Annotated in this window: 57 protein-coding genes and 2 pseudogenes (1 of these 59 running past the window's edge); 19 read left to right on the forward strand and 40 right to left on the reverse strand. The window is 70.1% G+C overall.

Annotated features, from left to right (window positions below):
• Window positions 1-123: 123 nt before the first annotated feature.
• From nuoN to ACFYZQ_RS34250, 14 genes are read right to left on the reverse strand one after another with little or no spacing between them, the layout of a single operon-like run.
• Window positions 124-1,773 (reverse strand): NADH-quinone oxidoreductase subunit NuoN, encoded by a 1,650-nt coding sequence (nuoN, locus tag ACFYZQ_RS34185; protein ID WP_389156420.1) that lies wholly within the window; start codon window positions 1,771-1,773, stop codon window positions 124-126.
• Window positions 1,770-3,341 carry an NADH-quinone oxidoreductase subunit M gene (locus ACFYZQ_RS34190; RefSeq protein WP_389156423.1) on the reverse strand — a complete coding sequence of 524 codons (1,572 nt, stop codon included), beginning with the start codon at window positions 3,339-3,341 and terminating at the stop codon, window positions 1,770-1,772. The genes nuoN and ACFYZQ_RS34190 overlap by 4 nt, the downstream gene beginning before the upstream one ends.
• Window positions 3,342-3,346: 5 nt before the next feature.
• Complete coding sequence (gene nuoL / locus ACFYZQ_RS34195) at window positions 3,347-5,293, reverse strand: NADH-quinone oxidoreductase subunit L (protein WP_389156426.1); 1,947 nt, start codon at window positions 5,291-5,293, stop codon at window positions 3,347-3,349.
• A gap of 15 nt (window positions 5,294-5,308) precedes the next feature.
• On the reverse strand, window positions 5,309-5,608 hold the full coding sequence (gene nuoK, locus ACFYZQ_RS34200) for an NADH-quinone oxidoreductase subunit NuoK (protein WP_361449666.1): 300 nt from the start codon (window positions 5,606-5,608) through the stop codon (window positions 5,309-5,311).
• Entirely contained in the window at window positions 5,605-6,447 is an 843-nt protein-coding gene (locus tag ACFYZQ_RS34205) for an NADH-quinone oxidoreductase subunit J (protein WP_389156429.1), read from the reverse strand. The genes nuoK and ACFYZQ_RS34205 overlap by 4 nt, the downstream gene beginning before the upstream one ends.
• A complete protein-coding gene (gene nuoI / locus ACFYZQ_RS34210) occupies window positions 6,444-7,094 on the reverse strand; it encodes an NADH-quinone oxidoreductase subunit NuoI (protein WP_389156432.1) in 651 nt (216 codons plus the stop codon). The genes ACFYZQ_RS34205 and nuoI overlap by 4 nt, the downstream gene beginning before the upstream one ends.
• Complete coding sequence (gene nuoH, locus ACFYZQ_RS34215) at window positions 7,087-8,451, reverse strand: NADH-quinone oxidoreductase subunit NuoH (protein ID WP_389156435.1); 1,365 nt, start codon at window positions 8,449-8,451, stop codon at window positions 7,087-7,089. The genes nuoI and nuoH overlap by 8 nt, the downstream gene beginning before the upstream one ends.
• Window positions 8,448-10,952, reverse strand: coding sequence for an NADH-quinone oxidoreductase subunit G (locus ACFYZQ_RS34220; RefSeq protein WP_389156437.1), 2,505 nt, complete (start codon window positions 10,950-10,952; stop codon window positions 8,448-8,450). Before ACFYZQ_RS34220 ends, nuoH begins: the two co-directional genes overlap by 4 nt.
• Window positions 10,949-12,298 carry an NADH-quinone oxidoreductase subunit NuoF gene (nuoF, locus tag ACFYZQ_RS34225; protein WP_389156440.1) on the reverse strand — a complete coding sequence of 450 codons (1,350 nt, stop codon included), beginning with the start codon at window positions 12,296-12,298 and terminating at the stop codon, window positions 10,949-10,951. Before nuoF ends, ACFYZQ_RS34220 begins: the two co-directional genes overlap by 4 nt.
• On the reverse strand, window positions 12,295-13,167 hold the full coding sequence (nuoE, locus tag ACFYZQ_RS34230; RefSeq protein ID WP_389156443.1) for an NADH-quinone oxidoreductase subunit NuoE: 873 nt from the start codon (window positions 13,165-13,167) through the stop codon (window positions 12,295-12,297). The genes nuoF and nuoE overlap by 4 nt, the downstream gene beginning before the upstream one ends.
• A complete protein-coding gene (locus ACFYZQ_RS34235) occupies window positions 13,164-14,501 on the reverse strand; it encodes an NADH-quinone oxidoreductase subunit D (RefSeq protein WP_389156446.1) in 1,338 nt (445 codons plus the stop codon). The genes nuoE and ACFYZQ_RS34235 overlap by 4 nt, the downstream gene beginning before the upstream one ends.
• Complete coding sequence (locus tag ACFYZQ_RS34240; protein ID WP_389156449.1) at window positions 14,498-15,262, reverse strand: NADH-quinone oxidoreductase subunit C; 765 nt, start codon at window positions 15,260-15,262, stop codon at window positions 14,498-14,500. Before ACFYZQ_RS34240 ends, ACFYZQ_RS34235 begins: the two co-directional genes overlap by 4 nt.
• Window positions 15,259-15,813 (reverse strand): NADH-quinone oxidoreductase subunit B family protein, encoded by a 555-nt coding sequence (locus ACFYZQ_RS34245; protein WP_007383964.1) that lies wholly within the window; start codon window positions 15,811-15,813, stop codon window positions 15,259-15,261. Before ACFYZQ_RS34245 ends, ACFYZQ_RS34240 begins: the two co-directional genes overlap by 4 nt.
• A gap of 13 nt (window positions 15,814-15,826) precedes the next feature.
• Window positions 15,827-16,186, reverse strand: a complete 360-nt coding sequence (locus tag ACFYZQ_RS34250; protein ID WP_007383963.1) for an NADH-quinone oxidoreductase subunit A — start codon at window positions 16,184-16,186, stop codon at window positions 15,827-15,829.
• Between the two features lie 762 nt (window positions 16,187-16,948).
• On the opposite strand from ACFYZQ_RS34250, the gene ACFYZQ_RS34255 reads away from it, so the two are divergent.
• Window positions 16,949-17,776 carry a C40 family peptidase gene (locus ACFYZQ_RS34255; protein ID WP_389156452.1) on the forward strand — a complete coding sequence of 276 codons (828 nt, stop codon included), beginning with the start codon at window positions 16,949-16,951 and terminating at the stop codon, window positions 17,774-17,776.
• A 127-nt stretch (window positions 17,777-17,903) separates the two neighbouring features.
• The gene (def, locus tag ACFYZQ_RS34260; protein ID WP_389156455.1) at window positions 17,904-18,530 is read left to right on the forward strand and encodes a peptide deformylase; all 627 of its coding nucleotides are present in this window, start codon (window positions 17,904-17,906) and stop codon (window positions 18,528-18,530) included.
• On the opposite strand, the gene ACFYZQ_RS34265 is transcribed toward def, so the two are convergent.
• A complete protein-coding gene (locus ACFYZQ_RS34265) occupies window positions 18,531-19,865 on the reverse strand; it encodes a geranylgeranyl reductase family protein (protein WP_389156458.1) in 1,335 nt (444 codons plus the stop codon). It lies immediately after the preceding gene.
• A 48-nt stretch (window positions 19,866-19,913) separates the two neighbouring features.
• Here ACFYZQ_RS34265 and ACFYZQ_RS34270 point away from each other — a divergent pair, with 48 nt between their 5' ends.
• Window positions 19,914-20,423, forward strand: coding sequence for a GNAT family N-acetyltransferase (locus ACFYZQ_RS34270; RefSeq protein ID WP_389156461.1), 510 nt, complete (start codon window positions 19,914-19,916; stop codon window positions 20,421-20,423).
• Between the two features lie 142 nt (window positions 20,424-20,565).
• Window positions 20,566-20,883, forward strand: a complete 318-nt coding sequence (locus ACFYZQ_RS34275) for a PASTA domain-containing protein (RefSeq protein WP_389156464.1) — start codon at window positions 20,566-20,568, stop codon at window positions 20,881-20,883.
• Here ACFYZQ_RS34275 and ACFYZQ_RS34280 read toward each other — a convergent pair.
• Window positions 20,870-21,565 carry a demethylmenaquinone methyltransferase gene (locus ACFYZQ_RS34280; protein ID WP_389156467.1) on the reverse strand — a complete coding sequence of 232 codons (696 nt, stop codon included), beginning with the start codon at window positions 21,563-21,565 and terminating at the stop codon, window positions 20,870-20,872. The genes ACFYZQ_RS34275 and ACFYZQ_RS34280 overlap by 14 nt on opposite strands.
• A 272-nt stretch (window positions 21,566-21,837) precedes the next feature.
• Between ACFYZQ_RS34280 and ACFYZQ_RS34285 the strand changes: the two are divergent.
• Window positions 21,838-21,942 (forward strand): annotated as a pseudogene (locus tag ACFYZQ_RS34285) (hydrolase); the annotation flags it as partial.
• 15 nt (window positions 21,943-21,957) lie between these two features.
• On the opposite strand, the gene ACFYZQ_RS34290 reads toward ACFYZQ_RS34285, so the two are convergent.
• The 5 genes from ACFYZQ_RS34290 to ACFYZQ_RS34310 all read right to left on the reverse strand — a co-directional run bounded on the left by ACFYZQ_RS34290 (window position 21,958) and on the right by ACFYZQ_RS34310 (window position 25,663).
• Window positions 21,958-22,563 carry a hypothetical protein gene (locus ACFYZQ_RS34290; RefSeq protein ID WP_389156469.1) on the reverse strand — a complete coding sequence of 202 codons (606 nt, stop codon included), beginning with the start codon at window positions 22,561-22,563 and terminating at the stop codon, window positions 21,958-21,960.
• Window positions 22,564-22,570: 7 nt separating this feature from the next.
• Window positions 22,571-23,770 (reverse strand): cyclic dehypoxanthinyl futalosine synthase, encoded by a 1,200-nt coding sequence (mqnC, locus tag ACFYZQ_RS34295; RefSeq protein ID WP_389156472.1) that lies wholly within the window; start codon window positions 23,768-23,770, stop codon window positions 22,571-22,573.
• A gap of 81 nt (window positions 23,771-23,851) precedes the next feature.
• Window positions 23,852-24,586: a prepilin peptidase gene (locus ACFYZQ_RS34300; RefSeq protein WP_389156750.1), complete on the reverse strand. Its 735-nt coding sequence runs from the start codon at window positions 24,584-24,586 to the stop codon at window positions 23,852-23,854.
• Window positions 24,583-24,801 carry a hypothetical protein gene (locus tag ACFYZQ_RS34305; RefSeq protein WP_389156475.1) on the reverse strand — a complete coding sequence of 73 codons (219 nt, stop codon included), beginning with the start codon at window positions 24,799-24,801 and terminating at the stop codon, window positions 24,583-24,585. The genes ACFYZQ_RS34300 and ACFYZQ_RS34305 overlap by 4 nt, the downstream gene beginning before the upstream one ends.
• A 403-nt stretch (window positions 24,802-25,204) precedes the next feature.
• Window positions 25,205-25,663, reverse strand: a complete 459-nt coding sequence (locus ACFYZQ_RS34310; protein ID WP_389156478.1) for an SRPBCC family protein — start codon at window positions 25,661-25,663, stop codon at window positions 25,205-25,207.
• Between the two features lie 265 nt (window positions 25,664-25,928).
• Here ACFYZQ_RS34310 and ACFYZQ_RS34315 point away from each other — a divergent pair, with 265 nt between their 5' ends.
• Window positions 25,929-26,900 carry an alpha/beta hydrolase gene (locus ACFYZQ_RS34315; RefSeq protein WP_389156481.1) on the forward strand — a complete coding sequence of 324 codons (972 nt, stop codon included), beginning with the start codon at window positions 25,929-25,931 and terminating at the stop codon, window positions 26,898-26,900.
• 38 nt (window positions 26,901-26,938) lie between these two features.
• Here ACFYZQ_RS34315 and ACFYZQ_RS34320 read toward each other — a convergent pair.
• Together ACFYZQ_RS34320 and ACFYZQ_RS34325 are read right to left on the reverse strand one after the other, a co-directional pair.
• Window positions 26,939-28,627 (reverse strand): annotated as a pseudogene (locus ACFYZQ_RS34320) (serine/threonine-protein kinase).
• A gap of 123 nt (window positions 28,628-28,750) precedes the next feature.
• Window positions 28,751-29,599 (reverse strand): menaquinone biosynthetic enzyme MqnA/MqnD family protein, encoded by an 849-nt coding sequence (locus tag ACFYZQ_RS34325; protein ID WP_389156484.1) that lies wholly within the window; start codon window positions 29,597-29,599, stop codon window positions 28,751-28,753.
• 287 nt (window positions 29,600-29,886) lie between these two features.
• Between ACFYZQ_RS34325 and ACFYZQ_RS34330 the strand changes: the two genes are divergently transcribed.
• The gene (locus tag ACFYZQ_RS34330) at window positions 29,887-30,090 is read left to right on the forward strand and encodes a cold-shock protein (protein WP_003992177.1); all 204 of its coding nucleotides are present in this window, start codon (window positions 29,887-29,889) and stop codon (window positions 30,088-30,090) included.
• A gap of 227 nt (window positions 30,091-30,317) precedes the next feature.
• On the opposite strand, the gene ACFYZQ_RS34335 is transcribed toward ACFYZQ_RS34330, so the two are convergent.
• Window positions 30,318-30,920, reverse strand: coding sequence for a helix-turn-helix domain-containing protein (locus ACFYZQ_RS34335; RefSeq protein WP_389156487.1), 603 nt, complete (start codon window positions 30,918-30,920; stop codon window positions 30,318-30,320).
• Between the two features lie 68 nt (window positions 30,921-30,988).
• On the opposite strand from ACFYZQ_RS34335, the gene ACFYZQ_RS34340 reads away from it, so the two are divergent.
• Together ACFYZQ_RS34340 and ACFYZQ_RS34345 are read left to right on the forward strand one after the other, a co-directional pair.
• Window positions 30,989-31,693, forward strand: a complete 705-nt coding sequence (locus ACFYZQ_RS34340) for an AzlC family ABC transporter permease (RefSeq protein WP_389156490.1) — start codon at window positions 30,989-30,991, stop codon at window positions 31,691-31,693.
• Entirely contained in the window at window positions 31,690-32,004 is a 315-nt protein-coding gene (locus tag ACFYZQ_RS34345; protein ID WP_389156493.1) for an AzlD domain-containing protein, read from the forward strand. Before ACFYZQ_RS34340 ends, ACFYZQ_RS34345 begins: the two co-directional genes overlap by 4 nt.
• 86 nt (window positions 32,005-32,090) lie before the next feature.
• On the opposite strand, the gene ACFYZQ_RS34350 is transcribed toward ACFYZQ_RS34345, so the two are convergent.
• Window positions 32,091-33,017, reverse strand: a complete 927-nt coding sequence (locus ACFYZQ_RS34350) for an NAD(P)-dependent oxidoreductase (RefSeq protein ID WP_389156496.1) — start codon at window positions 33,015-33,017, stop codon at window positions 32,091-32,093.
• A gap of 103 nt (window positions 33,018-33,120) precedes the next feature.
• Between ACFYZQ_RS34350 and ACFYZQ_RS34355 the strand changes: the two genes are divergently transcribed.
• Complete coding sequence (locus ACFYZQ_RS34355) at window positions 33,121-33,528, forward strand: winged helix-turn-helix transcriptional regulator (protein WP_389156499.1); 408 nt, start codon at window positions 33,121-33,123, stop codon at window positions 33,526-33,528.
• A 580-nt stretch (window positions 33,529-34,108) separates the two neighbouring features.
• On the opposite strand, the gene ACFYZQ_RS34360 is transcribed toward ACFYZQ_RS34355, so the two are convergent.
• Window positions 34,109-34,498 (reverse strand): VOC family protein, encoded by a 390-nt coding sequence (locus ACFYZQ_RS34360; protein WP_389156502.1) that lies wholly within the window; start codon window positions 34,496-34,498, stop codon window positions 34,109-34,111.
• Between the two features lie 104 nt (window positions 34,499-34,602).
• On the opposite strand from ACFYZQ_RS34360, the gene ACFYZQ_RS34365 reads away from it, so the two are divergent.
• Both ACFYZQ_RS34365 and ACFYZQ_RS34370 read left to right on the forward strand, forming a co-directional pair.
• Complete coding sequence (locus ACFYZQ_RS34365; protein ID WP_389156505.1) at window positions 34,603-35,373, forward strand: TetR/AcrR family transcriptional regulator; 771 nt, start codon at window positions 34,603-34,605, stop codon at window positions 35,371-35,373.
• Window positions 35,374-35,953: 580 nt separating this feature from the next.
• Window positions 35,954-36,847, forward strand: a complete 894-nt coding sequence (locus tag ACFYZQ_RS34370) for a LysR family transcriptional regulator (protein WP_389156508.1) — start codon at window positions 35,954-35,956, stop codon at window positions 36,845-36,847.
• On the opposite strand, the gene ACFYZQ_RS34375 is transcribed toward ACFYZQ_RS34370, so the two are convergent.
• Window positions 36,786-37,280 carry an ATP-binding protein gene (locus tag ACFYZQ_RS34375; protein WP_389156511.1) on the reverse strand — a complete coding sequence of 165 codons (495 nt, stop codon included), beginning with the start codon at window positions 37,278-37,280 and terminating at the stop codon, window positions 36,786-36,788. The genes ACFYZQ_RS34370 and ACFYZQ_RS34375 overlap by 62 nt on opposite strands.
• Window positions 37,281-37,373: 93 nt before the next feature.
• On the opposite strand from ACFYZQ_RS34375, the gene ACFYZQ_RS34380 reads away from it, so the two are divergent.
• On the forward strand, window positions 37,374-38,177 hold the full coding sequence (locus ACFYZQ_RS34380) for a helix-turn-helix domain-containing protein (protein ID WP_389156514.1): 804 nt from the start codon (window positions 37,374-37,376) through the stop codon (window positions 38,175-38,177).
• Entirely contained in the window at window positions 38,174-38,392 is a 219-nt protein-coding gene (locus ACFYZQ_RS34385; protein WP_389156517.1) for a DUF397 domain-containing protein, read from the forward strand. Before ACFYZQ_RS34380 ends, ACFYZQ_RS34385 begins: the two co-directional genes overlap by 4 nt.
• Here ACFYZQ_RS34385 and ACFYZQ_RS34390 read toward each other — a convergent pair.
• From ACFYZQ_RS34390 to ACFYZQ_RS34400, 3 genes are all read right to left on the reverse strand, one after another.
• Complete coding sequence (locus ACFYZQ_RS34390) at window positions 38,352-39,578, reverse strand: cytochrome P450 (RefSeq protein ID WP_389156520.1); 1,227 nt, start codon at window positions 39,576-39,578, stop codon at window positions 38,352-38,354. The genes ACFYZQ_RS34385 and ACFYZQ_RS34390 overlap by 41 nt on opposite strands.
• A gap of 101 nt (window positions 39,579-39,679) precedes the next feature.
• Window positions 39,680-41,587, reverse strand: coding sequence for an AMP-dependent synthetase/ligase (locus ACFYZQ_RS34395; RefSeq protein ID WP_389156753.1), 1,908 nt, complete (start codon window positions 41,585-41,587; stop codon window positions 39,680-39,682).
• A 262-nt stretch (window positions 41,588-41,849) separates the two neighbouring features.
• Complete coding sequence (locus ACFYZQ_RS34400) at window positions 41,850-43,136, reverse strand: acetyl-CoA C-acetyltransferase (RefSeq protein WP_389156523.1); 1,287 nt, start codon at window positions 43,134-43,136, stop codon at window positions 41,850-41,852.
• 85 nt (window positions 43,137-43,221) lie between these two features.
• Here ACFYZQ_RS34400 and ACFYZQ_RS34405 point away from each other — a divergent pair, with 85 nt between their 5' ends.
• Complete coding sequence (locus ACFYZQ_RS34405; protein WP_389156526.1) at window positions 43,222-44,559, forward strand: 3-oxoacyl-ACP reductase; 1,338 nt, start codon at window positions 43,222-43,224, stop codon at window positions 44,557-44,559.
• Window positions 44,559-45,425, forward strand: a complete 867-nt coding sequence (locus tag ACFYZQ_RS34410) for a MaoC family dehydratase (RefSeq protein WP_389156529.1) — start codon at window positions 44,559-44,561, stop codon at window positions 45,423-45,425. The genes ACFYZQ_RS34405 and ACFYZQ_RS34410 overlap by 1 nt, the downstream gene beginning before the upstream one ends.
• On the opposite strand, the gene ACFYZQ_RS34415 is transcribed toward ACFYZQ_RS34410, so the two are convergent.
• The 9 genes from ACFYZQ_RS34415 to ACFYZQ_RS34455 form a co-directional block, all read right to left on the reverse strand.
• Window positions 45,407-46,090, reverse strand: a complete 684-nt coding sequence (locus ACFYZQ_RS34415) for a TetR/AcrR family transcriptional regulator (protein ID WP_389156532.1) — start codon at window positions 46,088-46,090, stop codon at window positions 45,407-45,409. The two genes, ACFYZQ_RS34410 and ACFYZQ_RS34415, sit on opposite strands and share 19 nt — an antisense overlap.
• A gap of 46 nt (window positions 46,091-46,136) precedes the next feature.
• Window positions 46,137-46,448 (reverse strand): DUF4229 domain-containing protein, encoded by a 312-nt coding sequence (locus ACFYZQ_RS34420; protein WP_389156535.1) that lies wholly within the window; start codon window positions 46,446-46,448, stop codon window positions 46,137-46,139.
• Between the two features lie 84 nt (window positions 46,449-46,532).
• On the reverse strand, window positions 46,533-47,057 hold the full coding sequence (locus ACFYZQ_RS34425; RefSeq protein WP_389156538.1) for a GNAT family N-acetyltransferase: 525 nt from the start codon (window positions 47,055-47,057) through the stop codon (window positions 46,533-46,535).
• A 16-nt stretch (window positions 47,058-47,073) separates the two neighbouring features.
• Entirely contained in the window at window positions 47,074-47,727 is a 654-nt protein-coding gene (locus ACFYZQ_RS34430) for a UdgX family uracil-DNA binding protein (RefSeq protein ID WP_389156541.1), read from the reverse strand.
• A 35-nt stretch (window positions 47,728-47,762) separates the two neighbouring features.
• Window positions 47,763-48,926, reverse strand: coding sequence for an aminofutalosine synthase MqnE (gene mqnE, locus ACFYZQ_RS34435; protein ID WP_388798186.1), 1,164 nt, complete (start codon window positions 48,924-48,926; stop codon window positions 47,763-47,765).
• Between the two features lie 51 nt (window positions 48,927-48,977).
• Window positions 48,978-49,433 (reverse strand): Lrp/AsnC family transcriptional regulator, encoded by a 456-nt coding sequence (locus ACFYZQ_RS34440; RefSeq protein ID WP_389156544.1) that lies wholly within the window; start codon window positions 49,431-49,433, stop codon window positions 48,978-48,980.
• Between the two features lie 67 nt (window positions 49,434-49,500).
• Window positions 49,501-50,157, reverse strand: a complete 657-nt coding sequence (locus ACFYZQ_RS34445) for a UbiX family flavin prenyltransferase (protein WP_389156546.1) — start codon at window positions 50,155-50,157, stop codon at window positions 49,501-49,503.
• Window positions 50,158-50,282: 125 nt separating this feature from the next.
• Window positions 50,283-51,185 (reverse strand): menaquinone biosynthesis prenyltransferase MqnP, encoded by a 903-nt coding sequence (mqnP, locus tag ACFYZQ_RS34450; protein ID WP_389156548.1) that lies wholly within the window; start codon window positions 51,183-51,185, stop codon window positions 50,283-50,285.
• Entirely contained in the window at window positions 51,182-52,639 is a 1,458-nt protein-coding gene (locus ACFYZQ_RS34455) for a menaquinone biosynthesis decarboxylase (protein WP_389156551.1), read from the reverse strand. The genes mqnP and ACFYZQ_RS34455 overlap by 4 nt, the downstream gene beginning before the upstream one ends.
• Before the next feature lie 76 nt (window positions 52,640-52,715).
• Here ACFYZQ_RS34455 and ACFYZQ_RS34460 point away from each other — a divergent pair, with 76 nt between their 5' ends.
• The 3 genes from ACFYZQ_RS34460 (at window position 52,716) to ACFYZQ_RS34470 (ending at window position 54,101) form a co-directional block, all read left to right on the forward strand.
• On the forward strand, window positions 52,716-53,003 hold the full coding sequence (locus tag ACFYZQ_RS34460) for a PLDc N-terminal domain-containing protein (RefSeq protein WP_389156554.1): 288 nt from the start codon (window positions 52,716-52,718) through the stop codon (window positions 53,001-53,003).
• Window positions 53,004-53,124: 121 nt separating this feature from the next.
• Complete coding sequence (locus tag ACFYZQ_RS34465) at window positions 53,125-53,751, forward strand: DUF6232 family protein (RefSeq protein ID WP_389156556.1); 627 nt, start codon at window positions 53,125-53,127, stop codon at window positions 53,749-53,751.
• The gene (locus tag ACFYZQ_RS34470; protein WP_389156559.1) at window positions 53,748-54,101 is read left to right on the forward strand and encodes a hypothetical protein; all 354 of its coding nucleotides are present in this window, start codon (window positions 53,748-53,750) and stop codon (window positions 54,099-54,101) included. Before ACFYZQ_RS34465 ends, ACFYZQ_RS34470 begins: the two co-directional genes overlap by 4 nt.
• A 51-nt stretch (window positions 54,102-54,152) precedes the next feature.
• On the opposite strand, the gene ACFYZQ_RS34475 is transcribed toward ACFYZQ_RS34470, so the two are convergent.
• A protein-coding gene (locus ACFYZQ_RS34475) for an isopenicillin N synthase family dioxygenase (RefSeq protein ID WP_389156562.1) crosses the window boundary here: on the reverse strand, window positions 54,153-54,815 show its 3' portion. 315 nt of this gene lie beyond the right edge of the window; 663 of the gene's 978 nt are visible here — the last part of the coding sequence; its start codon lies beyond the right edge, outside the window; its stop codon occupies window positions 54,153-54,155.

Below are 54,815 nucleotides of genomic sequence, written 5' to 3' on the forward strand. Positions count from 1 at the left end.
CACCCACCCCATACGACAACGTCGGTCTTCAAGACCACAACCAGGTCTTGAAGACCGACGTCACGCACGGCCCCGGATTAACCAACAGCATCCCGAGGGAGGACCGGGGCCCTTCGCATCCGGTCAGCGCACGAACACTCCGGCCTGGCTCGCCAGGTCCAGGAAGTACTGCGGTGCCACGCCGAGCACCACCGTCACCGCCACGCCCACGCCGATCGCCGCCATGGTCAGCGGGGACGGCACGGCGACGGTCGGGCCCTCGGGCCGGGGCTCGCTGAAGAACATGAGCACGATCACGCGGATGTAGAAGAACGCCGCGATCGCCGAGGAGATCACACCGATCACGACCAGCGGGACCGCGCCGCCCTCCGCCGCCGCCTTGAAGACGGCGAACTTCCCGGCGAACCCGGAGGTCAGCGGGATACCGGCGAAGGCCAGCAGGAACACCGCGAAGACGGCGGCCACCAGCGGCGACCGGCGACCGAGCCCCGCCCACTTGGACAGGTGCGTCGCCTCACCGCCGGCGTCGCGCACCAGGGTCACCACGGCGAACGCGCCGATCGTCACGAACGAGTACGCGGCCAGGTAGAAGAGGACGGACGACACACCGTCCTTCGAGGTCGCGATGACACCCGCGAGGATGAATCCGGCGTGCGCGATCGACGAGTAGGCCAGCAGCCGTTTGATGTCGGTCTGGGTGATCGCGACGATCGCACCGCCCAGCATCGTGATGATCGCGACGGCCCACATGACCGGCCGCCAGTCCCAGCGCATGCCGGGCAGTACGACGTACAGCAGTCGCAGCAGCGCGCCGAAGGCCGCCACCTTGGTCGCCGCCGCCATGAAACCGGTGACTGGGGCGGGGGCGCCCTGGTAGACGTCGGGCGTCCACATGTGGAAGGGGATGGCGCCGACCTTGAACAGCAGCCCCATCACCACCATCGCGGCACCGATCAGCAGCAGCGCGTCGTTGCCCATGGTGTCGGCCAGCGCCGGGTCGACGTTGGTGACCGTGCCGTCGACGACCTGCGCGATCGTCGCATACGACACCGAGCCGGCGTAGCCGTACAGCAGCGCGATGCCGAACAGGGTGAACGCCGAGGCGAACGCGCCGAGCAGGAAGTACTTGACCGCGGCCTCCTGCGACATCAGCCGCTTGCGGCGGGCCAGCGCGCACAGCAGGTACAGCGGGAGTGAGAAGACCTCCAGGGCCACGAACAGCGTCAGCAGGTCGTTGGCCGAGGGGAACACCAGCATCCCGGCGACCGCGAACAGCAGCAGCGGGAAGACCTCGGTGGTGGTGAAACCGGCCTTCACCGCGGCCTTCTCGCTGTCGCTGCCCGGCACGGACGCCGCCTGCGCGGCGAAGGAGTCCACCCGGTTGCCGTGTGCCGCCGGGTCGAGCCGCCGTTCGGCGAAGGTGAACAGGCCGACCAGACCGGCCAGCAGAATCGTGCCCTGCAGGAACAGCGACGGCCCGTCGACCGCGATCGCGCCCATCGCCGCGATGTGCGCCTTCGTGGTGCCGTAGCCGTCGGCCGCGAGGCCGATCACCGCGGCGAAGGCGGCGGCCAGCGCGACCGCAGAGACGAACACCTGTGCGTAGTAGCGGGACTTGCGGGGGACGAACGCCTCGACCAGCACCCCGACGATCGCCGCACCGACGACGATCAGGGTCGGGGAGAGCTGTCCGTATTCGATCTTCGGCGCGTCGATCTTCGAGATCGGTTCGGCCGCGGTTGTCCACAGGCTGTGGACGGCTGCTGCACTCACTTGGCCGCCTCCACCTCGGGCTTGGGATCCTGCTTGTGTACGTCGGACATGGTCTGCTTGACCGCCGGGTTGACGATGTCCGTCACGGGCTTCGGATAGACGCCCAGGAAGATCAGCAGCACGATCAGCGGAGCCACGACCACCAGCTCACGCGCACGGAGGTCGGGCGTCGCGGAGACCTCCGGCTTCACCGGGCCCGTCATCGTCCGCTGGTACAGGACGAGGGTGTAGAGCGCGGCGAGCACGATGCCGAAGGTGGCGATGATCCCGATCACCGGGTGGCGCGTGAACGTGCCGACCAGCACCAGGAACTCACTCACGAACGGCGCGAGCCCCGGCAGCGAGAGGGTGGCCAGACCGCCGATCAGGAACGTGCCGGCGAGGACCGGGGCGACCTTCTGCACACCCCCGTAGTCCGCGATGAGCCGCGACCCGCGCCGGGAGATCAGGAAGCCCGCGACCAGCATCAGCGCGGCCGTGGAGATGCCGTGGTTGACCATGTACAGAGTCGCCCCGGACTGGCCCTGGCTGGTCATCGCGAAGATGCCCATGATGATGAAGCCGAAGTGGGAGATCGACGCGTAGGCCACCAGCCGCTTGATGTCCCGCTGGCCGACCGCGAGCAGCGCACCGTAGACGATGCTGATCAACGCCAGTACGAGGATGACGGGCGTCGCCCACTTGCTCGCCTCCGGGAACAGCTGGAGGCAGAAGCGGAGCATCGCGAAGGTGCCCACCTTGTCGACGACCGCCGTGATGAGCACGGCGACCGGGGCGGTGGCCTCCCCCATCGCGTTGGGCAGCCAGGTGTGCAGCGGCCATAGGGGCGCCTTCACCGCGAAGGCGAAGAAGAAGCCCAGGAACAGCCAGCGTTCGGTGCTCGTCGCCATGTGCAGGGAGCCGTTGGTGCGCGCCTGGGCGATCTCCGTGAGCGAGAAGCTGCCGGCGACCACGTACAGGCCGATCACCGCGGCCAGCATGATCAGGCCGCCGACCAGGTTGTAGAGCAGGAACTTGACCGCCGCGTAGGAGCGTTGCGTCGAAGCCGCCTCTTCTCCGTGCTCGTGGGCACGGTCCCCGAAGCCGCCGATGAGGAAGTACATCGGGATCAGCATGGCTTCGAAGAAGATGTAGAAGACGAAGACGTCGGTGGCCTCGAAAGAGATGATCACCATTGCCTCGACGGCCAGGATCAGCGCGAAGAAGCCCTGGGTGGGTCGCCAGCGGCGGCTTCCGGTCTCCAGCGGGTCGGCGTCGTTCCAGCCGGCGAGGACGATGAACGGGATGAGCAGGGCGGTCAGCGCGACGAGCGCCACCGCGATGCCGTCGACACCCAGCTCGTACCGGACCCCGAAGTCCTTGATCCAGGCGTGGGACTCGGTGAGCTGGTAGCGGGCGCCGTCCGGGTCGAAGCGGACCAGGACGACGATCGCGAGGACGAGCGTGGCGAGCGAGAACAGCAGCGCGAGCCACTTGGCGGCGGTGCGCCGCGCGGCCGGTACGGCGGCCGTGGCGACCGCTCCGACGGCCGGGAGCGCCGCCGTCGCTGTCAGCAGAGGAAAGGACATCGGTATCAGACCGCCCTCATCAGCAGGGTCGCGGCGACCAGTAGTGCCGCGCCGCCGAACATCGAGACCGCGTAGGAACGCGCGAAGCCGTTCTGCAGCCTGCGCAGCCGTCCGGACAGGCCCCCGAACGAGGCCGCGGTGCCGTTGACGACCCCGTCGACCAGGGTGTGGTCGACGTACACCAGGGAGCGCGTGAGGTGCTCTCCGCCGCGCACCAGGACCACGTGGTTGAAGTCGTCCTGGAGCAGGTCGCGCCGGGCTGCCCGGGTGAGCAGCGACCCGCGCGGGGCCACGGCCGGGACGGGCTTGCGGCCGTACTGTGCGTAGGCGATGCCGACGCCGACGACCAGGCACACCAGGGTCGCCCCGGTGACTGCCCAGGCACTGACCGGCGAGTTGCCCTCGCTGTGTCCGGTGACCGGCTCCAGCCAGTGCAGGAAGCGGTCGCCGAGGTTGAAGAAGAACCCGCCGAAGACCGAGCCGACGGCCAGCACGATCATGGGGATCGTCATGACCTTCGGGGACTCGTGCGGGTGTGGCTCAGCGTGCTCGCCGTGGTGCTCGGCCGCGGGCTCCGCGCTCGGCGCCTCAGGCGAGCGGGTGGGCTGGTTCCTCCAGCGCTCCTCACCGAAGAACGTCATCAGCATCACGCGCGTCATGTAGAAGGCGGTGATGGCCGCACCCAGCAGGGCCACGCCGCCGAGGATCCAGCCCTGGGTGCCGCCCTTGGCGAAGGCCGCCTCGATGATGGCGTCCTTGGAGTAGAACCCGGACAGGAACGGGAAGCCGATGATGGCGAGGTAGCCGAGGCCGAAGGTGATGAAGGTGACCGGCATGTACTTGCGCAGGCCGCCGTACTTGCGCATGTCGACCTCGTCGTTCATGCCGTGCATGACGGAACCGGCCCCGAGGAAGAGCCCCGCCTTGAAGAAGCCGTGCGTCACCAGGTGCATGATCGCGAAGACGTAGCCGATGGGGCCGAGCCCCGCGGCCAGCACCATGTAGCCGATCTGCGACATGGTCGAGCCGGCCAGCGCCTTCTTGATGTCGTCCTTCGCGCAACCGACGATCGCACCGAACAGGAGCGTGACCGCGCCGACCACGGTGACCACGAGCTGTGCGTCGGGCGCCGCGTTGAAGATCGCTGCGGACCGGACGATCAGGTACACACCCGCGGTCACCATCGTCGCGGCGTGGATGAGGGCCGAGACCGGGGTCGGGCCCTCCATCGCGTCCCCGAGCCAGGACTGCAGCGGCACCTGGGCGGACTTGCCGCAGGCGGCGAGCAGCAACATCAGGCCGATGGCGGTGAGCTTGCCCTCGGAGGCGTCACCGACGTGGCTGAACACCGGGCCGAAGGCGAAGGACCCGAAGGTCGTGAACATCAGCATGATCGCGATCGACAGGCCCATGTCGCCGACCCGGTTGACGAGGAAGGCCTTCTTCGCCGCGGTCGCCGCGCTGGGCTTGTGCTGCCAGAAACCGATCAGCAGGTAGGAGGCGAGACCGACACCCTCCCAGCCGACGTACAGCAGCAGGTAGTTGTCGGCGAGGACCAGCAGCAGCATCGCCGCGAGGAACAGGTTCAGGTAGCCGAAGAAGCGGCGGCGGCGCTCGTCGTGCTCCATGTACCCGACCGAGTACAGGTGGATCAGCGAGCCGACGCCGGTGATCAGCAGCACGAACGTCATCGACAGCTGGTCGAGGCGGAAGGTGACGTCCGCCTGGAAGCTGCCCACGGAGATCCACGTCCACAGGTGCTGGGTGAGCGTGCGGTGTTCGGCGTCCTTGCCCAGGAGGTCGGCGAAGAGGATCACGCCGAACACGAAGGAGGTCGTCGACAGGAGCGTGCCGATCCAGTGGCCGACGGCGTCGAGCCGCCGGCCGCCGACCAGCAGGACGGCCGCTCCGAGCAGGGGCGCCGCGATCAGCAGCGCGATCAGGTTCTCCACGATTCTCCCGACCCCTTACAGCTTCATCAGGCTGGCGTCGTCGACCGAGGCCGAGTGGCGGGCACGGAACAGCGACACGATGATCGCCAGACCGACGACGACCTCGGCGGCGGCGACGACCATCGTGAAGAAGGCGATGATCTGGCCGTCGAGGTTGCCGTGCATCCGGGAGAAGACGACGAACGCGAGATTGCAGGCGTTGAGCATCAGCTCGATGCACATGAACACGACGATCGCGTTGCGCCTGATGAGCACGCCGGTCGCGCCGATCGTGAACAGCAGCGCCGCGAGATACAGGTAGTTGACGGGGTTCACTTCGACGCCTCCTCGGCCCGCTTGAAGTTCGCCGGCTCGATCGTCCTGCGCTCCAGGCGCTCCTCCGCACGCTGTTCCAGGGCCCGCAGGTCGTTGAGGGCTTCCGTCGACACGTCACGGATCTGACCGCGTTCACGCAGCGTCTTGCTGACCGTGAGCTCCGACGGGGTGCCGTCGGGCAGCAGGCCCGCGATGTCGACGGCGTTGTGCCGGGCGTACACACCCGGTGCGGGCAGCGGCGGGACGTGCTTCCCCTCGCGCACCCGCTGTTCGGCCAGCTCGCGCTGCGTCTTGGCGCGCTCGGTGCGCTCGCGGTGGGTGAGCACCATGGCGCCGACGGCGGCCGTGATGAGCAGGGCGCCGGTGATCTCGAAGGCGAAGACGTACTTGGTGAAGATGAGCTGCGCCAGGCCCTGTACGTTGCCGTTCGAGTTCGCCCGGCCGGTGCCGGCGAACTCGGTCAGCGAGGCGTTGGCGATCCCGGCGAACAGCAGGACCGCGAAGCCGACCCCACACAGGAGGGCCAGCCAGCGCTGGCCCTTGATGGTCTCCTTCAGCGAGTCCGCGGCCGTGACGCCGACGAGCATCACCACGAACAGGAACAGCATCATGATCGCGCCGGTGTAGACGACGATCTGCACGATCCCCAGGAAGTAGGCCCCGTTGGCGAGGTAGAACACCGCCAGGATGATCATGGTTCCGGCGAGACAGAGCGCGCTGTGCACGGCCTTCTTCATGAAGACGGTGCACAGGGCGCCGATCACGGCGACGGTCCCTAGGACCCAGAACTGGAAGGCCTCTCCCGTGGAGGTGGAGTAGGCGGCGAGCTGCGCGGTCATCGGCCGATCACCTTCTGAGAGGCGGGTTCGTCCTCGCCGAAGGTCGAGGTGGCCTCCTGCGGCACCTCGCCCTTGGAGCGGGCAACCTGCCGTACGGTCCCGGGCGCGGCCTCGGTGACCAGGCCCCGGTAGTAGTCCTGCTCGTCCATGCCCGGGTAGATGGCGTGCGGGGAGTCGACCATGCCCTCCTCGAGCCCGGCGAGCAGCTGCTCCTTCGTGTAGATCAGGTTGGCGCGACTGGAGTCGGCCAGCTCGAAGTCGTTGGTCATCGTCAGCGCGCGCGTGGGGCACGCTTCGATGCACAGCCCGCACAGGATGCAGCGGGCGTAGTTGATCTGGTAGACGCGGCCGTACCGCTCGCCCGGCGAGTAGCGCTCCTCGTCGGTGTTGTCGGCGCCCTCGACGTAGATGGCGTCGGCGGGGCAGGCCCAGGCGCACAGTTCGCAGCCGACGCATTTCTCCAGGCCGTCCGGATGGCGGTTGAGCTGGTGCCGTCCGTGGAACCGCGGAGCCGTGGTCTTCTTCTGCTCCGGGTACTGCTCGGTCAGCCGCTTCTTGAACATGGCCTTGAAGGTCACGCCGAAGCCGGCCACGGGGTTCTGGAAGCCGGGCTTGGACTGCCCGGTCTCCTGAGGCTCCTCAGCCATCGGACGCCTCCTTTCCATCCGAAGATCCGTCACTGACAGTGTCCGGCCCACCACTGACAATCAGCTCGCGGTCGCGGCGCGAGCGGCGCCTGGGCACCGGCGGAAGTTCCTGTCCGGGCAGCGGCGGCACCGGGAACCCACCGGCCATCGGGTCGAACCCGGCGGGCTGGACGGCGGGCGGCTCGGCCTTCCCGCCCTTGTCGCGGAACATGTCGGCGACGAAGGACAGCAGAAGCAGGACCAGGACACCACCGCCGACGTAGAGGGCGATGTCGGCGAAGTCGTAGTTCTCGTTCCTGAGGGTCCGTACGGTCGCGACGAGCATCAGCCATGTCACGGAGACCGGGATGAGGACCTTCCAGCCGAGCTTCATCAGCTGGTCGTAGCGCACGCGCGGGAGCGTGCCGCGCAGCCAGATGAAGAAGAACAGCAGCAGCTGCACCTTGATGACGAACCACAGCATCGGCCACCAGCCGTGGTTCGCGCCCTCCCAGAAGGTGCTGATCGGCCACGGGGCACGCCAGCCGCCCAGGAAGAGTGTGGTGGACACGGCCGAGACGGTCACCATGTTGACGTACTCGGCGAGCATGAACATCGCGAACTTGATCGACGAGTACTCGGTGTTGAAGCCGCCGACCAGGTCGCCCTCGGACTCCGGCATGTCGAAGGGGGCGCGGTTGGTCTCGCCCACCATCGTGACGATGTACAGGATGAAGGAGACCGGCAGCAGCAGGATGTACCAGCGGTCCTGCTGCTGCTCGACGATCGTCGACGTCGACATGGACCCCGAGTAGAGGAACACGGAGGCGAACGCGGCGCCCATGGCGATCTCGTAGGAGATCATCTGCGCGCAGGAGCGCAGACCGCCCAGCAACGGATAGGTGGACCCGGAACTCCAGCCGGCCAGCACGATGCCGTAGATGCCGACCGAGGCGACCGCGAGGATGTAGAGCATCGCGATCGGCAGGTCGGTGAGCTGCATCGTGGTGCGGTGACCGAAGATCGAGATCTCGTTGTCGGCCGGTCCGAAGGGGATCACCGCGATCGCCATGAAGGCCGGGATGGCCGCGACGATCGGCGCGAGGACGTACACCACCTTGTCCGCGCGTTTGACGATGACGTCTTCCTTCAGCATCAGCTTGATGCCGTCGGCGAGCGACTGGAGCATGCCCCAGGGGCCGTGCCGGTTGGGGCCGATGCGCAGCTGCATCCAGGCGACGACCTTGCGCTCCCACACGATGGAGAACAGCACGGTCACCATCAGGAAGGCGAAGCAGAACACCGCCTTGACGACGACCAGCCACCAGGGGTCGCGGCCGAACATCGAGAGGTCTTCAGCGGCAAGGTACGGGCTCATGCCTCCACCTCCTTGGGGGCCTCACCGGCGAGCGCCGCCGGGCCGATGCGGACGAGGGAGCCGGGCTGTGCCCCGGTGTCGGAGGCGACACCGCCGCCGAGCGAGTTCAGCGGGAGCCAGACCACCCGGTCGGGCATCTCGGTGATCTGGAGGGGGATTTCCACCACCCCGGCGGGACCGGTCACGGAGAGGACGCCGCCGTTCTCGACACCTGCCTCGGCGGCCGTGGCGGCCGACACACGCGCGCGTGCCGCATGCCGGGTTCCGGCGAGTGCCTCGTCGCCCTCCTGGAGCACTCCTTGGTCGAGGAGCAGCCGGTGTCCGGCGAGCACCGCCTCCCCGGCGGCCGGACGCGGCAGCACACCCGCCGTTTCCAGCGGCTCGGAGGCCCGCGGCCCGTCCCAGGCGCCGAGCCGGTCCAGTTCCGCGCGCGTGGTCCGAAGGTCCGGCAGGCCCAGGTGTACGTCCATGGCGTCGGCCAGCATCTGGAGCACCCGCCCGTCGGACGGCGCCAGGCGGCGGGTCATCTGGTCGGGCTTGAGCGCGGCCTCGAAGGGGCGACCGCGGCCCTCCCAGTTGAGGAAGGTGCCCGCCTTCTCGGCGACCGCCGCGACCGGGAGGACGACGTCGGCGTGCTCGGTGACCTCGCTGGGCCGCAGCTCCAGCGACACCACGAACCCGGCCTCCCGCAGTGCCTCACGCGCGCGTGCCGGGTCCGGCAGGTCGGCGACCTCTACGCCCGCGACCAGCAGGGCCTGGAGCTCGCCGCTCGCGGCGGCCTCGATGATCTGGCCGGTGTCGCGGCCGTAACGGTGCGGGAGCTCGGCCAGGCCCCAGGCCGCGGCCACCTCGTCACGCGCGCGAGGGTCGGTCGCCGGGCGGCCGCCCGGCAGCAGCGACGGCAGCGCGCCGGCCTCGACGGCGCCGCGCTCCCCGGCTCGCCGTGGAATCCACACCAGCCCCGCGCCGGTCGCGGAGGCGGCGCGTGCGGCGGCGGTGAGGCCACCGGCGACCGAGGCCAGCCGCTCACCGACGACGATCACCGCGCCCTCGGTCCGCAGCGCCTCGGCGGCCAGCGCCCCGGCGTCCTCCAGGCCGACGCCGCTCGCGAGCGCGTCCAGCCACTCGGTCTCGGTCCCGGGAGCGGCCGGCAGCAGTGTGCCGCCCGCCTTCTCCAGGCCGCGAGTGGCGTGAGTGGCCAGCGAGAACACCCTCTGCTTGCGCTTGCGCCAGGCCTTGCGCAGCCGCAGGAAGACGCCGGGCGCCTCCTCCTCCGACTCGAACCCGACCAGCAGGACCGCGGGCGCCTTCTCGAGAGAGGTGTACGTGACGCCCGTACCGTCGAGGTCGCGGCCGCGCCCCGCCACCCGGGATGCCAGGAAGTCGGCCTCCTCGCTGCTGTGCACACGCGCGCGGAAGTCGATGTCGTTCGTGTCGAGGGCCACGCGCGCGAACTTGCTGTACGCGTAGGCGTCCTCGACGGTGAGCCGCCCGCCGGTCAGGACACCGGTCCTGCCACGAGAGGCCAGCAGACCCTGGGCGGCGATCTGCAGCGCCTCCGGCCAGGAGGCCGGCTCCAGCTCGCCCTCGGCATTGCGGACGAGCGGCGCCTCGAGCCGGTCCTTGAGCTGCGCGTACCGGAACGCGAAGCGGCCCTTGTCGCAGACCCACTCCTCGTTGACCTCGCGGTCCTCGGCGGCGAGCCGCCGCATGACCTTGCCGCGCCGGTGGTCGGTGCGGGTCGCGCAGCCACCCGCGCAGTGCTCGCAGACCGACGGCGACGAGATCAGGTCGAAGGGACGGGAGCGGAAACGGTAGGCCGCCGAGGTCAGCGCGCCGACCGGGCAGATCTGGATCGTGTTCCCGGAGAAGTACGACTCGAACGGGTCGCCCTCACCGGTGCCGACCTGCTGGAGCGCTCCCCGCTCGAGCAGTTCGATCATCGGGTCGCCCGCGATCTGGTTGGAGAACCGGGTGCAGCGGGCGCACAGCACGCACCGCTCGCGGTCGAGCAGCACCTGTGTGGAGATCGGGACCGGCTTCTCGTACGTCCGCTTCTTCCCTCCGAAGCGGGACTCGGCGTTGCCGTGCGACATGGCCTGGTTCTGCAGCGGGCACTCGCCGCCCTTGTCGCAGACCGGGCAGTCCAGCGGGTGGTTGATGAGCAGCAGTTCCATCACACCGTGCTGGGCCTTCTCGGCGGCCGGCGAGGTGAGGTGGGTCTTCACCACCATCCCGTCCGTGCACGTGATCGTGCAGGACGCCATGGGCTTGCGCTGGCCCTCGACCTCGACGATGCACTGGCGGCAGGCGCCGGCCGGGTCGAGCAGGGGGTGGTCGCAGAAACGGGGGATCTCGATGCCGAGCTGTTCGGCGGCCCGGATGACCAGGGTGCCCTTGGGCACGCTGATCTCGATGCCGTCGATCGTCAGCGTGACGAGGTCCTCCGGCGGGACCGCCGCCTGCCCCCCACTGGTGGGAGAACTGGTGGTCACGGTCATGCGTTCACCTCCGGGCGGTCCGCCCAGGCCGTCGACTTGGCCGGGTCGAAGGGGCAGCCCCGGCCCGTGATGTGCTGCTCGTACTCCTCGCGGAAGTACTTGAGCGAGGAGAAGATCGGCGAGGCGGCGCCGTCGCCGAGGGCACAGAAGGACTTGCCGTTGATGTTGTCGGCGATGTCGACGAGCTTGTCGAGGTCGGACATGACGCCCTTGCCGGCCTCGATGTCCCGCAGCAACTGCACCAGCCAGTACGTCCCTTCACGGCAGGGCGTGCACTTGCCGCAGGACTCGTGGGCGTAGAACTCGGTCCAGCGGGTGACGGCCCGCACCACGCAGGTGGTCTCGTCGAAGCACTGCAGTGCTTTCGTGCCGAGCATGGAACCGGCGGCGCCCACTCCTTCGTAGTCGAGGGGGACGTCGAGGTGCTCGTCGGTGAACATCGGCGTCGAGGAGCCGCCGGGCGTCCAGAACTTCAGCCGGTGCCCGGGGCGCATCCCGCCGCTCATGTCGAGGAGCTGGCGGAGTGTGATGCCGAGCGGGGCCTCGTACTGGCCGGGGCTGGCGACGTGGCCACTGAGCGAGTACAGCGTGAAGCCCGGGGACTTCTCGCTGCCCATCGACCTGAACCACTCTTTCCCGTTTTTCAGGATGGCGGGAACCGACGCGATCGACTCGACGTTGTTCACAACAGTCGGGCACGCATAGAGGCCCTCGACAGCAGGGAAGGGGGGACGCAGCCGCGGTTGACCACGGCGGCCTTCGAGCGAGTCGAGCAGTGCGGTCTCCTCACCGCAGATGTACGCGCCGGCGCCGGCGTGCACGGTGAGTTGGAGGTCGAGTCCGCTGCCCAGGATGTTCTCGCCGAGGTAGCCCGCCGCGTAGGCCTCGCGCACGGCCTCGTGCAACCGCCGCAGAACGGGGACGACTTCACCACGCAGATAGATGAAGGCATGCGAAGACCTGATGGCATAGCACGCGATGACGATGCCCTCGATGAGGCTGTGCGGGTTCGCGAAGAGGAGCGGGATGTCCTTGCACGTCCCGGGCTCCGACTCGTCGGCGTTGACAACTAGATAGTGCGGTTTTCCATCACCCTGCGGAATGAACTGCCACTTCATTCCGGTCGGGAACCCCGCGCCGCCCCGCCCGCGCAGACCGGACTCCTTGACGTACGCGATCAGGTCGTCCGGTGACATGGCGAGCGCCTTGCGGAGCCCCTCGTACCCCTCGTGCCTCCGGTAGACGTCCAGCGTCCAGGACCTGTCCTCGTCCCAGAAGGCCGACAGCACGGGTGCGAGCAGCTTCTCGGGGCTGGTGTCCTTGAGTTCGGCAGCCACGCTCATCACTCCCCCTCCTCGGCGGTAGGCCCTGCCGGGTGGGACGGGTCGGAGGCCGACGTGTCCTGCGGCGCGTCATGTGAACTGAGGTGTTCGGCCGGCGACGGCTCGTGCACCACCCGGTCCTGCGGTTCGTCGTGCGGTCCGCCGTCCCGCGGATGCACCACCCGCGCGGGTGCGGTCTCTCCCCTTGCCAGGCGAAGGCCCACCAGCGAAGCGGGTCCCGCACCGCCGCTCTCCTCGACGGCCCCTGGCCGCTCGTCGGGGAAGCCCGCCAGGATCCGGGCGGTCTCCTTGAAGGTGCACATGCGTGCCCCGCGCGTGGGCTGCACGGGACGTCCCGCGCGCAGGTCGTCGACCAGGCGTCGGGCGCTGGCCGGGGTCTGGTTGTCGAAGAACTCCCAGTTCACCATCACGACCGGCGCGTAGTCGCAGGCCGCGTTGCACTCGATGTGCTCCAGGGTGACCTTGCCGTCGCCGGTGGTCTCACCGTTTCCGACACCGAGGTGTTCCTGGAGCTCCTCGAAGATCGCGTCGCCGCCCATCACGGCGCACAGGGTGTTGGTGCAGACCCCGACCTGGTAGTCGCCGGAGGCCTTGCGCCGGTACATGGTGTAGAAGGTGGCGACGGCGGTCACCTCGGCCGTGGTCAGGTCCAGCACGTCCGCGCAGAACTGCATCCCGGTGCGCGTGACATGGCCCTCCTCGGACTGCACCAGGTGCAGCAGCGGGAGCAGGGCGGACCGGGAGTCGGGGTAGCGGGCGATGATCTCGCGCGCGTCCGTCTCCAGCCGGGCTCGGACGTCGTCCGGGTACGCGGGCGCGGGCAGCTCGGGCATGCCCAGGCTGACGCCCCGCTCCGAAGAAGAGGTGGTCACCGGTCGACGCCTCCCATCACGGGGTCGATGGACGCTACGGCGACGATGACGTCGGCGACCTGGCCGCCCTCGCACATCGCCGCCATGGCCTGCAGGTTGGTGAACGACGGGTCGCGGAAGTGGACCCGGTAGGGGCGGGTGCCGCCGTCGGAGACGGCGTGGGCCCCGAGTTCGCCCTTGGGCGACTCGACGGCCACGTACGCCTGTCCCGGCGGGACGCGGAAGCCCTCCGTGACCAGCTTGAAGTGGTGGATCAGGGCTTCCATGGAGGTGCCCATGATCTTCTTGATGTGGTCGAGGGAGTTGCCGAGGCCGTCCGGTCCGAGGGCGAGCTGGGCGGGCCAGGCGATCTTCTTGTCGGCGACCATGACCGGGCCGGGCTGCAGCCGGTCCAGGCACTGCTCGACGATCCCGAGCGACTGGCGCATCTCCTCCAGGCGGATCAGGAAACGGCCGTAGGAGTCGCAGGAGTCCGCGGTCGGGACCTCGAAGTCGTACGTCTCGTAGTCGCAGTACGGCTGCGCCTTGCGCAGGTCGTGCGGCAGGCCGGTGGAGCGCAGGATCGGTCCGGTGGCGCCGAGGGCCATGCAGCCGGCCAGGTCCAGGTAGCCGACGTCCTGCATACGGGCCTTGAAGATCGGGTTCCCGGTGGCGAGCTTGTCGTACTCCGGGAGGTTCTTCTTCATCTTCTTCACGAACTCGCGGATGTGGTCCACCGCGCCGGGCGGCAGGTCCTGCGCGAGTCCGCCGGGGCGGATGTACGCGTGGTTCATCCTGAGGCCCGTGATGAGCTCGTAGATGTCGAGAATCATTTCACGATCACGGAATCCGTAGATCATGATCGTGGTGGCGCCGAGTTCCATGCCGCCGGTGGCGATGCACACCAGGTGCGAGGAGAGCCGGTTCAGCTCCATCAGGAGCACCCGGATGATCTTGGCCCGCTCGGTGATCTGGTCCTCGATGCCGAGGAGCTTCTCGACGGCGAGGCAGTAGGCGGTCTCGTTGAAGAAGGACGTCAGGTAGTCCATGCGCGTCACGAACGTGGTGCCCTGCGTCCAGGTCCGGTACTCGAGGTTCTTCTCGATGCCGGTGTGGAGGTAGCCGATGCCGCAGCGGGCCTCGGTGACCGTCTCGCCCTCGATCTCCAGGATGAGTCGGAGCACCCCGTGGGTGGAGGGGTGCTGGGGACCCATGTTGACGACGATGCGCTCGTCGTCGGCACGGGCCGCGGACTGGACGACCTCGTCCCAGTCACCACCGGTGACCGTGTAGACGGTGCCCTCGGTGGTCTCACGTGCCGACGCGGCGGACGCGGCTGCTGACTGCGTGCTCACGAGTACGACCTCCGCTGGTCCGGAGCCGGAATCTGGGCGCCCTTGTACTCGACGGGGATGCCGCCGAGGGGGTAGTCCTTGCGCTGCGGGTGGCCCTGCCAGTCGTCCGGCATCATGATCCGGGTCAGGGCCGGGTGGCCGTCGAAGACGATCCCGAAGAAGTCGTAGGTCTCGCGCTCGTGCCAGTCGTTGGTCGGATAGACGGAGACCAGCGACGGGATGTGCGGGTCGCCGTCGGGGGCGCTGACCTCGAGGCGGAGCAGCCGGTTGTGGGTGATCGAGCGCAGGTGGTAGACGGCGTGCAGCTCGCGGCCCTTGTCGTGCGGGTAGTGGACGCCGCTGACGCCGGTACACAGCTCGAAGCGCAGGGCAGGGTCGTCGCGCAGGGTCTTCGCGACCCGCAGCAGGTGCTCGCGTTCGATGTGGAAGGTGAGCTCGCCCCGGTCGACGACCGTCTTCTCGATCGCGTTCTCGGGGAGCAGGCCCTGTTCCTCCAGGGCGCCCTCGAGTTCGTCGGCGACCTCGTCGAACCAGCCTCCGTAGGGCCGGGTCGCCGGTCCGGGGAGGCGCACCGAGCGGACGAGGCCGCCGTAGCCGGAGGTGTCGCCGCCGTTGTTGGCGCCGAACATGCCGCGCTGGACGCGGATCTCCTCGCCGCCCTGGCCGCGCCGGCCGGGGAGGTTGGAGGCGGCGAGGTCCTTCTCGGGGTTCACCCCGTTCGCGGACCCGTTCACGCCGCCCGTGCCGTTCGCGTCGCTCACCGCAGCAGCCCCTTCATCTCGATCGTGGGCAGGGCCTTGAGCGCCGCCTCCTCCGCCTCACGGGCGGCTTCCTCGGCGTTCACGCCGAGCTTGGAGGACTGGATCTTCTGGTGGAGCTTGAGGATCGCGTCCATCAGCATCTCGGGACGCGGCGGGCAGCCGGGCAGGTAGATGTCGACCGGGACGATGTGGTCGACGCCCTGGACGATCGCGTAGTTGTTGAACATGCCGCCCGAGGAGGCGCAGACGCCCATGGAGATCACCCACTTCGGGTTGGGCATCTGGTCGTAGACCTGCCGGAGCACCGGCGCCATCTTCTGGCTGACCCGTCCCGCGACGATCATCAGGTCCGCCTGGCGCGGTGAGCCGCGGAAGACCTCCATGCCGAAGCGCGCCAGGTCGTAGCGGCCGGCTCCGGTGGTCATCATCTCGATGGCGCAGCAGGCGAGGCCGAACGTCGCCGGGAAGACGGACGCCTTGCGCACCCAGCCCGCGGCCTGCTCGACGGTGGTGAGCAGGAAACCGCTCGGCAGCTTTTCTTCGAGTCCCATGTCGTTAGGCCCCTCAGTCCCATTCCAGGCCGCCACGCCGCCACACGTACGCGTAGGCGACGAAGACGGTGAGCACGAAGAGCAGCATCTCCACGAGCCCGAAAACGCCCAGGGCGTCGAAGGTGACGGCCCAGGGGTAGAGGAAGACGATCTCGATGTCGAAGACGATGAAGAGCATCGCCGTCAGGTAGTACTTGATGGGGAACCGCCCGCCGCCGGCCGGCGTGGGGGTCGGCTCGATACCGCACTCGTAGGCCTCGAGCTTGGCGCGGTTGTACCGCTTCGGACCGATCAGCGTGGCCATGACCACGGAGAAGATCGCAAAGCCTGCCCCGAGGGCTCCCAGTACGAGGATGGGCGCATACGCGTTCACCGCTCCTCGCTCCTCTCAGTCGGCACTGACTGCTGGCGGTTGCGTCGGACCATCCGCCTCACCGGTCCCACGAACCCCGCTCGTCCCGGGCGAAGATCGAGAACATGTGAAGCAGGTCACAAGCCCGACTGCCTCGCATCTTATGCCTGTCGCTCTGTGATCTGCGACACGGCGTATTACCCAAGCTTTGTGATCTCTGCCACCTGACGAAGGATCATGAAGTCGGATGAGCAGTGATCTTCATACCGGAAGCGTTCGAGTGATCACCAGAGGTGACATTTTCGCCCGTTGTCGCAGGCAGGACGGCGCGTCTCAATATCAAGAGAGTTCCCTTGCATGCAAATTCGCGCTGGAGATCAGGTCTTGATAGAGGCACCCGTTCACACGTCGGAGGGAGCCGGGGGGCGGGATGTGGGCGCGTGCACGCGTTCACGAAGTCCGTCGCGTGACCCGGCCGTGATGCGGTCGTGATCCTCGCGCGAGACGCGGCGCCGACGGTGACTGTTCCGTGACCTCCGCCACATCCATGAGAGGTCCATAAGAACCGGGCTTGGCCACCGAGCCCACTCGATGGTAGGCGGAGGGCAATTCGGACGTAATCATGAAAACCCATGATCAACGCCATGATCGCTTGCGCCCGTAATGTCCGTTACGGCGTCAATAAAGAATGACGCGTGAGGGATTCGGGGCCGAGATTGAGTAACTGTGGCGCAGCACACGTTTCTTGAAGATATGAAGGAGCCCCTGGTACCGCTTGTTCCCATGTCCCACACCGCTCACATACGCAGCCACCGGAAACCCCGCCGCAGCGCGTCGAAAATCGCGATGCGGGCTGGAGTTGCCGGTGGTGTTCTCGGCACCCTGGCAGTGGCCGGTGCGTCCGGCGCGGCGAACGCCGCCGAGCCGGTGACGCAGACCCTCGAACTGCCCACCCTGACGGCCGATGTGGCCGCTCAGGTCGCCCAGTCCGCGGACGCCACACAGCAGGCCGCCGCGAACTACCAGCTGCAGGCCGAGCGTGACGCGGCCGCCGCAAACGCCGCGAAGCAGGCCAAGGCGGACCTCGCCGACGCGAAGAAGAAGGCGGAGGCCAAGAAGAAGGCCGCCCAGGAGGCCGCCCGCAAGGAGGCCGCCGCCAACGCCCGCGCTTCGCGCAGCTCCGAGCGGACCACCCTCTCCGCCTCGGCGAGCACCGGCACCAGCACCAGCACCTCCACGAGCACGTCCACGGCGACCGGTTCGGCCGCGGCGGTCGTCAACTTCGTCAAGGCGCAGATCGGCAAGGCCTACGTCTCCGGCGCCACCGGCCCGTCCGCCTACGACTGCTCCGGCCTGGTGCAGACCGCGTTCAAGCAGGTGGGCATCAGCCTGCCGCGTGTCTCGCAGGACCAGTCGACCGCGGGTACCCAGGTCTCGCTGAGCAACCTGCAGCCGGGCGACATCCTTTACTGGGGCAGCGCGGGCAGCGCGTACCACGTCGCGGTGTACGTGGGCGGCGGCATGTTCGTCGGCGCGCAGAACCCGTCCAGCGGCGTCGGCGAGCACCCGCTCGACTACGACCCGCCGACCGGCGCCGTGCGGGTGCTCTGACCGCACCCCACCCGACGTTTGAAGGGCCGCTGCCGCTCGGGGGCAGCGGCCCTCAGGGGTCTCCTGACATCCTCGTCGACGGGCCGGACCGTCTCCGGCCCGCCAACGCGACGAAGGAGACCGAATCATGCCAAGTGTGTTCGTACAGGGGCGATCCGTCCCGTCCTATCCCCCGCTCGCGCCCGAGGCCCGGCGCGGCAAGGTGCGCCGGATCACCGAGGCGGGTGAAGAGGTGCTGCACAGGCCCTGCCGGGACGTCACCGAGTTCGGGCCGGACCTCGCCGCGCTCATCGACGACATGTTCCTCACCATGTACGCCGCCGACGGCGCGGGTCTCGCGGCGAACCAAGTGGGGGTCGATCTGCGCCTGTTCGTGTACGACTGCCCCGACGACGATGGTGTCCGACATGTCGGACACATGGTCAACCCGGTACTGGAGCCCCTGGACCCGGCGGGCCGACGGCTGCTCGTCGAGGGTGAGGGGTGCCTGTCGGTGCCGGGCGCCGTCGTGGACGTACCGCGGCCGGACCGGGCGGTGGTGCGCGGGCAGGACAAGGACGGCGGCCCGCTCGTCGTCGAGGGCACGGGCTACTTCGCGCGCTGCCTCGCCCACGAGACCGACCACACCGACGGGTACGTGTATCTGGACCGGCTCTCGAAGCGGGAGCGGAAGGAAGCCCTGCGGCAGGTGGCGGCCCGGCGGGAGGAAGTGTTCGCCCGCCGGGCCGCCAACGAGGCGGCGCTCAGCGCCTGATCACGCCTTCGGCGCCACCCTGCTGAGCCCGTTGATGATCCGGTCCATCGCGTCGCCGCCCGTCGGGTCGGTGAGGTTGGCCAGGAGCTTCAGGGTGAACTTCATCAGCATCGGGTGGGTCAGGCCGCGCTGGGCGGCGATCTGCATGACCTTCGGGTTGCCGATGAGCTTCACGAAGGCACGGCCCAACGTGTAGTAGCCCCCGTAGGTGTCCTTGAGGACGCGCGGGTAGCGCTGGAGGGCGAGTTCGCGCCCGCTGGGCGTGGCCCGCGCGTGGGCCTGGACGATGACGTCGGCGGCGAGCTGGCCGGACTCCATGGCGTAGGCGATGCCTTCGCCGTTGAAGGGGTTCACCAGGCCGCCGGCGTCGCCGACCAGCAGCAGGCCCTTGGTGTAGTGCGGCTGGCGGTTGAAGGCCATCGGGAGGGCGGCGCCGCGGATCGGGCCGGTCATGTTCTCGGGCGTGTAGCCCCAGTCTTCGGGCATGGAGGCGCACCAGGCCTTCAGGACCTCGCGCCAGTCCAGTTCCTTGAAGGAGTCGGAGGTGTTGAGCACGCCCAGGCCGACGTTGCTCGTCCCGTCGCCCATCCCGAAGATCCAGCCGTAGCCGGGCAGCAGGCGGTCCTGGGGCCCGCGGCGGTCCCAGAGCTCCAGCCAGGACTCCAGGTAGTCGTCTTCGTGGCGCGGGGAGGTGAAGTAGGTGCGGACCGCGACGCCCATCGGGCGGTCCTCGCGGCGGTGCAGTCCCATCGCCAGGGACAGCCTTGTGGAGTTGCCGTCGGCGGCGACGACCAGCGGCGCGTGGAAGGTGACCTCGCGCTTCTCCTCGCCGAGCTTGGCGGTGACGCCGGTGATGCGGCCCGTGCGGTCGTCGACGACGGGGCCGGAGACGTTGCAGCGCTCGTACAGCCGCGCGCCGGCCTTCTGCGCCTGCCGGGCGAGCTGCTCGTCGAAGTCGTCGCGCTTGCGGACCAGACCGTAGTCCGGGAAGGAGGCGAGATCGGGCCAGTCAAGCTGGAGGCGGACACCGCCGCCGATGATGCGCAGGCCCTTGTTGCGCAGCCAGCCGGCCTCCTCGGAGATGTCGATGCCCATCCCCACGAGCTGCTTCACGGCGCGCGGGGTGAGGCCGTCGCCGCAGACCTTCTCCCTCGGGAACTCGGTCTTCTCCAGTAGGAGTACGTCGAGTCCGGCCCTGGCGAGGTGGTAGGCGGTGGTGGAGCCGGCTGGCCCCGCCCCCACGACGATCACGTCGGCGGTGTTGTCGGAGAGGGGCTCGGTCACGGCGGGATCTCCCCAAGGTTCGTAATGTGCGTGCCGACCGGCACTGGACATGGGCAGTCTATTCAGCAGCATTGATCACCCGGCTGAAGGGCTGCCTCCGTGAACCGACCTCTCCCCGCGGTACGACTGCGCGTCCCCACCCACGAGGACGCCTTCACCTGGCACCGGGCCTTCGACGACCCCGAGGTCATGGAGTTCCTCGGCGGCGGGGGCGCGGCGCTGTCGTTCTACGAGGAACTGACCGCACGCCAGCGCCGGCACGACGCCGAGCGGGGCTTCTGCCTGTGGTCCCTGCTGGGCGAGGCGGACGAGGTCATCGGTTTCGCGGGCGCCCAGCCATGGCCGCACGAGTGGGGCCCGAAGGGTGAGATCGAGATCGGCTGGCGACTCGGGCGGGCCCACTGGGGCAAGGGGTACGCCACCGTGGCGGCGCGGGAGACGGTCGACCGGGTGCGCGCGGCGGGCGTACCGGACGTGATGGCCATGATCCGGCCCGGCAACGAGCGTTCCGTCGCGGTGGCCCTGCGCCTGGGCATGGAACCCGCCGAGTCCTACAACCACCCCAGGTTCGACGCGCCGGTGCACTGCTACCGGCTCAGCCTGACCTAGAGGCCGCACTCCGCTTGGGTCACCCAGAGTAGTCGATTGTCACAGAAAGACACCGAATGCTTCCGGGTGCCACACGCTCGGGGTTACCCTTCCAGTACCACTGGGGGTGACATCTGTGCGCATAACACCCAAAACACCCGAAGTGCGCGTACCCCGTCTCGTCGGCCTGATGGCCGTGGACGCGCGCGAGACCGCCCAGGCATGGGGCCTGTTCCTCAGCGCCCCGGACCGGCCGGACTTCCGCCACACCGTCGTCGACTACGTCGTACGCCAGTACCCGAAGCCCGGTGCCGAGGTGCCGCGGGACTCCCTGGTGTACGTGTGGTTCGACTTCGGTGAGGGCGAGGGCGGCGGAGGTGTCCGCGAGCCGCGCATCCCGAGACCGCCCGGAGGAGGAATGCAGCGCGAGCTGGACGAGCCCGGCGACCCGTTCGCCGTGGCCGGGTTCAGCTCTCCTTGAAGCCCCGGTGCAGGGCCACCACGCCGCCCGTCAGGTTCCGCCAGGCCACCCGGGACCAGCCCGCCTTGCGCAGCCGTTCGGCCAGCGCGGGCTGGTCGGGCCAGGCGCGGATGGACTCGGCGAGGTAGACGTAGGCGTCGGGGCTGGAGGAGACCGCCCGCGCGACCGGCGGCAGCGCGCGCATCAGGTACTCGGTGTAGACGGTGCGGAACGGCGCCCACGTCGGGTGCGAGAACTCGCAGATCACCACCCGCCCGCCGGGCCGGGTCACCCGGTACATCTCGCTCAGCGCGGCGTCCGTGTCCTGCACGTTGCGCAGCCCGAAGGAGATGGTGACGGCGTCGAACGTGTCGTCCTTGAAGGGCAGCCGTGTCGCGTCCCCGGCCGTGAAGGGCAGCCACGCGGTGCGCCGCTTGCCGACCTGGAGCATGCCCAGGGAGAAGTCGCAGGGGACGACGTAGGCACCCGTCCGCGCGAAGGGCAGCGACGAGGTGGCCGTCCCCGCGGCCAGATCCAGGACCTTCTGCGCGGGCCGCGCGTCGACCGCCTTCGCGACCTCCTTGCGCCAGCGCCGGTCCTGCCCGAGGGACAGCACGTCGTTGGTCAGGTCGTACCGTTCCGCCACGTTGTCGAACATCGAGGCGACTTCGTGCGGCTGCTTGTCCAGGGATGCGCGGGTCACGGGCCCATTGTGGCAGCAGGGTCCACGAGACCGGCGCAGCACCCTCGGGACACCGGTCACGGCAGCACCCTCGGCTTCTTCCTCGCCGCGACGTCCTCCACCCAGCCGCACACCAGGACGAAGCCCGCGATCAGGACCCAGCCGCTTCTTCCAGTCGTCGCTGTCGGTGTCGACGAAGACGCTGGTGTAGCCGTCCTCGCCGAGCTTCTTGTAGACGGGCCGGCTGTAGTTGTCGATGGCGTCCGTCTCCGAGGAGTACGGCGCCCGGAACGGACCAGCAGTGTCAGGACGGCGACTCCTCGTCCGACGACGCGGCGACCGACTGCAGCGGGGTGAAGCAGAGTTCGGGGGCGTTCGGGAAGGCGTTCGCGGGGTGAGCGGCCGTACGGGCCCTAGCGGCGCCGGAACACGAGACGTCCGCCGACGACCGTGGCCAAGCAGGTGTCCGCCCCGCGCTCGGCCAGCTCGGCCTCGTCACGGACGTCGAAAACGGCGAAGCGGGCGGCGGAGCCCTGCTGCCGCTCGGTCGCCGTCATGGGCGGCCGTGCGGAGCGGAACGGGTCGAGGGAGGGCAGGTCGCCGGGGCTGCCCAGCCGGCCCATGACGCCGATACCGCTGCGCCGGACGGCGTCCTTCACGGCGCGGTTACGGAAGGGTTCGCAGGCCACGGCGACCGTGCCCCGCGCCAGCATGCGCTGGATCCCGCGCCGGGCACTGGCGCCCCAGCGGGCGTCGTCGAGGACGAGCATGGTCAGCGCGTCCCCGGTCAGCGGCTCGGTGCCGAGGTCGTCGGCCTCTCGTGGATCCGGGTGGTACGTCCGCTCCAGCAGCTCGTTGCCGTACAGGTTGACGAACCCGGGCGTGAGGATGCCTGGCCAACTGCGCACGCGTGCGCGTGGATGCGCGGCGGCCAGCTCCTCCAGGGGACCGACGGCGGCGATCCACTCACCCTGAACGGCGAAGGCGTGGCCCCTGGAGTCGGCGTGAATCGTCAACAAGGCGGCACTAGTTGGACGCGAGCAGCTTCAGCTCGGGATGTGCCGTCCCGCCCGAGATCGCCGTCGACGAGATGTGCGACATCACCCGCTCGTCGACGGGGTCGTTCGCCGGGTCGTCGTGGACGACGAGGTGCTCGTAGGTCGTCGCCCGCTGGGCCGGGACGCGGCCCGCCTTCCTGATGAGGTCGATGATCTCGAGGCGGTTGGAGCGGTGCTTGGCGCCGGCGGAGGAGACCACGTTCTCCTCCAGCATGATCGAGCCGAGGTCGTCCGCGCCGTAGTGCAGCGACAGTTGGCCGACCTCCTTGCCGGTGGTCAGCCAGGAGCCCTGGATGTGCCGGACGTTGTCGAGGAAGAGGCGGGCGATCGCGATCATCCGCAGGTACTCGAAGAGCGTGGCCTGGGTGCGGCCCTTCAGGTGGTTGTTCTCGGGCTGGTAGGTGTACGGGATGAACGCCCGGAAGCCGCCTGTGCGGTCCTGGACGTCCCGGATCATCCGCAGGTGCTCGATGCGCTCGGCGTTCGTCTCGCCGGTGCCCATCAGCATGGTCGAGGTGGACTCCACGCCCAGCCGGTGTGCGGTCTCCATGATCTCCAGCCAGCGCTCACCGCTCTCCTTCAGCGGGGCGATGGCCTTGCGGGGCCGCTCCGGGAGGAGTTCGGCGCCGGCACCCGCGAAGGAGTCCAGGCCAGCCTCGTGGATGCGGGTGATGGCCTCCTCCACCGAGACACCGCTGATCCGGGCCATGTGCTCGACCTCGGAGGCGCCCAGCGAGTGGATGACCAGCTGGGGGAACTCCTTCTTGATGGCGGCGAAGTGCCTCTCGTAGTACTCGACGCCGTAGTCCGGGTGGTGCCCGCCCTGGAACATGATCTGGGTGCCGCCGAGCTCGACGGTCTCCGCGCAGCGGCGCAGGATGTCGTCGAGGTCGCGGGTCCAGCCCTTCTCGGTGTCCTTGGGGGCCGCGTAGAAGGCGCAGAACCTGCACGCCGTGACGCACACGTTCGTGTAGTTGATGTTCCGCTCGATGATGTACGTGGCGATGTGCTCGATACCGGCGTACTTGCGGCGCCGTACCGCGTCGGCGGCAGCGCCCAGCGCGTGCAGCGGGGCGTCGCGGTAGAGGACGAGCGCCTCCTCGGGGCTGATCCGCCCACCGGCGGCGGCACGGTCGAGCACGGACTGAAGGTCGGCCTTCTCGGTCACCGGCGTCCCTTTCGCAAGGTTCACAATTGGGGTTGTGGACGGACCGAACCAGCCTACGTCAGGCTGTTCGCCCGGCTGACGTCAGGCCGTGTACGCGCCGATCAGCAGCCCCACGAAGGCCCCCGCGATCAGGAACGGCCCGAACGGAATCATCGTCTTGCGGCCCGCCCGCCGGACCACGACGAGCGCGCCGCCGTACAGCGCCCCGAACAGGAACCCGGCGAAGGTGCCGAGCATCACCGTCGGCCAGCCGTACCAGCCGAGCGCGGCCCCCGTCGCCAGCGCCAGTTTCACATCGCCGAAGCCCATGGCGCCGGGATTGACCAGCCACAGCACGAAGTAGCCGGCGCCGAGGGCGAAGGTGCCCAGCAGGGCGGTGAGCCAGTCCCCGGAGTGCTCGGGGACGAGGGTGACCAGCGCGAGCAGCCCGAGCGCGGCCCCCGCGAGCGGCAGCGTCACCACGTCCGGCAGTCGCTGCACCCGCAGGTCCACCACCGCCAGCAGCACCGCGAGCGGCGCGAGCAGCAGCCATACCCCGAGCTCGGGCCGGGTGCCGGTGGCGGCGGCGAGGGCGGCGCAGACCAGGGCGGTGACGGTGGCGAGCTGAAGGCCGCTCGGGCCGTACGACGACTGGGGCCAGGGGCATCGCGCACACCGCGCCCGCCCGACCCACCCCGCGACCAAATGCCCGCCCGGGCAGTTCTCCCGCCACTGCTCCTCCGGGGGGACGGAGAAGCGGTAGGCGGCCCTGGGCAGCAGCGCGCCCGCCGCCGCACCCCACAGCGCGGCGGTCACGACCAGCAGGGCGTCGCTCATCCGGCCGCGGCGACGCCGTCGCGCCATGTCGGGACGGAGAGCCCCGGCCTGAAGCCGGCGGCCGTGGCGCCCACGAGCAGCAGCGCGCAGACGAGTTGCCGGGCGGGCAGCTGCCCGGGCCCGGCCCCGGGCGCGCCGACGACCAGCCGGAGCAGGGCGACGAAGGCCAGGAACGCCTTGCCGAAGTCCCCGTACGTACGCTGCCGCGCACGCACCGGTTGCGGTGTCCGATTCCGCGGGCTCACCGGGCCCCCGCTGGAGCTTCCCGTGGAGCCTGGTGTGCTGTGTCGCGCCATGGGGGGTGTCCTGGGTCGTGGTGGGGAGGAGTTGGCCCGGGGATGGGCCGGGGGTGGGCCGGGGGTGGGCCGAGCCTACGGAGATCCTATTGACCCGCACTGACACGGCGAAGCACGGAGGAAGACCGGCCGCCCGTCGACCGCCCCTTCCCGCACGCGACGCCTCCCGCTCCGCCCACGGTCCCCCACGCGTGGGCCAGTTGTTGACCGCCCGCGGCGGAAGCGGCGGCGGCGATGTCGGCCTGCGCGACGAACGGTACGGATCGAAGCTCTGAACGGACCACTGGACCAAGGCATCTGAAGCGACGTCCGAGCGACCCGCTCAGCGCGGCTGAATCGCCGCCTCAGCCGCTGCCTTGATCCGGGCGCCGAAATCATGGGCGTCCTTGCGGGCGGCGGCGAGCGCGAGGCCGACGAGGAGTCGGCCGAGGCCGTGGCCTTCCAGGGCGTTGAAGATACGGACCCGTGTCCTGCCGCCGGCCAGCGACTCCAGGTCGTAACCGCCTTCGCGGACCGTCACGCTGTTCTTCGAGGCCTCGGCCCACCGGATCCGCACCGGGGCCTGCAGGTCGGTGATGCGGAACTCCCTGGCCGTCTTCATCCCGGCGTCCTTGACCGTGCTGCGGAAGACCGTCCCGACGGCGGTCGGAGTGTCGGGAACCCGCTCGATCCTCAGCACACGGGGGCTGAACTGCTGATCGTTGCGTCCGTCGGCGAGGTAGTCGAACACCGCTTCGACGGGTCGATCGACCTCGGTCGTCGCTTCGAACTGTCCTGGCATGAGCACTCCTCGATCGCGGGAGCCGCAGCGTGCCCGTGACTCCTTCGTACAGGGGACCACCGGGCGTCTCGCGAGGCGAACCGCGCCGGATGCACCTGACCCGCACCCCTCACCGGATGCGATCACGACTCGCAGGCGGGAGGCTGTTGCGTGTGGCAACACCGCGCTGCCTGCCCCAGTGGCTGGGCACCATGGTCAGGCCGTGCACGAGCCCCCGGCATCTCTCCCAGCCGAGTGTCCATCCCCGGAGCCCACGGAGATCGTCATGACCGCCCCCTCTGGCACCGTCGTTCTGGAGCCCGCGTCCCAGCAGATGGCAGATGCCACGTCCCAGCCGCCGTTCCTGTACCAACTGGGGCCGGAGAAGGCCCGAAAGGTGCTGGACGACATCCAGGCGGAACCGATCGAGAAGCTCGACGTCGACTCGGAGTGGATCACCATTCCCGCCGAAGTCGGCGATGTACGTGTCCGGATCGTCCGGCCGCGGGGCTCCGCGTCGCCCCTTCCCGTGATTCTCTACATGCACGGCGGTGGCTGGGTCCTGGGCAACGCGGACACCCATGACCGACTGGTGCGCGAGCTCGCGGACGGGGTGCGGGCCGCGGTCGTGTTCGTCGAGTACGCCCGCTCCCCCGAGGCCCACTACCCGGTGGCGATCGAGCAGGGCTACGCCACCGCTCAGTGGATCGTCCGAGAGGGCGCTGCCCACGGCCTCGATCCGGACCGCATGGCGGTGGCGGGCGACTCGGTCGGCGGGAACATGACGGCCGCTCTCGCCCTGATGGCCAAGGAGCGCGGCGACGTCCGCTTCGTGCACCAGTCCATGTACTACCCGGTCACCGACGCCAGCATGAACACCAGGTCCTACGCCGACTTCGCCACCGGCTACTTCCTCACCGCCAAGGCCATGGAGTGGTTCTGGGACGCCTACGCTCCCGACCGCGCGCAGCGCGACGAGATCACCGCCTCCCCCTTGAAGGCCGACCTCGATCAGCTCGCCGATCTGCCACCGGCCTTCCTCGTCGTCGACGAGGCGGATGTGCTGCGCGACGAGGGTGAGGCGTACGCGGCCAAGCTCCGCGCCGCAGGCGTCGACATCACCACGGTCCGTTACGACGGCATCACCCACGACTTCATGATGCTCAACCCGCTCAGCGACACCCACGCCACCCGTGCGGCCGTGTCCCAGGCCGTCGCTGTACTGCGGGAGGCCCTGGGCACCGACGAAGCGGCTTAGGGCCTGCCGGAAGTTCACCGGCGGCAAGGCCCCGGCCGCTACCTGACCTTCGACATCCGGGAGACCGGGTTCCCCTCCGCCGCGCTGTCCGAGGTGTACTTCAGGTCGTCACCCACCGGCGTCAACTGCACATCGTGTGCGGCCGGGTCGCAGCCCGCATGGTTGCCCTTGGCGCCCACGGAGGTGACGACCAGCCGGGCCGAAGTCACCTTCTTCAGCGTCAGTACGTCCGTGCAGACACCGCCGAGCTGGTCGGTCTGGACGAGTCGGCCCAACTCCTCGCCCCCACCGGCCCGGTGGACGGTGAGCCGGAAGGTGCCTACGGGCAGGTTCCCGCCGAGGGCGGTGGCCTGGCCCTCCCAGGTGCCCAGGTAGCGGGACGGAACGGTGCTGCCGCTCTTGCCGGGGGGATCGGCACTGCGGTCGACGGCGCTGGAGGCGGGACCGGGCGCCGGCGAGTAGGCGCTGCCCCCGGAGGACTCGTCGTCCGTGCCGCCGATCAGCGACCGGACGAGGAACCCGAGCCCCACGACCGCCCCGACGAGCGCCCCGGCGACGGCGAGCGCCACCGTGCAGCTCACCCGGCGTCCACGACCGCCCTCACCCGGGGTGGAGGAGGCCGCCATGGTGACGGAGACCTTGCCCGGAGGCTGCTCCACGGACGGCGAGGGCGCGTCCCGGGGCCCGGGCATGACGACCGGCTCGGCCTCCGGCATCACCGGCGCCGGCCCGAACTCGCCGCCCGCCACGCCGGACGCCCCGCCCATCACGCCTGAAGCCCCTCCCACCGACGGGCTGCTGAACCCGATTGGGCCGGACGGCACCGCCTCCGCGGCCTCCAGGTTCAGCAGCCGTACGGCGCTGCGGCTGACCTGTTCGACCAGAGGCCCCGGCAGCCAGCCGCCCGCGATCAGCCGAGCCGCGCCGTCGGGGGCCAGCCGCCGGGCGACCTCCCCGGGTGCGGGCCGGCGGCCGGGGTCCTTGGCCAGGCAGGCCTCGGCCACCTCCCGCAGTTCACCGCTCAGCGCGCCGAGTTCCGGCTCCTCGTGGACGACCTTGTACAGCAGCGCCGCCGAGGAGTCCCCGGGGAAGGGCGGCTCGCCGGTGGCCGCCTACGCCAGGACCGCGCCGAGGGAGAAGACGTCCGCCGCGCCGGTGACGTCCTTGCCGAGGATCTGTTCCGGGGACATGTAACCGGGCGAGCCGACGGAGACGCCGGAAGAGGTCAGGGAGGCGGTGCCGTCGGTGGCACGGGCGATGCCGAAGTCGATCAACAGGGGGCCGTCGAGGGTGAGCAGCACGTTGGACGGTTTCACGTCCCGGTGCACCAGTCCGAGTTCGTGCACGGCCGCCAGCGCCTCGGCGAGGCCCGCGCCCAGCGCCCGTACCGAGTGCGCGGGCAGCGGGCCGTCGGCCTCCACCGCGGCGGCCACGGTCGGGCCGGCCGCGTAGGCCGTGGCGGCCCAGGGCACGGGGGCGTCGGGGTCGGCGTCCAGGACGGGGGCCGTCCAGGCGCCGCCGACCCGCCGGGCGGCCGCGATCTCGCGCCGGAAACGCGCGCGGAACTCGTCGTCCAGCGCCAGGTGCGGGTGCACGATCTTCACCGCGACGGTCCGGCCGCCCGCGCTGCGGCCGAGGTACACCCGTCCCATCCCGCCCGCGCCGAGCCGGCCGAGCAGCCGGTACGGCCCGATCACGGCAGGTTCGTCGGCCGCGAGCGGCTGCATGGCGTCCCCCCATCCCCCGTAGGCCCCCATAGGCCCCCATAGGCCCCCGTGGGCCCCCGTGGGCCCCGTCGGGCACTCCAGCAGATTAGTGCGGAACGCCCCGTTACGGCTGGAGCAGTTCCCCTACGGCTGGAGCAGTTCCACCTTCACGTCGGCCGGGAAGCCGGTCGTCGGTCCCACCCGCCGTGCGAACTCCGTGACCGCGTTGAGCTGCGGTCCGCCGAAGCTGAAGTCGAGGGTGGTGAAGTACTGTTCCAGGGTCCGCTCGTCGAAGGACTCCCAGCGGGCCGCCTGCTCGGCGACCTTGCCGACCTCCTGCAGGGAGAGGTTGCGGGAGGCGAGGAACGCCTCGTGCACCTGGCGGGTGATGTCGGGCTCGCGCTCGACGTACTCCCGCCGGGCGGCCCACACCGCGAAGACGAACGGCAGCCCCGTCCACTCCTTCCACAGCGCGCCCAGGTCGTGCACGTCGAGCCCGTAGCGCGGCCCGTCGTGCAGGTTGGCGCGCAGTGCCGCGTCCCCGATCAGTACGGCGGCCTCGGCCTCCTGCATCATCAGGCTGAGGTCGGGCGGGCAGGTGTAGTAGTCGGGCTGGACGCCGTAGCGCTCGGCGAGCAGCAGCTGGGCGAGGCGGACGGAGGTGCGGGAGGTCGAGCCGAGGGCGACCCGGGCGCCGTCCAGCCGGTCGAGGGGGGCCTGCGAGACGATCACGCAGGACATCACCGGGCCGTCGCAGCCGACGGCGATGTCGGGGAAGGCGACCAGGTCGTCGGCGTTGCGCAGGAACTCGACGAGGGTGACGGGCCCGATGTCGAGGTCCCCCCGCACCAGCTGCTCGCTGAGCTTCTCGGGAGTGTCCTTGGTGAGGTCGAAGTCGAGGAGGGTGCCGGTTCTCGCGAGCCCCCAGTAGAGGGGCAGGCAGTTCAGGAACTGGATGTGGCCGACACGCGGCCGGGTGCGAGAATTGTCCACATCGCGAGACTAGCCCCCTCGGGATACGGGGCCGCCCCCGGCCCCTCCGTCAACTGGCCCAACGCTTGTCAAACGTTGGGGTGAAGTGATCTTGGCCTCTATTGCTTTCGGCTGGCCACGTGCTAGGCTCGCCGCAAGTTGCAGTTTGGTTTCCCTTGCAGTACAGAGCCTGCGGAGCATGTAACCGCGGGCTCTAGTCGTTTTCAGACGTATGCAGTTGTGCGGCACTTGCTTTCACGCTTGCAGGGTTCTGGAGCAGGGCGACCCTTTGGGCCCAAGGAGGGCTTATGGCTACCGGAACCGTGAAGTGGTTCAACGCCGAAAAGGGCTTTGGCTTCATCGCCCAGGAAGGCGGCGGCCCCGACGTCTTCGTTCACTACTCCGCGATCAACGCCTCCGGCTTCCGCTCCCTCGAGGAGAACCAGCAGGTGAGCTTCGACGTCACGCAGGGCCCGAAGGGTCCGCAGGCGGAGAACGTCACCCCCGTCTGATCACAGGTGCCCGTCGGAACCTTCCGATTCCAGTTGGAAGGTTCCGATCAGCGCTGTCTGATCGACACTGCCTGATCGCAGTCTGATTCGCAGTACCCAAGGAGCCCCACGCCATCCGGCGACGGGGCTCCTGCCTTTTCCGCCGGCTGGCGCGGGGCTCCTTCCGGTCGCCTTCCGATCGCCTTCTGGTCGCCTTCTGGTGGCGGCGGCGTCTGTTCATTTTCCGTTCACACGTGCTGCATGATCAGTACGAATTTCGTTCCGGCCGCGAGCGCCTCGTACGTGTGCGGGACGTCCCCCCGGTACGACATGTAGTCCCCCGCACCGAGCTCGACCGCCTCCCCGCGGGGCCCCGCCTTCACGCTGCCCTCGCCGACCACGATGTGCTCGACGGTCCCGGGAATGTGCGGCTCGGAATCCCGGACGGTGCCGGGTTCCAGCCATACGTAGTAAATGTCCCGCCGAGCGCCCGGCGGGCTCGCGGAAAGCAGCGTGGCGAGATAGCTGGACTGCTCCGAGTGCACGGTGGGCCCCTCCCCCGCCCGGATCACCTGAACGGCGGGCGCGGGCGGCTCCACCAGCACGCTGAACGGCACCCCGAGCGCCACCGCGAGCGCCCAGATCGTCTCCATGCTCGGATTCCCGGCCGCCCCTTCCAACTGGGACAGCGTGGACTTAGCGACCCCGGCCCGCTTGGCCAGCTCGGACAGGGACAGACCGGCGCGGGTGCGTTCGCGGCGGAGGGCGGCGGCGATCCAGTCGAGGGGGAGGCGGGAAGGGGGGCCGGATGGGGGGCCGGAGGGAGTGTCGGAGGGGGGCGAGTCGGGCATGGCGTTCGCTCCATCGGTATGACTGTTCGCCTTGACGAACGTGAGGGCTGCTGTTCATTGTAGAAAACATGCGTTCGCCACAACGAACACACGGAGCCTCTCTCGCCGTGCGGCCCCTGGTCCGCGACAGCTCTCTCGTCTGGCTGGCCAGCGGCATCGTCGGCGTCTCCTTCGGCGCGGTGTCCGTCGCCGGCGGTCTGCCGCTGTGGGTGCCGGTGGTGATGTCGGTGGTGGTGTACGCCGGGTCGGCCCAGTTCAGCGCGGTCGGCGTGCTGCTCGCCGGGGGCGGTCCGCTGGCCGCGGCGGCCACCGGCCTGCTCCTCAACACCCGTACGGCCGCCTTCAGTCTCGCCGTCGCCGAGACCATCGGGGGCGGACGCCTGACCCGCCTGGTCGGCGCCCACCTCGTGACCGACGAAACCGTGGCCTTCGCCCTGGCCCAGCAGGACCCCGACCGCCGCCGGGCGGCGTTCTGGATCTCCGGGCTCGGCCTGTTCGCCGTGTGGAACGCCGGGGTACTGGCCGGCGCGTTCGCCGGGAGCGCCCTCGGCGACACCGCCCGCTACGGCCTGGACGCCGCCTTCCCCGCCGTCCTCGTGGCCCTCGTCCTGCCCACCCTGCGCACGGACCGCGCGGTACGCCGTTCCGCCCTGCTCGGCGCCGCCCTGGCCCTGGCGGTGACACCGGCCGTCCCGGCGGGGGTGCCGGTGCTAGTGGCGCTGTGCGGACTGGTGTTGCACCGCCCGGCGCAGGGGGAGGTGACGGCCCGGTGAGCTCGACGGCCGCCGTGATACTGGCCCTCGCCGTGGGCACGTACGCCTTCCGGCTGGTGGGCCCGGTACTGCACGGGCGCGTGGAGATACCGGCGAGGGTGCAGGAGCTGGCGTCGGCGGGGGCGGTCGTCCTGCTGGTCGCCCTGCTGGCAACGGGCTCGCTGACGGAGGGCGGCGACTTCGCTGGATGGGCCCGGCCGGCCGGGGTCCTGGCGGCGGGCGTACTCGCGTGGCGGAGGGCCCCGTTCGTGGTGGTGGTGCTGGGGGCGGCTGTGGTGACGGGGGTGTTGCGGGCGGTAGGGGCGGGGTGACGCGGACGGACGGGGGGCGGCGTGACGCGGACGCCGGCTGGTGGCCGGTCGGTGGGCCCGCCTCGTGTTCTCGGTCCCGCATTCGGTCAGCGCGGTCCTCGGATGCTGTCGATGATGCGGGTCCAGTTGTCGCTGCCGTGTCCGTTTTCGATCGCGCGCCGGTAGTGGGCCTGTACGGCCAGGGGGAGCGCGAGGTCGAGGCCGAGTGACGTGCTGGTCTCGACGATGTGGTCGGACGTCGCGCCCATCATGGTGACCGTGCTGAGGTCGCCGGGATGCTCTCCGGCGTCGAGCGCGGCACCGGGGTGCTCTTCACCGGCCCTGAGGATGTCGCCGATCGAGTCGGCGGAGGAGAGCAGCTCCGGCAGCGCTTCCTCGGCCTTGATCCCTGCCGTGCCCAGCATGGCGGTGGCGTGCATCAGTCCGGACAGGGTGGTGAGGAACACCGCGAGTTGGGCTTGGTACATCATCTGGGCGAGGCCCGGGTCCTCGCCCAGATGCTTCGGTGTGCCCAGCAGTGCCAACGCCGCCATGTGGCGCTCCAGCACTGGAGCATGGCCGCTGTAGTAGACGTAGGCTGCCTCCGTGCCGACCATCGGCGCGGGCACCATGACGCCTCCGGTGAGGAAGGCGGCATCGTGACCCGCTGCCCAGGTTGCCGCCTCGCGTGAGCGGTCGGGAGTGTCAGAGCTCAGGTTGACCAGCGTCCGCCCGGCGAGCGATGCGGTGGAGGTGGCCGTGGCGGTGTCAAGGATGTCGTACATCGCCTGGTAGTCGGTGAGGCTGAGGATCACGAGGTCACTCGCTTCGACCGCTGCGCCGGGTGTCGCCGCGAGCGTGGCCCCGGCGGCGACGACACCGTCGGCGCGACTGGCGGTGCGGTTCCAGACGGTGACCGGGTGGCCGGCGGCGAGAAGGGTACGGGTCATCGCCTGGCCCATCGGGCCGAGTCCGATCACGGTCACAGGGCTGTGGCTGTCTTGGCTGGTGGTGTGGCTCCGTTGTTCGTTCACCCCTTCATGCTCGGGGAGTGCCTCTGATCTCGGAAGTACCTACTATTTCCTGCGCTACTTACTAAGTTGTAAGCGGATCAGCGACGGCCAAGGGGGATCAGTGATGGCCAAGGCGCCGAGACGCGGGCCTTACATCTGCGGCATCGACGCTGCGCTCGACGTGGTGAGCGGCAAGTGGAAGGGGCTGATCCTCTGGGAGCTGCACACCCATCGCGTACGCCGCTTCGCCGAGCTCCGTCGCGGCCTGCCGGGCGTGAGCGAGAAGATGCTGACGCAGCACCTCCGCGAGATGGAGGAGGACGGTCTCGTTCACCGAGAGGTCCATGCCGAGGTGCCGCCACGCGTGGAGTACTCCCTGACCGAGCACGGGCGCACGCTGAATCGAGCGCTGGGACCGCTCGGCGCCTGGGGGACCGAGCGGATGCGCCGCGAAGGCTTCGGGGCGGTTGACCCGGGCGACGGGGCCGAGGGGGGCGACGGGACCGAGGCGGCCGAGGCCTCACGCGGGTGAGCATGGGCGACGTGGACGCCGGTTGGATGGTTGCTGTGGGGCCGCCCGCTTCTTTTGCAGTGTCGTGATTCCGTGAGCCGAGTAAAGGGCGCTGCGCGTCGCCTACGGCGATCGGCCTGCGGCCGACCCTTGACTCGGCTCACGGAATCACGGGGAAGAAGCGAGCGGGCAGCCCGGAGAAAGCGGGGGCCCGGGTAGGGCGCCCCCTGCCGTCGGCTGGGCTGCCGGGCGGGGTCGGGGGCGCGATGGCGCCTCGCCTGCAGGCCGGGTGGGCTTAGCGGCGATCGGTGGATGGGGAGTGGGGGCTCGTGCACGCGCTGGGTAGGTGAGGGCACGCCGGGTCGGCTCAGCGGCTTGCGGTCGGTGGACGGTGATCGGTGCCGCGCGGTCGCACTGGTGGCGCAGCGGGCTGACGGGATGACAGCAACTGGAGGGAATGTCTCACGCCCGCGCCGCGTGACCTGCGGGTTTGCCTCCCACCCGTGAGACATACCCTCCAATTACCGGGTGGCCGTGACTGGTGAGACGGATGTGACTGGGCGGGAGGCGGCCCGTCGATATCGGACGCCGGCTCAGGCCCTCACTGGTGGCCGTCGGGCGCGGCCCAGGCGACGAGTTGGAGAATTACGCCGTTCGGGTCGGTGACCTGGAAGAGGCGCTCGCCCCACGGCTCTTCGCGCAGGGGGAGGGTGATGGAGACGCCTTCGCTCTGCAGTCGCTCGTATTCGGCCTCCAGGTCGGTCACGGTGAACGCGATGATCACGCCGGCGGCATGCTGATCCCTGAAGCCCTCGGGCAGGACCTCGATGCCGCGCTGCAGAAAGATCACGTCGGGGGCGTCCTCCCGGGCCAGGGAGGCGAAGCCTTCGGCGGCCATGGCCTCCTGGAACCCGAAGTGCTCGACCAGGAATGCGGCGGAGGCGTGGACGTCGTCGACGGTCAGGGAGACGGCCGTGGAAGCGATCTTCATGGTTCCTCCTGGAGACCTGGCATCAACTCTGTACGTTGTACTTTATACATTGTACAGAGTATGCGTGTGCGGAGCCATCGCTCCTAGCGGAGAAGATGGGGCGCATGGCCAAGGAACGAAGCGGCGCAGGCGACCCGGCCCGCACCCTGGAACTGCTGTGGCGCGAGCCCGGACGTGGTGGCCCCCGGCGCGGCCCCCGGCAGGGCTTGACGGTTGACGCCGTCGTCCAGGCCGCCATCGAACTCGCCGACGCCGGCGGGCTGGACGCCCTGACCATGCGCAGCGTCGCCCAGCAACTGGGCGTCACGCCGATGACGCTCTACACCTACGTCCCGGGCAAGGCAGAGCTGCTCGACCTCATGCTGGACGCCGTCTATCTGCAGATGCCGCGCACCGACCAGACGTCCGCCCCATGGCGCACGAGGGTGGAGGCCGTCGCGCGCGAGAACCGCGACCTGTACCGACGCCATCCCTGGGTGGCGACCCTGCCCACCACGCGCCCGCCGCTCGGACCCGGACTCATGGCCAAGTACGAACACGAACTGGCCGCCTTCGACGGCCTCGGGCTCGATGACGTCGAGATGGACGCGGCCCTCACCTTCGTGCTCGGCTTCGTCCAATCCGTCGCTCGCGCCGACTTCGACACCCAGGCCGCCGCCCGCGACAGCGCCATGTCCGACGAGCAGTGGTGGGCCGTCAACGCCCCGCTTCTGGCCAGAGTCTTCGACCCGGCCCGGTTCCCCCTCGCCGCCCGCGTCGGAAGCGCCGCAGGCGCGACCCATCGGAGCACGTACGACCCTGAACACGCCTTCGCCTTCGGGCTGCAGCGCATCCTCGACGGCCTCGCCCACCTCATCGAGAGCCGGTACCGGTAGCGACCCCCGCACGCCGTGGCAGTGATAGGAGGACATGTACCACGGCTGTGCTGAGTGACCTGCAGCTTTCTCAGCCACCCCTGGTACATATCCTCCAATCACTGAGCGGCTGCGGCCAATCAGAACCCACTCACCGACCGCCGCCGAACCCACCCGGCGTGCAGGCGAGGCGCGACCGCGCACCCCAAACCCCGGCTCGCAGGCCAGTCCGGCGAAGGGACCGCCTGCCCCGGCCACCGGCTTTCCGGGCCGCTCGCTCGCTTCTTCCCCGTGCTGGAGCGAGCTGAGTCAAGGGTCGGCCGCAGGCCGATCGCCGCAGGCGACGCGCAGCGCCCTTTACTCGGGTCGCGGAAGCACGACACTCACGAAGAAGCGAGCGGCCCCTACGGCCACCTCCCAAGGGGCGTGCCGGCAGTCGACCCCCACCGCCGTCACTGTCCCTTCGGGATTTGTGGTCGGCACCCGCTCCCGGGCCCTGGGAGCGGGTTGCCGCCTGGGCCCGGGATAGATCGTCGTACGGGTCAACCGCCCAGTCAATCCTGGGGATTTGAGAGTAACCCCAAGTGTTAGCTTGGAGGTTGTGACGCTCGATGATCTGCGCGTGTTCGTCGCCGTGTGCCGGGGCGGGAGTCTCAGTGCGGTGGCTCGGGAGCTGGGGTGCACGCAGTCGGCCGTGAGCCAGCACGTGAAGCGGCTGGAGCGGGAGACGGGGGTGGCGCTGCTGGAGCGGCAGCCTCGCGGGGTCGTGCCCACGCAGGCGGGGCGGGTGCTGGAGGCCGCCGCCGCGGAGGGGATCGCCGGACTCGATCTCGCCGTGCGGGAGTTGCGGGACCTCGTCGACGGGCGCAGCGGGTACGTGCGGGTCGCCACCGGAGCCACCACCGTGCGGCACTTCATGTCCGACGCCGTCGTCCGGTTCCGGCGACGGTATCCGCACGTCAACCTCGAATTCCGAACCGTCAGTTCGGGACGCGGCAGCTTCGACGCGCTCGCCGACGGCACGCTCGACCTCGCCTGGATCACCCTCGGCCCTCCCGTGCGCGGGATCGAGCAGCGGGCGGTGGTCGAACTGCCCTGGGTGCTTGCCGTACGGGCCGACGACCCGCTCGCCCGGCAGACCCACCTCGACCCCGGCGACCTGCACGACGTACGGCTGATCCGGCTGCCGCCCAACTCCGCCTCCGCCGCCCATCTCGACGCCGCCTGCGAGGACCTGGGCGTGCGCTTCGCCTACGAGCCGAGCGTCGCCGACTGGGACACCGCCCTGCTGCTCGCCGAGCTGGGAGTCGGGCGGGCCGTCGTGCCTGCCGTGCCGGGACTTCCCGTTCCCGGGGAGGGAGACCTGCGGCTCGTGCCCGTCCCCGGGCTGCGGCCCCTTCCCGTCGGGTGGGCCGTACGCCGCTGGGACGCGCTCAGTCCGCCGGCCCGGGCCTTCGCCGACACGGTCGTCCAGTGCCGGGTGCGGGGCGGGTGAGGGGCAGTTCCGCCCAGACTGTTTTGCCTACGGCGCGCTCCGTGACGCCCCAGGCCTGCGCCAGCAGTGATACGAGGATCAGGCCCCGGCCTCCCTCGCCGTTCTCGTCGTCCTCCGGGGCGAACCTGAGCTTCTTCTCTCCCCTCGCGTCGGTCACCTCGATACGGAGGGTGTCCCTGGGGAGGCGCAGCAGGCGCAGTTCGAAGTCCCTGCCGGGTACGCGGCCGTGCGTGACCGCGTTCGCGGCGAGTTCCGCGACCAGGTGCTGGGCGGTGTCGTTCACGTCTCCGCCGTAGGGGTGGCCCCAGCTCGCCAACTGGTTCGCCGTCAGGTGGCGGGCCAGGCGTGCGCCTCTCGGAGTCGGACTCAGACGGACGGCCAGTTCGCTGAGGGTCGTGGGGGAAGTGGTGGGGGTGGAGATTTGTGAGTTCACGTGACAGAGGGTGGCGGTTTCTCCCTACCCTGACCAGGAGTGACCTGGCGACTGTGCGTAGCCGTACGGGTGCGGTGGGTTGGGCGTACGGGGTTGTTCACGACCCTGGGTAAGCAGCTCAAGGTGCTTCGGGAGCGGAAGGGGCTTACGCAGAAGGAGTTGGGTCAGCTTGTCGCCTACGGGCCGGATGCCATCTCCGCCATGGAGCGGGGCGTGCGGGTTACCCAGCCCGAGCTGCTTGAGACGGCAGATGAGTTGCTCGACGCCGGGGGCATCCTTCGGGCTGCCATTCCCGACGTCAAGGAGGCGCTGAAGAAGGCGCGGACCCGACACCCCGAGTGGTACAGGAGTTACGCGGCCCTAGAGGCGGAGGCTATTGAGCTCCACTTCTACGCCAACCAGGGCGTGCCGGGCCTCTTGCAGACCGAGGACTACGCCCGGGCGGTGTTCTCTCGCCGACGACCCCTGCTTGACGAGGAGACGATCGAGAAGCGGGTAGCAGACCGGCTGGCGCGGCAGCAGGTCTTCGACAGGTGGCCCGCCCCAGTGTGCAGTTATGTCCTGGAGGAGGTGATGCTGGATCGGCCCATCGGCGGCCGGGACATCCACAAGGAGCAGTTGCAACGGCTGCTGCACATCGCCAGCTTGCGGAACGTGGAGATTCAGGTGATGCCGTCCAGTGCGGAGGAACACCCGAACATGGATGGCCCGTTCAACTTGCTGACCCCTCGTAAGCACCCGCAAGTTGCGTACACGGAGATCCAGGGCTACCCCCGGCTGATCACCGACACCGAAGAGGTACGGAAGATCGCCGATCGCTATGGGATCATGCGGGCGATGGCCCTCACGCCCACGGTGTCCCGGGCCCTGATCGAGAAGAAGCTGGGGGAGCTGTGAACAGCCACGAACTCAACTGGCGCAAGTCCAGCTACAGCGGCGGTGAGGGCGGCGAATGCCTGGAGATCGCCACCGACCACGCAGCAATCCACATCCGCGACTCCAAAACCCCCACCGCCCCTCACCTGACCCTCTCCCCCACCACCTGGCTGGCCTTCCTCCCCCACCTCAGCCCTACCAACTCACCGGCAACTCCACAGGAAACCGCCGAATAGTCTTCGCGTCCCACCGCAAGTCCCCCGGCGGCACCGCCAACCGCAGCCCGGGGAAGCGTTCCAGCAGCCGCCCGACCGCGACCTCCAGCTCGGCCAGGGCCAAGGGCACGCCGATGCAGCGGTGGCCGCCCCAGCCGAAGGTCATGTGGGGGGCGTGGGGGCGGGCGGGGTCGATGGTGTGGGGGTCCGGGTAGCGGGCGGGGTCGCGGTTCGCCGTCAGATAAGAGACGTGGACGAACTCGCCGGCCCGGATCTTCACGCCGTCCAGCTCGACGTCCTCCAGGGCCACGCGGGGGATGCCGACGCCCTTGCGGAAGGGGATGTACCGCAGCAGTTCATGGATGACGTCCGTCAAGGACTCCGGATTCCGCCGCAGCCCGTCCATCAGCTCCGGCCGGGTCAGCAGCAAGTAAACGATGTTGCTGATCTGACACGTCGCCGTGTCCTGGCCGCTGAGCACCAGGGTCAGTGTCATGACGGCCATTTCCTGGTCGTCGAGCTGGTCCTGGCCGTCCCGGGCGGCGATCATCCCGCTGATGATGTCGTTGCCGGGGGTGTGGCGGCGCTGCTCGACGAGGGTGCGGAAGTAACCGGTCAGGTCGGTCTTGACCTGGGCCGCCGCCTCCTTGTTGTCCCGGCCGGTGACGAGCAGTTTCAGAACCAGGTCCCGCATCCGGGCCCAGTCCTCGCGGGGGATGCCGAGGAGTTCGAGGATGGTGTGCTGCGGGAACGGGTCCGACAGGTGCCGGACGAGGTCCGCGGGCGGGCCTTCCTCCGCCATGCCGTCCAGCAGTGAGTCGGCGAGCCGGACGATCCGCTCGCGCATGCCGTCGACCCGTTCCTGGGTGAAGGCCTGGGAGACCAGGCTGCGTACGCGGCTGCTCTGCGGGGGGTCCATGACGTTGACGGACTCGGGGGAGACGATGGGCTCCGGGGTCATGCGGGGGTAGTCGTGGCCCATGATCCCGGCGCGGCTGAAGCGGCGGTCGACGGTGACCTGCTGGACCGAGTGGAAGTCGGTGGCCAGCCAGGCGTCGGCCTCGCCGTACGGGAGGCGGATACGGCTGATGGATCCGCGCTCCATGAGGTCGGCGAGCTCGGGGTCGAAGTCCAGGGCGTCGCTGAAGTCGAAGGGGCAGGTGCGGGGCTCGTCGTCGGTGCTGTGCTGCTGCCGGTCGTCAGTCATGTCATATGCCTCCTGGCGCGATGGAAACACGGCAGGAGGCACGGGCCCGTGATACGCACCCCGCTGGTGGGCCGGATGGGCTAAGAACCTCTGACACAGGGTCAGCCGTACAGCCCCTCCACCTCCCCCGCGAAGTCCCGCATGATCGCTTCCCGCCGCAGCTTCATCGACGGGGTCAGGTGGCCGGACTCCTCGGTGAAGTCGACGGGCAGGACCGCGAACCGCCGGATGGACTCGGGCCGGGAGACCAGTTTGTTGGCCTCGTCCACGGCCCGTTGCAGGACGGCGGTCAGCTCCTCGTCGCCGATGAGGAGCTCGGGGGGAACCGGGTGCTTGCCGTTCATCAGGCGCCAGTGGGTGATGCCGTCGGGGTCGAGGGTGAGGAGGGCGCCGACGTAGGGGCGGCCGTCGCCGACCAGCATGCACTGGGAGATCAGGGGATGGGAGCGGAGCCAGTTCTCCAGGGGGGCGGGGGCGACCGACTTGCCGCCGGCGGTGATGAGGAGCTCTTTTTTGCGGCCGGTGATGGTGAGGTAGCCCTCGTCGTCGAGTTCGCCGAGGTCGCCGGTGGCGAGCCAGCCGTCCTGGGTCGCGGGGACCACTCCGCCGGCCTGGGGGTCCCAGTAGCCGCGGAGCACGTGGTCCCCGGCGATCAGGATCTCGCCGTCGGCGGCGATGCGGACCTTGGTGCCGGGCATGGGCCAGCCGACGGTGCCCAGGCGCGGTTTGAGGGGTGGGGTGACGGTGGAGGCGGCGGTGGTCTCGGTGAGGCCGTAGCCCTCGAAGATCTCGATGCCCGCACCCGCGTAGAAGGCGGCGAGGCGGCGGCCGAGCGGGGAGCCGCCGCAGATCGCGTACCGGACCCTGCCGCCCATCGCGTTGCGGATGCGGCGGTAGACCAGGGGGTCGTAGAAGGTGCGGGCGGCTTTCAGGGAGCGGCTGGGGCCGCCGCCGGTGCCGGTCTGGCGGGCTTCGAGGGCCTCGCCGTAGCGCTGGGCGACGGAGGCCGCGCGGTCGAAGGTGGACACGCGTCCGCCCGCCTCCGCCTTGGCGCGGGCGGAGTTGAAGACCTTCTCCAGCATGTAGGGGATGGTCAGCAGGCAGGTCGGCCGGAAGGCGGCGAGGTCCGGGAGCAGGTCCTCGGGCTTCAGGCTGGGGGCGTGGCCCAGACGTACTCTCGCCCGGACGCAGGCGATGGCCACCATCCGGCCGAAGACGTGGGACATCGGCAGAAACAGCAGCACCGAGGCCGCCTCGTCCGACTTCGCCTTGAAGACGGGGTGGAGGAGTTCGATGGCGTTGTCGACCTCGGCGAAGAAGTTGCCGTGCGAGAGGGCGCAGCCCTTGGGGCGGCCGGTGGTGCCGGAGGTGTAGATGATGGTGGCGAGCGTGTCGGGGACGAGCATGCCCCGGCGTATGTCCGCTTCCGCGTCGGGCAACTGGGCGCCCACTTCGGCGAGGCGGTCCACGTGGCCCTTGTCCATCACCCAGACGTGGCGGAGGTCGGGGAGGTGTTCTAGTTCGGGGCCGATGGCGGCTGCCTGGCCGGCGGTCTCCGTGACCAGGGCGAGCGCGCCGGAGTCGTGGAGGATCCAGCGGGTCTGGAAGACGGAGGAGGTCGGGTAGACGGGGACGGTGACCAGTCCGGCCGCCCAGGCGGCGAAGTCCAGCAGCGTCCACTCGTAGGTGGTGCGGGCCATGACGGCGATCCGGTCGCCGGGTGTGAACCCCTCGGCGATCAGTCCCTTCGCCACCGCCAGTACCTGTTCGGCGAACTCGAGGGCGGTCACGTCCTGCCAGTCGCCGTCGGGCGTCCTGCGGCTGAGGACCACCGCTTCGGGATCCTTCTCCGCGTTGTCGAACGGCAGGTCCGCGAGGGATCCGTGGGTGACGGGCGGGGCGAAGGGCGGGACGGACGCCTCCCGTACCACCCCGTCCAGGCGGCGTGTCTCCGGCTCGACGAGGATCGGCAGGCCGTCGTAGTCGGTGGCGTGGACGGTGGCGTGCACGGTGGCACCGGAGGAGACGGGGGAGACGGGGGCGGTCGGGTACGGCGTGGACACGGGCGGCTCCTCGGGCGTGCAGCGTGAACTGCTTGCTGCATTACGTACGTGCCTCGCACACCGAGGCGTTCACCGGCGGGCCGCTGCGGAAGGGGGTTACCGACGGTTCAGGCAGGTGATGTTACGAGGCTCCTGTGGTGGGCTTGTGCGGGTTCGGGGATGGTCCGGGGACAGGGGTGTGCAATCTCGGCGGTTAAGTGACGGTCGCTCACGTTCGCTCCAGGACGGCCGTCACGCCCTGGCCGCCGGCCGCGCAGACGGAGATCAGTCCCCGTGCCGGTCCCTCCCGTTCGGCCAGCAGTTTGGCCAGGGTCGCGACGATCCGGGCGCCGGTCGCCGCGAAGGGGTGGCCGGTGGCGAGGGAGGAGCCCGCCACGTTCAGGCGGCTGCGGTCCACGGGGGCCAGGCCGCGCTTCTCCCAGGCCGCGAGGGTGGCCAGCACCTGGGAGGCGAAGGCCTCGTGGACCTCGATCAGGTCGAAGTCGGCCATCGTCAGGCCCGCCCGCTCCAGCATCCGCGGGACCGCGTACGCGGGAGCCATCAGCAGGCCGTCCTCGCCGTCCGCCACATCGCCGTGCGGGAAGTCCACGGCCGCCGTCTCGTACGCCGTGAGGTAGGCCAGCGGTTCCAGGCCGCGTTCGGCCGCCCACTCCTCGGACGCCAGCAGGACCAGGGCGGCGCCGTCGGTGAGCGGGGTGGAATTGCCCGCCGTCATGGTGGGTTCCGGGTCCTTCAGGCCGAACACCGGCTTCAGCGTGGCCAGTTTCTCCACCGTCGAGCCGGGGCGGAGGTTCTGGTCCCGGGCCAGGCCCCGGAAGGGGACCACCAGGTCCTGGAAGAAGCCGCGTTCGTACGCCGCCGCCAGCCGCTGGTGACTGGCCGCCGCCAACTCGTCCTGGGCCTCCCGCGTGACGCCCCAGACCCGGGCGGTGACCGCGGCGTGCTCGCCCATGGACAGGCCGGTGCGCGGCTCGGCGTTGCGGGGGATGTCGGGGACGAGGTGGGCGGGGCGGACCTTGGCGAGGGCCTTGACGCGGGCGCCGAGGGATTTCGCCCGGCGGGCCTCGAGCAGGACGCGGCGCAGGTCGTCGTTGACGCCGAGAGGGGCGTCGCTCGCGGTGTCGACGCCACCGGCGATGGCCGACTCGGTCTGGCCGAGGGCGATCTTGTTGGCGGCGGCGATGATCGCCTGGAGGCCGGTGCCGCAGGCCTGCTGGATGTCGTAGGCGGGGGTGCGGGAATCGAGGTCCGAGCCGAGGACCGTCTCCCGGGTGAGGTTGAAGTCGCGGCTGTGCTTGAGGACCGCTCCCGCCACCAGCTCCCCCACCGCGCCGGGCGCCTGGAGCCCGTACCGCTCGACCAGGCCGTTCAGGGCGGCGGTGAGCATCTCCTGGTTGGAGGCGGTGGCGTACGGGCCGTCGGCGCGGGCGAAGGGGACGCGCGTGCCGCCGATCACCGCGACGCGGCGGGCGCGAGGGGGTTCAAGGGGACTCATTCTCGACCTGTTCCTCACCGTGACGTAGGCTTACCTCCGGTAACCTTACTCCAGAGTAAGCATTTGGACCCCTGGGAGTCGTCAGATGGCCGACCGCTACCTGAGCTTCACCGGCACCGCGCCCGGCCGCTTCCTCACCCGTCGACTGGGACTGCCGCAGCCCGCGCCGCTGAAGCGCTGGTCGGAGCGGGAGACCTCCCTGGGCGGCCCGCTGCTCCAGCTCACCGCCGGGAAGTCCGACCTGGACCTGGCTCCCGTCCTCGCCCGCACGGGAATCCCGGCCGGTACGGAATCGGGCGCGCGCACGGGCGCCGAGAAGCCCGCCGCCGCCGTCCTCGACGCCACCGGTGTCCGGGACGTCGGAACGCTGGGCGAGGTGCACGCGGCCCTGCACCCTGTCCTGCGGTCGGTCGCCGCGAGCGGCCGGGTGGTGGTGCTGGGCGCCCCGCTCGACCCCGCCGACCACCACCAGTCCGCCGCCCAGCAGGCCCTGGAAGGCTTCACCCGGTCGCTGGGCAAGGAGATCGGGCGGGGCAGGACCGTGAACCTGGTCCGGCTCACCGACGCGGACGCCGCCGAGTCCACCCTGCGCTTCCTGCTCTCCCCCAAGTCGGCCTACGTCAGCGGCCAGGTCATCGGCGTCGGTGACGGCCTCGGCGGCGGTGGGGTCACCGCCCCCGGCGACTGGGAGCGGCCGCTGGCCGGGCGCACCGCGCTGGTCACCGGCGCCGCGCGCGGCATCGGGGAGGCGGTCGCCGAGACGCTGGCCAGGGACGGCGCCCAGGTCGTCGTACTGGACGTGCCGGCGGCCGAGGCGGACGCCCGCCGGGTCGCCGAACGGCTCGGCGGCACCGCCCTCGCCCTCGACATCACCGCCGCCGACGCCGGTGAGCGGATTATGGACGCGCTGCCCGCCGGGCTCGACGTGCTGATCCACAACGCCGGCATCACCCGGGACCGGCGGCTGGTCAACATGCCCGCCGAGCGGTGGAGTGCGGTTCTGGAGGTCAACCTCGCCAGTGTGCTGCGCACGACGGACGCGCTGCTCGCGGGCGGCGCCCTGCGCCCCGGCGGGCGGATCGTGGCGACCGCGTCGATCGCCGGGCTGGCCGGGAACGCGGGGCAGACGAACTACGGGGCGAGCAAGGCGGGGGTGGCCGGGCTGGTGCGGTCCCTCGCGCCGCGGGCGCTGGCCGAGCACCAGGTCACCGTGAACGCGGTCGCGCCCGGCTTCATCGAGACGAAGATGACCGCCGCGGTCCCCCTGTTCATCCGGGAGGCCGGGCGGCGGATGAACTCACTCGCCCAGGGCGGGCTGCCCGTCGACGTCGCCGAGACCACCGCCTGGCTGGCCCATCCGGCCTCCGGTGCGGTCAACGGGCAGGTCGTCCGGGTCTGCGGCCAGAGCCTGCTGGGGGCCTGATGGGCGCCGTGTCCGCCGTCGTCCTGACCGGCTCCCCCGCACTCGCTCCCCTGCTCGCCCGCGGCGCCCTGCGCTCGCCGTTCAAGCGGCCCCGGCCGGATGCCGACTACCCGCGCGCCCGGCTGGTGCTGCCCGGCGTACGCGTCGACCAGGACCGGCTGGCCGCGTACGAGCGGGTGTGCGGCTTCGCCACCGGCGACGACGGGCTCCCGGTCACCTACCCGCACGTCCTCGGCTTCCCGCTCGCCATGCGGCTGATGAGCGGCCGGGACTTCCCGCTGCCGCTGCTCGGCCTCGTCCACACCTCCATCGAGATCACCCGGCGCACCGCCCTCCCGGCCGACCGCGAGTACCAGCTCACCGTGTACGTCGCCGGTCTGTCGCCGCACCGGCGCGGCACCGAGGCCACCGTCGTCACCGAGTTGCGGGACGGCGCGGGCGGCGGGGACCTGGTGTGGGAGTCGACGAGCACCTACCTGGCGCGGCACCGCACCGGCACCGCCACGCAGGGCGAGGCGCCCCCGCCGCTGCGGGAGGTACTGCCGCCCGTCGCCGAGTGGCGGCTCGCCGGGGACGTGGGACGGCGGTACGGGGCTGCCTCCGGCGACCGCAACCCCATCCACCTGCACCCTCTCACCGCCCGCCTCTTCGGCTTCCCGCGCGCCATCGCCCACGGCATGTGGACCGTCGCCCGCTGCCTCGCCGCCCACGGCACGCCCCGGGCCGCGCTGGTCCGTGCGGAGTTCCGGGCGCCGGTGCTGCTGCCGGGGACGGTGGTGTACGCGGCGGACGGCGACGGGCGGTTCGAGCTGCGGGGCGGCGAGAAGGTGCACGTGGCCGGGGGTGTCTACCCGGCGGCCGGCTGAGCCCCGGGCTCCCGCGGCGGCCCCGGTTCCGGCGGGGACCACGGCCGCCCGTCCATGAGGTCGCCCAGGCCCGCCCACGCGAAGTTCATCAGGGTCGCCGCGGCCTGCCGGGCCGTGACGCCCGGGGTGGCGTTGGCCCAGGCGGCGAGGGACTCGGCGGCACCGACCAGGGCCTCGGCAAGGCCGGCGACCTCGTGCTCGGGGAGATCAGGGTTGCGGTGGGCCTCCCGGGCGGCCTCGGCGATCAGCCGGGTGACGAACGCGACGAGCTCCTCGCGCATCGCCGTCACCTCGGCGGCGAAGGGCTCGCCGTGGGTGCGGGCCTGCAGGTGCAGCACGGACCAGCCGTCCGGGTGCTCGGCGGTGTGCGCGAAGAACGCCTGGAGCCCCTCCCAGAGCTGGCGGTCGGCGGGCAGTCCGGGCCGGACCCCGTCCCGTACCGCCTCGGTGAGCGCCTTCGCCTCACGGCGGATGCAGGCGGTGAAGAGGTCTTCCTTCGAGTTCAGGTACAGGTACACCAACGGCTTGGACACGCCCGCCAGTTCGGCGATCTCGTCCATCGACGCGGCCATGTACCCCCGCTCGCCGAAGGTCCGTACGGCGGCGTCGAGCATCTGCTGCTCCCGCACCGCGCGCGGCATCCGCTTGGTCTTCACGGCACCCATGGGGCAAGAGTAGTTGGGGGCACGGCTCCCGCCCCCGGGCCTGCGCTCAGGAGGAGGAAGAGGAGGTCCGGCCCTGCGCCCGCGCGGTGTCGTCGGCCAGGTCCTCCTGGCTGCGGTTGGCGTCGAGGTTGGCCTTCGCCCGGTCGACCCTCTCCACGATCTGCACGGAGGCGCGGTCCCGCTCCTTGCGCAGCACGACCCAGCTGATCGGCGCGGAGATCACCATGGCGAGGAGCAGGATCCACAGGAAGTTCGAGGCGCCGAAGCCGCGCGGGAAGATGCCGGAGTAGACGGCGCCCCAGACGACCACGAGGCAGCCCGCGAAGATACCGAGGCGCATCAGCGTGTAGCGGAGCATCTCAATCCAGTCTTCCGATTCCGAAAAGGGGCACCGTCCAGTGAAGCACGCCCAGTCGCCCGTCCTGGAAGCGGGTGGGACGAATCACCTCAGAGGCAGGAGCATCGTGATGTCGTCCCGGTCGTCCCCGGGCGCCACCCGGATCGCGTCGGGCACCCGGCCGACCTCCTTGTAGCCGCAGGAGGCGTAGAACCGCTCGAGGCCGAGGCCCCCCCGGCAGGTGAGCCGTATCGCGTCGATGCCGTCGAAGCCGCGGGCGGCGTCCTCGGCGGCCGCCAGCAGGTCGCGGCCGTACCCCTTGCCCTGGTGTCGCGGGTGGATCATCACCGTGTAGAGCCACACCCAGTGCGTCATCAGCCGGTGGGTGTTGAAGGCGAAGAAGGCGGTGGCGGCCGGCTCGCCCGCCTCGTCGAACCCGACCAGGAGGCGGTGGCGGCCCTCGGCCATCGCGACGAGGTGCTTCACCAGCTCGGGGCGTATCTCCTCGCGGGTCACCGGCGCCACGAAGCCGACCGCTCCGCCCGCGTTGGAGACGTCGGTCCACAGGTCGAGGATGCCGTCGCGCAGGGCGGGCGTGACGGCGGGATCGAGCGTGAAGGTAAGGGGCATACAGGGATAATACTTATTACGACAGCTCGCGTGCAGCCACGTTCAGATCCGCCACCAGCCCCCGGTAAGCCCCCTCCCGGTCCTCCGCGCGCAGCACCGCGGACGGGTGCACCGTGGGGACGAGCCGCTCCCGCCGCCCATGGATCTCCCGCTCCAGCACCGTCCCGCGCACCTCAGTCACCCGGAACGACGAGCCGAGCAGCGCCTTCCCGGCGGTGGCGCCCAGCACCACGATCAGCTCCGGTTCCACCAGCGCGAGCTCGGCCGCGAGCCAGGGCCCGCACGCGGCCATCTCGCGCAGGGTGGGCGCCTTGTGGATGCGGCGCTTGCGGGGCTCGGCCTGGGTGAACTTGAAGTGCTTGACGGCGTTGGTCACGTACGCCTCGCCCGGGTCGATCCCCGCCTCGGCAAGCGCCTTGTCCAGGAGCTTCCCGGCGGGTCCCACGAAGGGCCTGCCCTGGCGGTCCTCCTGGTCACCGGGCTGCTCGCCGACCAGCATCACGCGCGCGTGCGCGGTGCCCTCGCCGAAGACGGTCTGGGTCGCGTTCCGGTGCAGGGGGCAGCCACGGCAACCTGCGGCGGCCTCACGGAGGCCGTCCAGGCCGTCGGCACGGTCCGGTACGAAGGGCTCGGCGGTGTAGGCCTGCTCAGGGGCCTTCGTGGTGGCCATGCCGGACGAGTACCCGTCCGGCATGGGGCGTCACGTCACACCCGCATCGGCTGCGGCGACTCCCGGCGCGCCGGGTCCGGGCCCTCGTACTCGCGGATGATCTCGTACCGGGTGTTGCGCTCCACCGGGCGGAAGCCGGCGTCGCGGATCAGGTCGAGCAGGTCGTCGCGGGTGAGCTTGTTCGGGGTCCCGTAGTTGTCCGCGTCGTGAGTGATCTTGTACTCGACGACCGAGCCGTCCATGTCGTCGGCGCCGTGCTGAAGGGCGAGCTGGGCGGTCTGCACGCCGTGCATCACCCAGAAGACCTTGACGTGCGGGACGTTGTCGAAGAGGAGGCGCGAGACCGCGAAGGTCTTCAGGGCCTCCGCGCCGGTCGCCATCTGGGTCCGGGCCTGAAGGCGGTTGCGGATCTTGCCGTCCTGCATGTCCACGAAGTCGTGCTGGTAGCGCAGCGGGATGAAGACCTGGAAGCCGTTCGTCTCGTCCTGCAGTTCACGCAGCCGCAGCACGTGGTCGACGCGGTGACGGGGCTCCTCGATGTGGCCGTAGAGCATGGTGCAGGGGGTCTTGAGCCCCTTCTCGTGCGCCAGGCGGTGGATCCGCGACCAGTCCTCCCAGTGGGTACGGTGGTCGACGATGTGCTGGCGGACCTCCCAGTCGAAGATCTCCGCGCCGCCGCCGGTGAGGGACTCGAGCCCCGCGTCGATGAGTTCGTCGAGGATCTCGCTCGCGCTGAGGCCCGAGATGGTCTCGAAGTGGTGGATCTCGGTGGCCGTGAACGCCTTCAGGGACACGTTCGGCAGGGCGGCCTTCAGTTCCCGCAGGGAGCGCGGGTAGTAACGCCAGGGCAGGTTGGGGTGCAGGCCGTTGACGATGTGCAGCTCGGTGAGGTTCTCCCCCTCCATCGCCTTGGCGAGCTTCACCGCCTCCTCGATGCGCATCGTGTACGCGTCCTTCTCGCCCGGCTTGCGCTGGAACGAGCAGTACGCGCAGGACGCGGTGCACACGTTCGTCATGTTGAGGTGCCGGTTGACGTTGAAGTGGACGACGTCGCCGTTCTTCCGCGTCCGCACCTCGTGGGCGAGTCCGCCGAGCCAGGCCAGGTCGTCCGACTCGTACAGCGCGATGCCGTCCTCACGGGTCAGCCGCTCACCGGAGCGGACCTTCTCCTCCAGCTCGCGCTTGAGCCCGACGTCCATGCCAACACCTTTCTACGACAACTCGCCCAACGTTACGCCCCCACCGCGCGCCTACATCTCCTCGGGCAGCTCCCCGACCCGGTTCTCCCACTTCGTGGACAGCACGATGGTGGTGCGGGTCCGCGAGACGCCCTTCGTGCCGCTGAGGCGCCGGATGGTCTTCTCCAGCTCGTCGACGTCGGGCGAGCGCACCTTGAGCATGAAGGAGTCGTCGCCGGCGATGAACCAGCAGTCCTCGATCTCCGGCAGGTCCTTCAGCCGGCGGGCCACGTCCTCGTGGTCGGCGGCGTCGGACAGCGAGATGCCGATCAGGGCCGTGACTCCGAGGCCGAGGGAGGCGGAGTCCACGGTGGCGCGGTAGCCGGTGATGACACCGGCCGCCTCCAGCCGGTTGATGCGGTCGGTGACGCTGGGTCCCGACAGGCCGACGAGGCGCCCCAGCTCCGCGTAGGAGGCCCGGCCGTTCTCCCTGAGGGCCTGGATGAGCTGCCTGTCCACCGCGTCCATGCGATCGAAGCCTTCCGGTGAAATGTTCTTGAGAGATGAGAGGTACTGCGACTAGCTCAGATGGCGCTCAGGTCTTTCGGGTTGCTTCGCCGCCGCCGAGTTCGCCCTGCCAGCGGCGGTAGAGCCGGTGCTCCACGCCTGCCGCGTCGAGGACGCGTCCGGCGACGAAGTCCACCAGGTCCTGGATGTGGGTGGCGCCCGCGTAGAAGGCCGGCGAGGTCGGCACCACGGTCGCTCCCGCGTCGTCCAGCGCGACCAGGTGACGCAGCGTCTGCCCGTTCAGCGGGGTCTCCCGTACGGCGACGACCAGTTTGCGGCGCTCCTTCAGCGTGACGCTCGCGGCCCGCTGCAGCAGGTCCTTCGACAGCCCCAGCGCGACCCCGGCCACGCACGCGGTGGAGGCGGGCACGATGAGCATCCCCCGCACCGGGTACGACCCCGAGGACGGCCCGGCCGCGAGGTCCCCCGCGCTCCAGTAGCGCACCCCCGTGACGTCCACGTGGAAGGTGCCCGGCTTGCCGTCGGCCCCCCTGGCCAGCCAATCCCGCAGGTCGTCCCGCCAGTGCGCGTCCCGGAACGAGATCCCCGTCTCGTCCAGCAGCGTGAGCCGCGACGCCCTCGACACCACGAGGTCGACCGGCTCCCCCGCCTCCAGCAGCGCCCGCAGCACCGCTGCCGCGTACGGCGTCCCGGATGCTCCGGACACCCCCACGATCCAAGGCACGCGCTGCGTTTCTCCTGCGTTCACATCTTGAGCGTACCGGCGGGGCGAGTGGTGTTCAGGACGGGTGGGGTGCCGTCCGGGGCAGTCGACCCGGCCCGACGGGGCACGGCCCGCACCCGAACGGACTACACGGTGAGGCCGCGCACCAGCAGATCGAGCAGCGCGCACACGAACAGGGCGATCCCGATGAACCCGTTGACGCTGAAGAACGCCCTGTTCAGACGGGACAGGTCGTGCGGGCGGACGATCCGGTGCTCGTAGCCGAAGGCGCCCGCGACGATCACCAGGCCGAGCCAGAAGAACGGACCGGCGTGGGTGGCGAGGGCGTACCAGACGAACAGGGCCGTCGTGATCGCGTGGCAGGCCCGCGCGCCCCAGATGGCCGCCGGGATGCCGAAACGGGCCGGGACCGACATGACGCCGATCTCACGGTCGGTCTCGACGTCCTGGCAGGCGTAGATGAGGTCGAAGCCGCCGATCCAGACGCCGACCGCGAGGCCGAGGATCACCGCCTCCCAGGACCACTCGCCGCTGATCGCCAGCCAGCCGCCGACCGGGCCCATCGCCTGGGCGAGGCCCAGGATGGCCTGCGGGAAGTTCGTGAAGCGTTTGCCGTACGGGTAGACCACCATCGGGATCACCGCGATGGGGGCCAGGGCCAGGCACAGCGGGTTCAGCAGGGCCGCCGCGCCGAGGAAGACCACCAGGGCGATCAGGGCGCCCGTCCAGGCGTGCTTCACCGACATCGCGCCGGTCACCAGCTCACGGTGGGCGGTGCGCGGGTTCCTCGCGTCGATCTCGCGGTCGATGATCCGGTTGACCGCCATCGCGAAGGTCCGCAGGCCCACCATGCAGACGGTGACCAGCAGCAGCCGGCCCCAGTGGATGTTCCGGTCCCACTGGTACATCGCGGTGAGGGAGGCGATGTACGCGAAGGGCAGGGCGAAGACGGAGTGCTCGATCATCACCAGGCGCAGGAACGCCTTGGTGCGCCCCGGCTGGGGGATCGCGGCTGACGCGCTGCTCACAGCCCGTACTCCTTCCAGCGGCGGTCGACCTTGGCCGCCGTCTCCGGGTCCGACTCCACCATGTCGGGCCACCCGCCGTCCCGCGTGTACCCCTCCTCGGGCCACTTCTTCGTCGCGTCGATGCCCGCCTTGCCGCCCCAGAACTGCTGGTAGGAGGCGTGGTCGAGGTGGTCGACGGGACCCTCGACGACCGTGAGGTCGCGGGCGTAGTCGGTGTTGCCGAGGGCCCGCCAGGCGACCTCGTGGAGGTCGTGGACGTCGCAGTCGGCGTCGACGACCACGATCAGCTTGGTCAGCGACATCATGTGCGCGCCCCACACGGCGTGCATCACCTTCTGCGCGTGCTTGGGGTACTTCTTGTCGATGGAGACGATCGCGCAGTTGTGGAAGCCGCCGGCCTCGGGCAGGTGGTAGTCCACGATGTCCGGGACGATGATCTTCAGCAGGGGGAGGAAGAAGCGCTCGGTCGCGCGGCCGAGGGGGCCGTCCTCCGTCGGGGGCCTGCCGACGACGATCGACTGCAGCAGGGGGCGGCGGCGCATCGTCACGCAGTCGATCTTCAGCGCGGGGAAGGGCTCCTGCGGGGTGTAGAAGCCGGTGTGGTCGCCGAAGGGGCCTTCCGGGAGCATCTCGCCGGGCTCCAGCCAGCCCTCCAGGACGACCTCGGCGTGCGCCGGGACCTGGAGCGGAACCGTCTTGCAGTCGACCATCTCGATCCGCCTGCCCGCGATGAACCCGGCGAACAGGTACTCGTCGATGTCGCCGGGGAGGGGGGCGGTGGAGGCGTAGGTGACGGCGGGCGGGCAGCCGAAGGCGATGGCGACGGGCAGGCGCTCCCCCCTTCGGGCCGCCACCTGGTAGTGGTTGCGGCTGTCCTTGTGGATCTGCCAGTGCATGCCGATGGTGCGCCTGTCGTGGCGCTGGAGGCGGTACAGCCCGAGGTTGCGGACGCCCGTCTCCGGGTCCTTGGTGTGGGTGAGGCCGAGGTTGAAGAAGGAGCCGCCGTCCTTGGGCCAGGTGAACAGCGCGGGCAGCCGGTCGAGGTCCACCTCGTCGCCCTGCAGGACCACCTCCTGCACGGGCGCGCTGTCCGGCTTGACCTTCTTCGGCGGTACGTGCGTCATCGCGCCGAGCTTGCCGAAGGCCTCGCGCACCCCGACGAAGCCCTGCGGCAGTTCGGGCCGCAGCAGCCCGCCGATCTTGTCGCTGATGTCGCCGTACGACTTCAGGCCGAGCGCCTTCAGCAGCCGGCGGTCGGTGCCGAAGACGTTCATCGCCAGCGGCATCGCGGAGCCCTTCACGTTCTCGAAGAGCAGGGCGGGGCCGCCGGACTTCTGCACCCGGTCGACGATCTCCCCGACCTCCAGATACGGGTCGACCTCGGCCTTGATGCGCTTGAGGTCCCCCTCGCGCTCCAGTGCCCTGAGCAGGGAGCGAAGATCGTCGTAAGCCATGCGTCCCAGTATCTGCCACCCGCTACCCTGGCCCGGTCACCGGGGCCGTCCCACTTCCCGAGGAGTTCGCGCACGCATGCTCAGGTATCTGCCGTTCCTGCTGGTCCTGGCGGTGTGGATCTACGCCTTCGTGGACTGCCTGAACACCCCCGAGGAGGAGGTGCGGGTCCTGCCGAAGGTGATCTGGGTGATCGTCATCCTGCTCTTCGGCGAGGTGCTGGTCGGCCCGCTCGGCTGGCTGATCGCCGGCAAGGTGCGCGGTGCCGGGGCGGGCGCTCCGGGCGCGGCCGGGGGCCGCTGGGTGGCACCCGACGACAACCCGGAGTTCCTGAAGTCCCTGGACAAGGACGATCCCAAGGACTGAACTCTCCACAACTGCCTCACAGTTGCCCGCTGATTCCCACTTGCCCACAGGGCCACCTTGAGTGGTTAATGAGCAGCAGTCAGTGATGGGTCGTGTCATCACCCATACCTCAGGGGGACAGATGAGCAGCACGGAGCCGCCGGTCGCCAGACCCGAACCACCGGGGCACTACGACATCCCGCCGCCGCCCTCCGTGCCGCCGGAGTCGGCGACCGGTATCGACCTGCGGGTCGGCAAGCGGCTGCTCTGGGTCGGCGGGGGCGCGTACCCGCTGGAGAACGTGACGCGGGTGTACACCTACCTGCTGAAGCCGAAGCGCAAGGAAGCCACGATGCTCTTCCTGAAGCGCCTGGGGATCATCCTGTCGGTGGCGTTCGCCCTGACGATCCTCGGCGGCATCACGGGCATCGCGAGCGAGAGCGCGGCCAGCGGGATCGTCACGTTCGTGTGGCTGGGCGCGGTGGCCGCGCTGGTGTTCAGCCTGGTCGAGCTGTACTCCGTGCTGACGTCGCCGGTGCAGTACGTGCTGGCCGTGGAGACCTCGGGCCCGTCCATCGCCATGGTGACGAGCCGCGACCCGCGCCAGCTCGACGCCCTGGTCGGCTCGATCGTGCACGCGATCGAGAACCCGGAGGCCGAGTTCCAGGTCCGGGTGGAGCGGCTCATGGTCAACCCCAGGAACTACTACTTCGGGGACAACGTCAACATGTACGGCGGTACGGGCAACGTGGGGGTGTCACACGCGTGAACGGCGACAACTACTACTTCGGTGACAGCGTGACCATGCACGGCGGGCGGGGCAACACGGGCATCGTCAAGAACCAGACGGCGCCCGCCGCGCCCGCCGCCTCCCCCGAACTGCAGGCCGCGATCGGGGAACTGATCGTGCTGGTGGGGCAGTTGCGGGCACAGGTGCCGCCCGCCAGTGCCCAGGCCATCGACGACTCCCTGCCGGACATCACCGCCGACCCGGACGCCGCGCCGCAGGAGCGGCACCGGGCGCTGATGGCGGTCGCGGGCATCGCGGCGACGGTGGGGGCCGTGGGCCAGCCGGTCGTGGAGGCGGTCAACAAGATCCTGGGGCTGCTGAGTTCGTAGGGGCGGCACCGCGCCTCGTGGTTGCCGCCACCGCCACCTGTGACCCGGCGCTCAGTCGACGGTGATCGAGTCGAGCTTCTCCCTCAGGTACACATGGGAGTCGACGGGCGGGTACGCCACCCGCCCCACCGGCGCCGGCACGGACTCCACCCGTGTGCCAGGGGTGCACTCCCCGAAGTACACGAGCGACATCAGCTCCTCGGCGGGCGCTTCCGCGGGCGGTGGCAGCACCCGGTGCCGTCCGGACCGCCACCGGTCACCGGTCCAACGGGCCAGCAAATCACCGATGTTGACCGTGAAAGCGGCGGGATCGTAGGGCGCGTCCTCCCAGCCGGCGCCGCCTTCCGAGGGGTCGGTGTACACCTGCAGCCCGCCCTTGCCGGCCTGCCGGTCCAGGATGGTGACCGTCCCGAAGTCGGTGTGCGGGCCGATCCGGAACTGCCCGGGCCGCGCCTCGCCGATCACCTCGGTCCCGGGGTACCAGTTGATGTTGAAGCCGTACGTCGGACGGTCCATGTGCCGGCTGAAGAAGTCCGGCTCGAGCCCGAGGGCGTACCCGAGCAGCAGAAGCAGTTCCTTCTCCAGCGCGGCCATCATCCCGAGGTACTCCTCGCACAGCGGCCGCAGTCCGGGCACCTCGGCGGGCCACACGTTGGGCGCGTACCACTCGGCGTTGACGACCGGGTCGTCGAACGGCTCCTGCGTGGCGAACGT

It is taken from the genome of Streptomyces sp. NPDC001843 (genome assembly GCF_042891955.1).
Classification (GTDB): domain Bacteria; phylum Actinomycetota; class Actinomycetes; order Streptomycetales; family Streptomycetaceae; genus Streptomyces.

Excerpts from the sequence above, each read along its gene's own strand:
- ACFYZQ_RS34190 (WP_389156423.1), bottom strand. The coding sequence starts at position 3,341 with ATGTCCTTTCCTCTGCTGACAGCGACGGCGGCGCTCCCGGCCGTCGGA.
- ACFYZQ_RS34205 (WP_389156429.1), bottom strand. The coding sequence starts at position 6,447 with ATGACCGCGCAGCTCGCCGCCTACTCCACCTCCACGGGAGAGGCCTTC.
- nuoI (WP_389156432.1), bottom strand. The coding sequence starts at position 7,094 with ATGGCTGAGGAGCCTCAGGAGACCGGGCAGTCCAAGCCCGGCTTCCAG.
- nuoH (WP_389156435.1), bottom strand. The coding sequence starts at position 8,451 with ATGAGCCCGTACCTTGCCGCTGAAGACCTCTCGATGTTCGGCCGCGAC.
- ACFYZQ_RS34220 (WP_389156437.1), bottom strand. The coding sequence starts at position 10,952 with ATGACCGTGACCACCAGTTCTCCCACCAGTGGGGGGCAGGCGGCGGTC.
- ACFYZQ_RS34245 (WP_007383964.1), bottom strand. The coding sequence starts at position 15,813 with ATGGGACTCGAAGAAAAGCTGCCGAGCGGTTTCCTGCTCACCACCGTC.
- ACFYZQ_RS34255 (WP_389156452.1), top strand. The coding sequence starts at position 16,949 with ATGTCCCACACCGCTCACATACGCAGCCACCGGAAACCCCGCCGCAGC.
- def (WP_389156455.1), top strand. The coding sequence starts at position 17,904 with ATGCCAAGTGTGTTCGTACAGGGGCGATCCGTCCCGTCCTATCCCCCG.
- ACFYZQ_RS34265 (WP_389156458.1), bottom strand. The coding sequence starts at position 19,865 with ATGTCCAGTGCCGGTCGGCACGCACATTACGAACCTTGGGGAGATCCC.
- ACFYZQ_RS34300 (WP_389156750.1), bottom strand. The coding sequence starts at position 24,586 with ATGAGCGACGCCCTGCTGGTCGTGACCGCCGCGCTGTGGGGTGCGGCG.
- ACFYZQ_RS34310 (WP_389156478.1), bottom strand. The coding sequence starts at position 25,663 with ATGCCAGGACAGTTCGAAGCGACGACCGAGGTCGATCGACCCGTCGAA.
- ACFYZQ_RS34315 (WP_389156481.1), top strand. The coding sequence starts at position 25,929 with ATGACCGCCCCCTCTGGCACCGTCGTTCTGGAGCCCGCGTCCCAGCAG.
- ACFYZQ_RS34330 (WP_003992177.1), top strand. The coding sequence starts at position 29,887 with ATGGCTACCGGAACCGTGAAGTGGTTCAACGCCGAAAAGGGCTTTGGC.
- ACFYZQ_RS34335 (WP_389156487.1), bottom strand. The coding sequence starts at position 30,920 with ATGCCCGACTCGCCCCCCTCCGACACTCCCTCCGGCCCCCCATCCGGC.
- ACFYZQ_RS34340 (WP_389156490.1), top strand. The coding sequence starts at position 30,989 with ATGCGTTCGCCACAACGAACACACGGAGCCTCTCTCGCCGTGCGGCCC.
- ACFYZQ_RS34355 (WP_389156499.1), top strand. The coding sequence starts at position 33,121 with ATGGCCAAGGCGCCGAGACGCGGGCCTTACATCTGCGGCATCGACGCT.
- ACFYZQ_RS34360 (WP_389156502.1), bottom strand. The coding sequence starts at position 34,498 with ATGAAGATCGCTTCCACGGCCGTCTCCCTGACCGTCGACGACGTCCAC.
- ACFYZQ_RS34365 (WP_389156505.1), top strand. The coding sequence starts at position 34,603 with ATGGCCAAGGAACGAAGCGGCGCAGGCGACCCGGCCCGCACCCTGGAA.
- ACFYZQ_RS34390 (WP_389156520.1), bottom strand. The coding sequence starts at position 39,578 with ATGACTGACGACCGGCAGCAGCACAGCACCGACGACGAGCCCCGCACC.
- ACFYZQ_RS34400 (WP_389156523.1), bottom strand. The coding sequence starts at position 43,136 with ATGAGTCCCCTTGAACCCCCTCGCGCCCGCCGCGTCGCGGTGATCGGC.
- ACFYZQ_RS34405 (WP_389156526.1), top strand. The coding sequence starts at position 43,222 with ATGGCCGACCGCTACCTGAGCTTCACCGGCACCGCGCCCGGCCGCTTC.
- ACFYZQ_RS34410 (WP_389156529.1), top strand. The coding sequence starts at position 44,559 with ATGGGCGCCGTGTCCGCCGTCGTCCTGACCGGCTCCCCCGCACTCGCT.
- ACFYZQ_RS34415 (WP_389156532.1), bottom strand. The coding sequence starts at position 46,090 with ATGGGTGCCGTGAAGACCAAGCGGATGCCGCGCGCGGTGCGGGAGCAG.
- ACFYZQ_RS34420 (WP_389156535.1), bottom strand. The coding sequence starts at position 46,448 with ATGCTCCGCTACACGCTGATGCGCCTCGGTATCTTCGCGGGCTGCCTC.
- ACFYZQ_RS34425 (WP_389156538.1), bottom strand. The coding sequence starts at position 47,057 with ATGCCCCTTACCTTCACGCTCGATCCCGCCGTCACGCCCGCCCTGCGC.
- ACFYZQ_RS34430 (WP_389156541.1), bottom strand. The coding sequence starts at position 47,727 with ATGGCCACCACGAAGGCCCCTGAGCAGGCCTACACCGCCGAGCCCTTC.
- mqnE (WP_388798186.1), bottom strand. The coding sequence starts at position 48,926 with ATGGACGTCGGGCTCAAGCGCGAGCTGGAGGAGAAGGTCCGCTCCGGT.
- ACFYZQ_RS34440 (WP_389156544.1), bottom strand. The coding sequence starts at position 49,433 with ATGGACGCGGTGGACAGGCAGCTCATCCAGGCCCTCAGGGAGAACGGC.
- ACFYZQ_RS34455 (WP_389156551.1), bottom strand. The coding sequence starts at position 52,639 with ATGGCTTACGACGATCTTCGCTCCCTGCTCAGGGCACTGGAGCGCGAG.
- ACFYZQ_RS34460 (WP_389156554.1), top strand. The coding sequence starts at position 52,716 with ATGCTCAGGTATCTGCCGTTCCTGCTGGTCCTGGCGGTGTGGATCTAC.
- ACFYZQ_RS34465 (WP_389156556.1), top strand. The coding sequence starts at position 53,125 with ATGAGCAGCACGGAGCCGCCGGTCGCCAGACCCGAACCACCGGGGCAC.